Annotated in this window: 43 protein-coding genes and 4 pseudogenes (1 of these 47 running past the window's edge); 18 read left to right on the forward strand and 29 right to left on the reverse strand. The window is 58.6% G+C overall.

Annotated features, from left to right (window positions below):
* Positions 1 to 131 precede the first annotated feature (131 nt).
* From tolB to ACIF4X_RS12325, 13 genes and pseudogenes are all read right to left on the reverse strand, one after another.
* Complete coding sequence (gene tolB / locus ACIF4X_RS12265) at positions 132 to 1,412, reverse strand: Tol-Pal system beta propeller repeat protein TolB (protein WP_016983828.1); 1,281 nt, start codon at positions 1,410 to 1,412, stop codon at positions 132 to 134.
* Positions 1,413 to 1,429: 17 nt separating this feature from the next.
* Positions 1,430 to 2,497: a cell envelope integrity protein TolA gene (gene tolA / locus ACIF4X_RS12270; RefSeq protein WP_397482319.1), complete on the reverse strand. Its 1,068-nt coding sequence runs from the start codon at positions 2,495 to 2,497 to the stop codon at positions 1,430 to 1,432.
* The gene (tolR, locus tag ACIF4X_RS12275) at positions 2,497 to 2,949 is read right to left on the reverse strand and encodes a protein TolR (protein ID WP_161806672.1); all 453 of its coding nucleotides are present in this window, start codon (positions 2,947 to 2,949) and stop codon (positions 2,497 to 2,499) included. The genes tolA and tolR overlap by 1 nt, the downstream gene beginning before the upstream one ends.
* Before the next feature lie 23 nt (positions 2,950 to 2,972).
* Positions 2,973 to 3,452, reverse strand: a pseudogene (gene tolQ / locus ACIF4X_RS12280) (protein TolQ); the annotation flags it as partial.
* Positions 3,431 to 3,751: pseudogene (locus ACIF4X_RS12285) on the reverse strand (YbgC/FadM family acyl-CoA thioesterase); the annotation flags it as partial. The pseudogenes tolQ and ACIF4X_RS12285, both read right to left, overlap by 22 nt.
* A gap of 127 nt (positions 3,752 to 3,878) precedes the next feature.
* Positions 3,879 to 4,940 carry a Holliday junction branch migration DNA helicase RuvB gene (gene ruvB / locus ACIF4X_RS12290; protein WP_397482320.1) on the reverse strand — a complete coding sequence of 354 codons (1,062 nt, stop codon included), beginning with the start codon at positions 4,938 to 4,940 and terminating at the stop codon, positions 3,879 to 3,881.
* Positions 4,941 to 5,549 (reverse strand): annotated as a pseudogene (gene ruvA, locus ACIF4X_RS12295) (Holliday junction branch migration protein RuvA).
* Positions 5,550 to 5,665: 116 nt separating this feature from the next.
* Entirely contained in the window at positions 5,666 to 6,193 is a 528-nt protein-coding gene (gene ruvC, locus ACIF4X_RS12300) for a crossover junction endodeoxyribonuclease RuvC (RefSeq protein WP_007951206.1), read from the reverse strand.
* A gap of 156 nt (positions 6,194 to 6,349) precedes the next feature.
* Positions 6,350 to 7,096: a YebC/PmpR family DNA-binding transcriptional regulator gene (locus tag ACIF4X_RS12305; RefSeq protein WP_007912738.1), complete on the reverse strand. Its 747-nt coding sequence runs from the start codon at positions 7,094 to 7,096 to the stop codon at positions 6,350 to 6,352.
* Positions 7,097 to 7,224: 128 nt separating this feature from the next.
* Complete coding sequence (gene aspS, locus ACIF4X_RS12310; protein WP_016983822.1) at positions 7,225 to 9,000, reverse strand: aspartate--tRNA ligase; 1,776 nt, start codon at positions 8,998 to 9,000, stop codon at positions 7,225 to 7,227.
* Between the two features lie 99 nt (positions 9,001 to 9,099).
* The gene (locus ACIF4X_RS12315; protein ID WP_397482321.1) at positions 9,100 to 9,321 is read right to left on the reverse strand and encodes an FmdB family zinc ribbon protein; all 222 of its coding nucleotides are present in this window, start codon (positions 9,319 to 9,321) and stop codon (positions 9,100 to 9,102) included.
* A 132-nt stretch (positions 9,322 to 9,453) separates the two neighbouring features.
* Positions 9,454 to 9,792, reverse strand: a complete 339-nt coding sequence (locus ACIF4X_RS12320) for a ribbon-helix-helix domain-containing protein (protein WP_397482322.1) — start codon at positions 9,790 to 9,792, stop codon at positions 9,454 to 9,456.
* A gap of 185 nt (positions 9,793 to 9,977) precedes the next feature.
* Positions 9,978 to 10,448: a Dps family protein gene (locus ACIF4X_RS12325; protein ID WP_007912745.1), complete on the reverse strand. Its 471-nt coding sequence runs from the start codon at positions 10,446 to 10,448 to the stop codon at positions 9,978 to 9,980.
* A gap of 312 nt (positions 10,449 to 10,760) precedes the next feature.
* On the opposite strand from ACIF4X_RS12325, the gene ACIF4X_RS12330 reads away from it, so the two are divergent.
* Positions 10,761 to 11,363, forward strand: coding sequence for a cold-shock protein (locus ACIF4X_RS12330; RefSeq protein ID WP_008080216.1), 603 nt, complete (start codon positions 10,761 to 10,763; stop codon positions 11,361 to 11,363).
* A gap of 69 nt (positions 11,364 to 11,432) precedes the next feature.
* Here the strand turns inward: ACIF4X_RS12330 and ACIF4X_RS12335 are convergent, their stop codons facing one another.
* Positions 11,433 to 11,639 carry a SlyX family protein gene (locus ACIF4X_RS12335; RefSeq protein ID WP_038366649.1) on the reverse strand — a complete coding sequence of 69 codons (207 nt, stop codon included), beginning with the start codon at positions 11,637 to 11,639 and terminating at the stop codon, positions 11,433 to 11,435.
* A 3-nt stretch (positions 11,640 to 11,642) separates the two neighbouring features.
* The gene (locus ACIF4X_RS12340) at positions 11,643 to 12,068 is read right to left on the reverse strand and encodes an HIT family protein (RefSeq protein WP_397482323.1); all 426 of its coding nucleotides are present in this window, start codon (positions 12,066 to 12,068) and stop codon (positions 11,643 to 11,645) included.
* Positions 12,069 to 12,965: 897 nt separating this feature from the next.
* On the opposite strand from ACIF4X_RS12340, the gene ACIF4X_RS12345 reads away from it, so the two are divergent.
* On the forward strand, positions 12,966 to 14,324 hold the full coding sequence (locus ACIF4X_RS12345; RefSeq protein ID WP_397482324.1) for an OprD family porin: 1,359 nt from the start codon (positions 12,966 to 12,968) through the stop codon (positions 14,322 to 14,324).
* A 118-nt stretch (positions 14,325 to 14,442) separates the two neighbouring features.
* On the opposite strand, the gene ACIF4X_RS12350 is transcribed toward ACIF4X_RS12345, so the two are convergent.
* Together ACIF4X_RS12350 and ACIF4X_RS12355 are read right to left on the reverse strand one after the other, a co-directional pair.
* Positions 14,443 to 15,285, reverse strand: a complete 843-nt coding sequence (locus ACIF4X_RS12350) for a mechanosensitive ion channel family protein (RefSeq protein WP_034153426.1) — start codon at positions 15,283 to 15,285, stop codon at positions 14,443 to 14,445.
* 139 nt (positions 15,286 to 15,424) lie between these two features.
* Positions 15,425 to 15,910: a YajQ family cyclic di-GMP-binding protein gene (locus tag ACIF4X_RS12355; protein ID WP_007912755.1), complete on the reverse strand. Its 486-nt coding sequence runs from the start codon at positions 15,908 to 15,910 to the stop codon at positions 15,425 to 15,427.
* Between the two features lie 140 nt (positions 15,911 to 16,050).
* Here ACIF4X_RS12355 and ACIF4X_RS12360 point away from each other — a divergent pair, with 140 nt between their 5' ends.
* Genes ACIF4X_RS12360 through ACIF4X_RS12370 form a run of 3 tightly spaced genes read left to right on the forward strand, consistent with a single transcriptional unit; the run spans position 16,051 to position 19,638 of the window.
* A complete protein-coding gene (locus ACIF4X_RS12360) occupies positions 16,051 to 16,968 on the forward strand; it encodes a putative 2-dehydropantoate 2-reductase (RefSeq protein WP_397482325.1) in 918 nt (305 codons plus the stop codon).
* 45 nt (positions 16,969 to 17,013) lie between these two features.
* Positions 17,014 to 19,050 carry an ATP-binding protein gene (locus ACIF4X_RS12365; protein WP_397482326.1) on the forward strand — a complete coding sequence of 679 codons (2,037 nt, stop codon included), beginning with the start codon at positions 17,014 to 17,016 and terminating at the stop codon, positions 19,048 to 19,050.
* A gap of 3 nt (positions 19,051 to 19,053) precedes the next feature.
* Entirely contained in the window at positions 19,054 to 19,638 is a 585-nt protein-coding gene (locus ACIF4X_RS12370; protein WP_397482327.1) for a cob(I)yrinic acid a,c-diamide adenosyltransferase, read from the forward strand.
* Positions 19,639 to 19,758: 120 nt separating this feature from the next.
* Here ACIF4X_RS12370 and ACIF4X_RS12375 read toward each other — a convergent pair whose 3' ends face one another.
* The 4 genes from ACIF4X_RS12375 to secA all read right to left on the reverse strand — a co-directional run bounded on the left by ACIF4X_RS12375 (position 19,759) and on the right by secA (position 25,569).
* Positions 19,759 to 20,706 carry a Nudix family hydrolase gene (locus tag ACIF4X_RS12375; RefSeq protein ID WP_397482328.1) on the reverse strand — a complete coding sequence of 316 codons (948 nt, stop codon included), beginning with the start codon at positions 20,704 to 20,706 and terminating at the stop codon, positions 19,759 to 19,761.
* On the reverse strand, positions 20,703 to 21,335 hold the full coding sequence (locus tag ACIF4X_RS12380) for a glutathione S-transferase family protein (protein WP_397482329.1): 633 nt from the start codon (positions 21,333 to 21,335) through the stop codon (positions 20,703 to 20,705). The genes ACIF4X_RS12375 and ACIF4X_RS12380 overlap by 4 nt, the downstream gene beginning before the upstream one ends.
* 158 nt (positions 21,336 to 21,493) lie before the next feature.
* Complete coding sequence (gene argJ, locus ACIF4X_RS12385; RefSeq protein WP_397482330.1) at positions 21,494 to 22,711, reverse strand: bifunctional glutamate N-acetyltransferase/amino-acid acetyltransferase ArgJ; 1,218 nt, start codon at positions 22,709 to 22,711, stop codon at positions 21,494 to 21,496.
* Between the two features lie 122 nt (positions 22,712 to 22,833).
* Positions 22,834 to 25,569 (reverse strand): preprotein translocase subunit SecA, encoded by a 2,736-nt coding sequence (gene secA / locus ACIF4X_RS12390; RefSeq protein WP_397482331.1) that lies wholly within the window; start codon positions 25,567 to 25,569, stop codon positions 22,834 to 22,836.
* A gap of 308 nt (positions 25,570 to 25,877) precedes the next feature.
* Between secA and ACIF4X_RS12395 the strand changes: the two genes are divergently transcribed.
* A complete protein-coding gene (locus ACIF4X_RS12395; RefSeq protein WP_397482332.1) occupies positions 25,878 to 26,333 on the forward strand; it encodes a DUF721 domain-containing protein in 456 nt (151 codons plus the stop codon).
* Positions 26,334 to 26,423: 90 nt separating this feature from the next.
* Here ACIF4X_RS12395 and ACIF4X_RS12400 read toward each other — a convergent pair whose 3' ends face one another.
* Positions 26,424 to 27,911, reverse strand: a complete 1,488-nt coding sequence (locus ACIF4X_RS12400) for a helicase HerA-like domain-containing protein (protein WP_397482333.1) — start codon at positions 27,909 to 27,911, stop codon at positions 26,424 to 26,426.
* Positions 27,912 to 28,101: 190 nt separating this feature from the next.
* Between ACIF4X_RS12400 and ACIF4X_RS12405 the strand changes: the two are divergent.
* The 5 genes and pseudogenes from ACIF4X_RS12405 to ACIF4X_RS12425 all read left to right on the forward strand — a co-directional run.
* A pseudogene (locus ACIF4X_RS12405) lies at positions 28,102 to 29,133 on the forward strand (cache domain-containing protein); the annotation flags it as partial.
* A gap of 93 nt (positions 29,134 to 29,226) precedes the next feature.
* Complete coding sequence (locus ACIF4X_RS12410) at positions 29,227 to 29,991, forward strand: methyl-accepting chemotaxis protein (protein ID WP_371043227.1); 765 nt, start codon at positions 29,227 to 29,229, stop codon at positions 29,989 to 29,991.
* Positions 29,992 to 30,383: 392 nt separating this feature from the next.
* Positions 30,384 to 31,475 (forward strand): glycosyltransferase family 4 protein, encoded by a 1,092-nt coding sequence (locus ACIF4X_RS12415; protein ID WP_397482376.1) that lies wholly within the window; start codon positions 30,384 to 30,386, stop codon positions 31,473 to 31,475.
* Entirely contained in the window at positions 31,468 to 32,244 is a 777-nt protein-coding gene (locus ACIF4X_RS12420) for a DUF2334 domain-containing protein (protein WP_397482334.1), read from the forward strand. Before ACIF4X_RS12415 ends, ACIF4X_RS12420 begins: the two co-directional genes overlap by 8 nt.
* Positions 32,241 to 33,239 (forward strand): YbhN family protein, encoded by a 999-nt coding sequence (locus ACIF4X_RS12425; protein WP_397482335.1) that lies wholly within the window; start codon positions 32,241 to 32,243, stop codon positions 33,237 to 33,239. Before ACIF4X_RS12420 ends, ACIF4X_RS12425 begins: the two co-directional genes overlap by 4 nt.
* Here ACIF4X_RS12425 and ACIF4X_RS12430 read toward each other — a convergent pair.
* Both ACIF4X_RS12430 and purU read right to left on the reverse strand, forming a co-directional pair.
* Positions 33,223 to 33,402: a hypothetical protein gene (locus ACIF4X_RS12430; RefSeq protein WP_397482336.1), complete on the reverse strand. Its 180-nt coding sequence runs from the start codon at positions 33,400 to 33,402 to the stop codon at positions 33,223 to 33,225. The genes ACIF4X_RS12425 and ACIF4X_RS12430 overlap by 17 nt on opposite strands.
* An 84-nt stretch (positions 33,403 to 33,486) precedes the next feature.
* The gene (gene purU, locus ACIF4X_RS12435) at positions 33,487 to 34,335 is read right to left on the reverse strand and encodes a formyltetrahydrofolate deformylase (RefSeq protein ID WP_007912774.1); all 849 of its coding nucleotides are present in this window, start codon (positions 34,333 to 34,335) and stop codon (positions 33,487 to 33,489) included.
* Between the two features lie 336 nt (positions 34,336 to 34,671).
* On the opposite strand from purU, the gene mvaT reads away from it, so the two are divergent.
* A complete protein-coding gene (gene mvaT / locus ACIF4X_RS12440) occupies positions 34,672 to 35,049 on the forward strand; it encodes a histone-like nucleoid-structuring protein MvaT (protein WP_007912775.1) in 378 nt (125 codons plus the stop codon).
* Between the two features lie 96 nt (positions 35,050 to 35,145).
* On the opposite strand, the gene sbcB is transcribed toward mvaT, so the two are convergent.
* Positions 35,146 to 36,576 carry an exodeoxyribonuclease I gene (sbcB, locus tag ACIF4X_RS12445; protein ID WP_397482337.1) on the reverse strand — a complete coding sequence of 477 codons (1,431 nt, stop codon included), beginning with the start codon at positions 36,574 to 36,576 and terminating at the stop codon, positions 35,146 to 35,148.
* Positions 36,577 to 36,757: 181 nt separating this feature from the next.
* Between sbcB and ACIF4X_RS12450 the strand changes: the two genes are divergently transcribed.
* From ACIF4X_RS12450 to ACIF4X_RS12475, 6 genes are read left to right on the forward strand one after another with little or no spacing between them, the layout of a single operon-like run.
* Positions 36,758 to 37,483, forward strand: a complete 726-nt coding sequence (locus ACIF4X_RS12450; protein ID WP_397482338.1) for an RDD family protein — start codon at positions 36,758 to 36,760, stop codon at positions 37,481 to 37,483.
* Entirely contained in the window at positions 37,480 to 38,457 is a 978-nt protein-coding gene (locus ACIF4X_RS12455; RefSeq protein WP_397482339.1) for a stage II sporulation protein M, read from the forward strand. Before ACIF4X_RS12450 ends, ACIF4X_RS12455 begins: the two co-directional genes overlap by 4 nt.
* A complete protein-coding gene (locus ACIF4X_RS12460) occupies positions 38,444 to 39,991 on the forward strand; it encodes a DUF4129 domain-containing protein (protein ID WP_397482340.1) in 1,548 nt (515 codons plus the stop codon). The genes ACIF4X_RS12455 and ACIF4X_RS12460 overlap by 14 nt, the downstream gene beginning before the upstream one ends.
* Positions 39,988 to 41,151 (forward strand): DUF4350 domain-containing protein, encoded by a 1,164-nt coding sequence (locus ACIF4X_RS12465; RefSeq protein WP_397482341.1) that lies wholly within the window; start codon positions 39,988 to 39,990, stop codon positions 41,149 to 41,151. Before ACIF4X_RS12460 ends, ACIF4X_RS12465 begins: the two co-directional genes overlap by 4 nt.
* The gene (locus ACIF4X_RS12470; RefSeq protein WP_034153443.1) at positions 41,148 to 42,149 is read left to right on the forward strand and encodes a MoxR family ATPase; all 1,002 of its coding nucleotides are present in this window, start codon (positions 41,148 to 41,150) and stop codon (positions 42,147 to 42,149) included. The genes ACIF4X_RS12465 and ACIF4X_RS12470 overlap by 4 nt, the downstream gene beginning before the upstream one ends.
* Positions 42,146 to 43,477, forward strand: coding sequence for a DUF58 domain-containing protein (locus tag ACIF4X_RS12475; RefSeq protein ID WP_397482342.1), 1,332 nt, complete (start codon positions 42,146 to 42,148; stop codon positions 43,475 to 43,477). Before ACIF4X_RS12470 ends, ACIF4X_RS12475 begins: the two co-directional genes overlap by 4 nt.
* Here ACIF4X_RS12475 and ACIF4X_RS12480 read toward each other — a convergent pair whose 3' ends face one another.
* The 4 genes from ACIF4X_RS12480 to ACIF4X_RS12495 form a co-directional block, all read right to left on the reverse strand.
* Positions 43,478 to 47,524, reverse strand: a complete 4,047-nt coding sequence (locus tag ACIF4X_RS12480; RefSeq protein WP_397482343.1) for a hypothetical protein — start codon at positions 47,522 to 47,524, stop codon at positions 43,478 to 43,480.
* A complete protein-coding gene (locus ACIF4X_RS12485) occupies positions 47,521 to 51,639 on the reverse strand; it encodes a neuraminidase-like domain-containing protein (RefSeq protein WP_397482344.1) in 4,119 nt (1,372 codons plus the stop codon). Before ACIF4X_RS12485 ends, ACIF4X_RS12480 begins: the two co-directional genes overlap by 4 nt.
* Entirely contained in the window at positions 51,636 to 55,376 is a 3,741-nt protein-coding gene (locus tag ACIF4X_RS12490; protein WP_397482345.1) for a Tc toxin subunit A, read from the reverse strand. The genes ACIF4X_RS12485 and ACIF4X_RS12490 overlap by 4 nt, the downstream gene beginning before the upstream one ends.
* 144 nt (positions 55,377 to 55,520) lie before the next feature.
* On the reverse strand, positions 55,521 to 57,671 hold the 3' portion of the coding sequence (locus ACIF4X_RS12495; RefSeq protein ID WP_397482346.1) for a hypothetical protein. Its footprint extends 987 nt past the window's final position; only the last 2,151 of its 3,138 coding nucleotides appear in the window; its start codon lies beyond the right edge, outside the window — the gene reads right to left on this strand; its stop codon occupies positions 55,521 to 55,523.

Here is a 57,671-nt window from a genome sequence, read left to right on the forward strand (position 1 = left end):
GGTAATTGCGCAGCAGCTCGTCGGACGGCGTCAGAGCGAACAACAGCGCAGCAAATTTACCAAACTTCAGCATTTCCATCGTGAAACTCCTAATGAACCCCAGTGTGTTAAGTAAAACGTGTAGCGCCCGCTCACTTCAGGTAAGGGGACCAGGACGGTTCTCTGACTTCGCCTTGAGCGGTAGGAAGCGGGAGCCTAACGCGTCCATTAATGGACACGAGCATCAAGACTCCCCGGCCCTGTTGGCGGGTGGCGTAGATTACCATGGTGCCGTTGGGCGCAACAGTAGGTGACTCGTCCAGAGTGCTATCAGTGAGGATCTTTACACTACCTCGCTGCAGATCCTGAGCTGCCACCTTGAAATTGGTGAAGCCATCCTGACGATGGATCATCACCAAAGTCTTTTCATCAGCCGAAAGTTTAGGGTTGGCGTTGTAGTTACCCACAAACGTCACACGCTCGGCACCACCGCCACTGGCGCTGGTTTTGTAGATCTGAGGCTTGCCGCCGCGGTCCGAGGTGAAGTAGATGGTCGAACCATCCTTGCCCCAGTACGGTTCGGTGTTGATACCAGGACCTGCGGTTACACGGGTGATCTGGCGCGAAGCCAGGTTCATCACGTAGATGTCCGGGTTACCGTCCTTGGACAGTACGAACGCCAGGCGATCGCCATTCGGCGACCAGGCTGGCGCGCCGTTCAGGCCTTCGAAGTTGGTGATCTGCTCACGGCGACCGGTGTCGATGTTCTGCATGAAGATGCGCGGACGCTTCTGCTCGAACGACACGTAGGCGATGCGTTTGCCATCCGGTGCGAAGCGCGGCGACAGAATCGGCTCACGCGATTGCAACAGCGTCACTGCGCGAGCACCGTCGTAGTCCGAACGCTGCAGGGTGTAACGGGTGTTCTTCTCGGAGAAGCGCTCAGCCGTCACGTACAGCAGACGCGTCGAGAACGCACCTTCAATCCCGGTCAGTTTCTGGAACGACTGGTCGGAGATGAAGTGTGCCATGTCGCGCAATTGCTCGGTGGTACCGGAAACACTGCCGTCTGCCACTTTTTGCTCGGTGGCCACGTTGAACAGTGCCCACTGCACCTGCAGGCGACCGCCCGCCGGCGCAATGCTGCCGACCATCATGTATTGAGCACCCACCGCCTTCCAATCACGGAAGATGATTTCGCTCGGCTGGCTTGGCTGGCTGATCATGTTTTGCTTTGGAATCGGCGAGTAGTAGCCCGAGTTGCGCAAATCGTTACCAATAATTTCAGCCATGTCGTCCGGCAGCACGGCACCGCCCTGCATACCGAACGGTACAACCGCGATCGGGGTTGCCCGATCGCTGCCGCTGGTGACCAGAATGTTCTTTTCATCTGCCATCGCGATCCCTGCCATGCAGCAGATCACGACCAGCATTCCTCGAAGAAGGTTTCTCACAAGGCTAGATCCTCAGGTGTGAATGTAATATTGAATGAACGATACGCATCGAAATCGCTCGGCTTCATTCCCTGCATTTCTGTCAAACGTCCAATATTTTTGACCGCTGCCACTGCCGAAGCGTCGAACGGACCGTCGCCACTGGACTTGGCCACGCTGACCGAAGTCACCGTACCGTCCGGCAACATGCCGATCTGCAACACAACCGTCATGCCTTTGCGTGCCGAAGGTGGACGCGCCCAGCCTTCTGCTGCTCGCGCACGAATCAGGTCATCGAAACTGCCCGCGACTTCGTCGCCCTGCTCATCGGCCAAGGCCTGCTGGCGCTGCGGCGTATCGGAAAGCAAATCGGCCAAGGCCTGAGCCTTTTTGTCTTCGGTCGATTTACGTGCTGCATCCTGCGCTTTCTTCTTCGCAGCATCGGCAGCAGCTTTCTTCTTCGCTTCGTCGGCGATTTTCTTCTTCGCCTCTTCAGCTTCAGCTTTCTTCTTGGCGTCTTCGGCGGCTTTCTTCTTCGCGTCTTCGACGATCTTCTTCTTGGCTTCTTCAGCGGCTTCTTTCTTGGCCTCTTCCTTAGCCTCTTCTTCAGCCTTCTTCTTGGCTATATCAGCCAGTTGTTTCTCTTCGGCCTTCTTGGCTTCGGCTTTCTTCGCGTCGTCAGCTTTCTTGGCGTCATCCGCCTTCTTCGCTTCGTCCGCTTTTTTAGCCTCATCGGCCTTCTTGGCTTCCTCGGCCTTTTGAGCCGCTTCTTCTTTCTTTTGTTCCGCAGCGGCCTTGATCTCTTCCTGCTCGACCTTTTTCTGTTCCATCTGCTCGACTTCGGTCTGGCGCGCGGCGGATTTCTTCGCCTCACCCGCAATCTTCTGATTGGTCTGGGTGGTTGCCTGACTTTTCGATTTCAGCTGGTACAGGGTCGCCTGGACAATCGGTTTGGCCGGCGGCAGCTCTGGTGTGAAGGCAAAACTGACGAACAGCATGCCGAACACCAGCACGTGCAGGACAATTGCCAGAACACTAGGCCAGAAGTAGCTTTCCGAGGCGGACGGCTCTCGCTGTTGCTGCATCAGGGGGCCTCGGTAATCAAACCAACATTACCGACCCCGGCTTTCTGCAACCCGCCCATGGCGCCCATGACGGAACCGTAGTCGACGGTTTTGTCGCCGCGAATGAAGACCTGGGTACGCTTGCCGCCTTCAGTGCCGGCACGAATGATCTTGGTCACCGCGTCGGTCATTTGCGGCAGGGTCATGGCCCTGTCCTGTTGCTTCTCGGTATCGACTTCGCTGCCAAGGTTCCAGTAGTAGGTCTTGTCAGCCTTGATCGAAATGGTCAGGACCTGCGTGTTGTTGTCCTGCGGCAAGGCTTCGCTGGAAACCTTGGGCAGATCAACTTTCACGCCCTGATTGAGCATCGGCGCGGTCACCATGAAGATAACCAGCAGTACCAACATCACGTCGATGTAAGGCACCACGTTCATCTCGGCGACCGGCTTGCGCTTTTTGCGAGCTCGAGCGATTAAAGCCATTGGAAATTACCTGCTTATTCTTCGCTGGTGTGCACTTTGCGGTGCAGGATCGCCTGGAATTCATCGGCGAAGGTGTAGTAGCGGCCCAGCAAGGTTTCGCTGCGAGCGGCGAAACGGTTGTAAGCGATTACGGCCGGGATCGCGGCGAACAGACCGATCGCCGTGGCGATCAGGGCTTCGGCGATACCCGGAGCCACAGTGGCCAGGGTTGCTTGCTGGGCGCTGGCCAGACCGCGGAAGGAGTTCATGATGCCCCACACCGTACCGAACAGACCGATATACGGGCTGACCGAACCGACAGTGGCGAGGAACGGCAGGCTCTGCTCGAGCTTCTCTTCTTCGCGGGAGATGGCGACGCGCATGGCACGGGCCACGCCTTCCATCACCGCTTCAGGGTCGACGCCAGGCTGCTGACGCAGACGGGAGAATTCCTTGAAGCCGGCACGGAAGATCTGCTCCACGCCCGAATCCGGATCCGGGTTGCTGCCCGCCTGACCTGCTGTTTGAAGCGCAGGCTGACCCGGTTCAATTCGATTACATCAGCGCTTACCAGCAGTTCGTCGTCCAGTCGCGCCGGCGCGTGATAGCGCGCTTCGCTGGAGTGCACGACAAACAACAGGTCCTCCCCTGCCAGCTGCGATTGGGCAAAGCCCAACTCGCGAAGCCGCTCGGTTCGAGCCCGTTCCATAAACTTGAGGTAATTAACGTAATACACGATGCCGCCCGCATCGGTGTCCTCGTAATAAACGCGACAACGATGTGCGAACGGCTCAAGCCCGTTTTGCGCGCGCATACTCTAGTGCTTACTCCTCAGGTTGCCAATCCGGCCAGGCAACTGTTTTTCATGGTTTCAGGGCTTTCCTGCAAAAGTACCGTCCTGTGACCGTACAAACCCTGAATAAATCGACAACAAATGTGTATTAGTCGTCCATAGCATCAAGAAACTCGTCTGCCACGGGCATTTCGCCCATTCGTGACGGAATGTTTAAACCGAAGTGCAGATACGCATGCCGCGTCACCACCCTGCCCCGTGGCGTGCGCATGATGTAACCCTGCTGGATCAGGTACGGCTCCAGCACATCCTCAATCGTGTGGCGCTCTTCGCTGATCGCAGCGGCGAGACTGTCGATGCCGACCGGACCTCCGTCGAACTTCTCGATCATGGTCAGCAGCAAACGTCGGTCCTGATGATCGAAACCGTGTTCGTCGACGTCCAGCAGGTTCAACGCCAGGTCCGCCACCGCTTTGGTGATATGGCCTTTGGCACGGACTTCGGCAAAATCGCGCACCCGGCGCAGCAGACGATTGGCGATCCGCGGCGTACCACGGGCGCGACGCGCGATTTCGAACGAACCTTCCGGATCCAGTGGCAGACCGAGAATCGCCGCCGAACGGCTGACAATCGTCGCCAGGTCAGCCGTGCTGTAGAACTCAAGACGCTGGACGATACCGAAGCGGTCACGCAACGGGTTGGTCAGCATCCCGGCGCGAGTGGTGGCGCCAACCAGCGTGAACGGCGGCAGATCAAGCTTGATCGAGCGCGCTGCCGGCCCTTCGCCAATCATGATGTCGAGCTGGAAATCTTCCATTGCCGGGTACAGCACTTCTTCAACGATCGGCGACAGACGATGAATTTCGTCGATAAACAGCACATCGTGCGGCTCAAGATTGGTCAGCAACGCGGCCAGATCACCCGGACGCTCCAGCACTGGGCCGGACGTACTCTTGATCGACACGCCCATTTCCTGGGCGATGATGTTGGCCAGCGTGGTCTTGCCCAGACCCGGCGGGCCGAAAATCAGCGTGTGATCAAGCGATTCACTACGACCACGGGCAGCCTGGATGAACAGCTCCATCTGCTCGCGCACGGTCGGCTGGCCAATATAGTCGGCCAGACTGACCGGGCGAATGGCCCGGTCCTGGACTTCTTCGCGCTCGCGCGGGCTATGCGCGGCGGTGATCAGACGATCAGCTTCAATCACTTAAATCATTCCCTTCAGGGCACGGCGGATCAGGTCTTCACTGCTCAAATTCTTGTCCTTGATGGCGGTAATCGCCTTGCTCGCTTCCTGTGGCTTGTAACCCAGGGAAATCAGCGCGCTGACTGCATCGTTCTCGGCGGTATTGACCGGCGCCGGGCCGTCCGGTTGATTCGGTACCAGCGCGAACATGGCCGGCGTAGTTTCCCACGCCTTGAAGCGGTCTTTCAGCTCGACCAGCAGACGCTCCGCGGTTTTCTTGCCGACTCCCGGCACTTTGGTCAACGCCGAAGTGTCCTGCGACTGCACGCAGCGGATCAGTTCGTCGACTTCCAGACTCGACATCAAGGCCAGGGCCAATTTAGGCCCGACACCATTGAGACGGATCAACTCGCGAAAAAAGTCTCGCTCACGCTTGCCGGCAAAACCATAGAGTAACTGCGCGTCTTCGCGCACGACCAAATGGGTGTGCAGGGTCAGCGGTTCACCGACCGACGGCAGACGTTAAAGTGTGGTCATGGGCACTTCCAGCTCATACCCGAGGCCGTTTACATCCAGAATCAGGTGCGGCGGCTGTTTCTCAGCCAGGGTGCCGCGCAAGCGTCCAATCACGTTTCAGATCCTTGAGCGTTGGCCAGCCGTGGGCTGGCGACTATCGAAAGGCCAATTTCGCGCCGACGACTCAGGCGCAGGAAATCCTGCTTTCAAGAAAATTGATGCTGATGCTATCAGAGACGCAGGCGCCCGCCACGACTGCGTGCCGTTCCCAAACCGTGCGGCAGCAGACTGGAACGCGTGTGCGCATGACAAATGGCGATAGCGAGGGCGTCCGAGGCATCGATTTGCGGTTTGCTGGTGAGCTTGAGCATGTGCATGACCATCATCTGCACTTGTTCTTTATTGGCGGCTCCCGTGCCGACCACGGCCTGCTTGACCTGGGTGGCCGTGTACTCGGCGATCTCCAGGCTCTCTTCAGCGCCAGCCACGATTGCAGCGCCGCGAGCTTGACCGAGTTTCAGCGCCGAATCGGCGTTTTTCGCCATGAACACTTTTTCGATGCCCATGGTCACCGGGCCGTACGTCTGGATGATTTCACGCACGCCGCGATAGACGATTTGCAAACGCTCATGCAATTCGCCCGCGCCGGTACGAATGCAGCCCGAAGCCACATAAATACAGCCGCCACGCCCGGTATCACGAACTATCCCGTAACCGGTGATGCGCGAACCGGGGTCGATACCAAGAATTAAAGTCATAACGCCTGCAGAAATTGATGCGAAAGCTGAGGGTACATGTAGGAGCTGCCGAAGGCTGCGATCTTTTGATCTTTCAAAAACAGAAAGATCGCAGCCTTCGGCAGCTCCTACAGGTGAAGTGTAGAGCCAGCAAAAACTGCGACCTTTGTATTTGCATCAACCGAGCTGAGCGGCCACGTCTTCCGGAATGTCGGCGTTGGAATAGACGTTCTGCACGTCATCCAGGTCCTCGAGCATGTCGATCAGCTTGAGCACCTTCTCCGCGCCTTCCAGATCCAGCTCGGCGCTGGTGGTCGGCTGCATGACGATTTCTGCGTCATCACCCTTGAACCCGGCCGCTTCCAGCGCGTTACGAACCGCGTAGAAACTGGTGAATGAGGTAAACACGTCAATCGAACCGTCTTCATGGCTGACCACGTCATCGGCATCGGCTTCCAGCGCCGCTTCGGTCAGTGCATCTTCATCGACGCCCGGCGCGAAGCTGATCTGGCCCTTGCGTTCGAACAGGTACGCCACCGAACCATCGGTGCCGAGGTTGCCGCCACACTTGCTGAACGCATGGCGAACGGCTGCCGCAGTACGGTTGCGGTTGTCGGTCATGCACTCGACCATCACCGCGACGCCGCCCGGGCCGTAACCTTCGTAGGTCAGTTCTTCAACGTTGTCCGCTTCGGTGGCACCGGCGCCGCGCGCTACTGCGCGGTCGATGATGTCGCGGCTCATGTTCGCGCTCAGGGCCTTGTCCAACGCCAGGCGCAAACGCGGGTTGGAGCCCGGATCACCGCCGCCCTGACGGGCCGCAACGGTCAGTTCGCGGATCCACTTGGTGAAGATCTTGCCTCTCTTGGCATCCTGACGTTCTTTGCGGTGCTTGATGTTCGCCCACTTGGAATGACCTGCCATAACTCGCTCCGAATTCTCTTTGAAACGTTGCCCGCCCTGCTCATGCAGCGGCCAGCACACAAAAAATCTCGACCTGCTCTCTATAGAAAGAAAAAAGGCGCATCCGAAGATGCGCCTTCAGGCCCGTCTTACTCAGCCTTTGGCGTTTCGCGCAAACGAATGTGCAACTCGCGCAGTGCCTTGGCATCCACCACACCCGGCGCTTGCGTCATCACGTCGGCAGCACTCTGGGTTTTCGGGAAAGCGATCACTTCACGGATCGACTGGGCGCCGGTCATCAGCATCACCAGACGGTCCAGACCGAAGGCCAGGCCACCGTGCGGCGGTGCACCGTACTTCAGGGCGTCGAGCAGGAAGCCGAACTTCTCTTCCTGTTCTGCTTCATTGATACCCAGCAGACGGAATACCGACTGTTGCATCTCTTTGCGGTGGATACGGATCGAACCGCCACCCAGCTCGGTACCGTTCAGCACCATGTCGTACGCGCGGGACAGAGCGCCAGCCGGGTTGGCTTCGAGCTCTTGCGGCGTGCACTTCGGTGCAGTGAACGGGTGGTGCAGCGCCGAGAAGCTGCCGTCGTCGTTCTCTTCGAACATCGGGAAGTCGACGACCCACATTGGCGCCCACTCACAGGTCAGCAGCTTCAGGTCGTGACCGAGCTTGATGCGCAGCGCGCCCAGGGCTTCGCTGACGATCTTGGCCTTGTCGGCGCCGAAGAACACGATGTCGCCGTCAACTGCACCTACGCGATCGAGGATGGCGTTGAGGTTTTCCAGCGGGATGTTCTTCACGATCGGCGATTGCAGACCGTCAACACCGGCAGCACGCTCGTTGACCTTGATGTACGCCAGGCCCTTGGCACCGTAGATGCCGACGAACTTGGTGTAATCGTCGATCTGCTTGCGTGGCATGCTCGCCCCGCCTGGAACGCGCAGAGCGGCGATACGGCATTTCGGATCGTTGGCCGGGCCGCTGAACACTTTGAAATCGACTTCTTTGAGTTGATCGGCAACGTCGACCAGTTCCAGCGGGTTGCGCAGGTCTGGCTTGTCGGAACCGTAGCGGCGCATGGCTTCTTCGAAAGTCATGTGCGGGAAGTCGCCGAATTCCAGACCCAGCACTTCCTTGAACAGGTTGCGGATCATTTCTTCGGTCAGGCCCATGATCTCTTTTTCATCGAGGAAGCTGGTCTCGATGTCGATCTGGGTGAATTCTGGCTGACGATCAGCGCGCAGGTCTTCGTCGCGGAAGCACTTGGCGATCTGATAGTAACGGTCGAAACCGGCCACCATCAGCAGTTGCTTGAACAGCTGCGGCGATTGCGGCAGGGCGAAGAACGAACCGGCGTGAGTACGGCTTGGTACCAGATAGTCACGCGCACCTTCAGGGGTGGCACGGGTCAGGATCGGTGTTTCGACGTCGAGGAAGCCGTTCTCGTCGAGGAAGCGACGAATGCTGGTGGTCATGCGCGAACGCAGACGCAACTTCTCGGCCATTTCCGGGCGACGCAGGTCAAGGAAGCGGTAGCGCAGGCGGGTTTCTTCGCCAACGTCGGAGAACTCGTTCAGCGGGAACGGCGGGGTTTCCGACTCGTTCAGCACTTCCAGTTCGTAGCCCAGCACTTCAATCATGCCCGACGCCATGTTGGCGTTGGTCGCACCGGCCGGACGCAGACGCACCTTACCGGTGATTTTCACGACGTATTCGCTGCGCACGCGATCGGCAGCGGCGAAGCTTTCGGCGCGATCCGGATCGAATACCACTTGGGCCAGACCATCACGATCACGGATATCGAGGAAAATCACCCCGCCGTGGTCGCGACGACGGTGAACCCATCCGCAAAGGGTAATTTCCTGGCCTTCCAGGCTTTCGTTCAGTTGGCCGCAATAGTGGCTGCGCATCATGATAATGGTTCGCTTCTCGTCATTCGATATTCGGTGGAGATCCCGTTGCTTTCAAGCAATGCGGAAACTCACGCGTGTCGTTCAACCCGGGGTTGAACCCTAGTCAGATTTGTCGCCACCGGCCAGGTTCTTCTTGGCGCCGGTCTTGAAATCGGTTTCGTACCAACCGTCGCCACTGAGGCGAAAGCCTGGCATCGACAGTTGCTTCTTGAGCTCTGGCGCCTGACAGGCAGGGCAGTCGACCAGCGGTGCCTCGCTGATCTTTTGAATGGCTTCCAACTGATGACCACAGGAAGCACATTGATAATCGTACATCGGCATGGGGGGCGTCTCGGCGATCAGATTGCCACCGCGCGCAGGGCTTTGCGGCGAAAGAGCGGGATTATATCGATTAAATGCGGCCTGTGCAGCCGTAAGACTGCACAGGCCGCGACCTCGTTTGCAACCGCCGTTTCAGAGCGATTCGGCAGGAGTCGCTTGTTTGACGCCGTTCATGACACACACCACCCGCACCAGCGCGCTGAAATTTCTCACCCCGCCGTAACGCAGATGCACTTCACGGTCGACGTGGGACAACAGCGAGCTGATCGAACAGCAGTTGTCTGCAGCCATATTGCCGAGGATGTTCCAGTAGACCCGCTCCAGTCGCAGGCAGGTTGCATAACCGTTCAGCCGCACGGATCGTGACGATGGCTGAACCAATGCCATGTCGAATTCGTTGACGAACGGATCGACTTTCAATTCATGTGGCAAGCCGACAATCCTGTCGCCTCGCCTGTCTCCCTCTACCATATCGGTGACACTCCTTTGCCATCTCTGCTTGTTTGAAAAGTCACATCCTGTGGCTTTCATAAAAGCGCAGACACAAAGTTATAGCCAGACGACTTATTGACCGACAACGTAGGATAAGCCAACGACACAGGTAGGATTGCGGACAGCGCGCGAGCCTTCTGCTGCTCGCCCGCGCACCCGGATGTTTACGCTTCCAGCAAGGCGCGCAGCATCCACGCAGTTTTCTCGTGAACCTGCATGCGCTGGGTCAAGAGGTCTGCGGTCGGCTCATCGCTGACCTTGTCGAGCAGCGGGAAGATGCCACGCGCCGTGCGGGTCACGGCTTCCTGGCCGTCGACCAGTTGTTTGATCATGTCCTCGGCACTCGGCACGCCCACTTCTTCCTTGATAGAAGAAAGGCGTGCGTAGGTGGCGTAGGCGCCTGGCGCCGGAAAGCCCAAGGCGCGAATACGCTCGGCAATCAAATCAACGGCCAGCGCGAGTTCGTTGTATTGCTCCTCGAACATCAAGTGCAGCGTCCGAAACATCGGACCGGTGACGTTCCAGTGGAAGTTGTGGGTTTTCAGATACAGCACGTAGGTGTCCGACAACAGACGGGATAGTCCTTCGACGATGGACTTGCGATCTTCTTCACTGATACCGATATCGATTGCCATGTTTACCCCCTAACGGCGATTGAATTCATCCAACAGGTGCAACCCCACTCTAGCAAGGCTGCCGACACCCCGCAGCCCCGATCAGGTTCATACGCTGCGACAAATCGACCGAGGCGATGCCGCTGGCCGGGCTGATTTGAGTAGCTGCAGGCTTTGCTGTTAAATAGACAGTGTGTCGCCATGCCCCATTTTTCGGGGCGTTGCGCATAGGCTGATGCCGTGAACGTGTCCACCGCCTCTTATTTTGTTCCGAAGCGAACCGTGCGCCTTCAGCTCTTCCTTGTGAGCCGTCATAAACGTGAGTCAATCAAAATGTTGAAAATCGTCCACCTGCTAATGGGCGCAGCGGCCTTGCTGCTGTCGTTCATACCCAGCTTGAAATCCGAAGCCGTTCCTTACCTGCAACAACCCGATGCACTTTACCTGGCCTTTTTCGGCCTGCTGAACCTGGTGATTGCCCCAGTGATTCCCTACTGGAACAAAGGCCCTCGTCAGCATCTGCAAAACCTGGTCAGCGCTCTTCTGGTCCTGACTGTCGTCCTGCAAACCTTGACCCTGATCGCCCCGATGCCCGTCATCGCCGGCCAGCCTGCCGTACTGTTCACCCTGGTGATCGCGCTGGTTGCCGTGGTCCTGCACCTGGCTGTGAGCTTCTATCGTTCTTCACCGGCTGCCGCGCCAACCAGCTATGACATGACCAATCGCGATACCGGTACCGTCAAGTGGTTCAACACCTCCAAAGGCTTCGGCTTTATCTCCCGGGATTCCGGCGATGATATTTTCGTGCACTTTCGCGCAATCCGTGGCGAAGGTCACCGTGTTCTGGTCGAAGGCCAGCGCGTGGAGTTCTCGGTGATGAACCGCGACAAAGGCCTGCAAGCCGAGGACGTGATCGCCGCGCTGCCGCGACGCTGATCCAGGCATAAAAAAACCGCGAGCAGTGTGCTGTTCGCGGTTTTTTTATGCCTGATGAAAAGTGCCGCCTCAGTAGTGCGGCGGTGGCGCCTCATCCTCGAAGGATTCGAACTGGCCGACCATCTCCTCCTGACGCTTGAGCAGGGCCGCCATCTGCAATTGCAGGCGTTCGACCACGCGCTGCTGAGCCACCAGCACGTCGTTCAATGCCTGAATGGTGTCATCCTGAAACGCCAAGCGGCTTTCCAGATCGGTCACGCGTTCTTCCAGGCTCATGACTCAGCCCTCCACAAAGGTAAAATGCTCGGTCAGGACCCGTCGCAACCGTTCACGAATGGCAGCGACCTGCTCGGCACTGTAAGGCTTGGCCGGGTGCTTGCCCCAGACTGGCGCCGGCCAGGCTGCGTCGTCGCGCTTGCGCACAATCACATGCATGTGCAACTGGGCGACGACGTTGCCCAGCGTTGCGACGTTCAGCTTGTCGGCGTCAAACAAATCCTTGAGCAGCTCAGCCAGCGCGGTGGTTTCCTGCCACAACTGCTGTTGATCGGCGACATCCAACTGAAACAACTCGCTGATATCGTCGCGACGAGGCACCAGGATGAACCAAGGGTAGTTGGCGTCATTGGACAGCAGCAATCGGCAGAGAGGGAAATCACCGATGATCAGCGTGTCCTGTTGAAGTCGTGAATCTAAAGCAAACACTGAGCGCACTCCCGGCTGATCTTCATTATTCAGCTTAGCGTCTGATCCATAGAGACAGCGCACCAAGCGACAGGACGGCAGCATACCTGCGAATGCGCCCGCCTTCACGACGACGGTGTAATCCGGCGCCCTGTCGATGCCCCGACATGTGACATTTAAGGGCGCCAACGCACCAGCACGGAACCAACTTCGCCGCTGAGTTCGAAAAAATGACCGAAATCTTCAGAGGCGTTCAGCATTACTGCCTGTGCAAGCTGTATGAATTCAGAACAGCTGTACATTTTTTTGCACCAAAACCGCACAGTGCGTCTACGCTCACTGCGTCGGGCATCCGCCAAATACTCACTGAAGGGGTGAACCGGTAACGTTTTTGGTTGTCACGCGCGTTTGGCGGCGCGGCAACACCATAGGAGGAATGGCGTCAAGCGTAGAAAAAATCAGGCTTGAGGCCCAGCTTTCACGAGGTTTTCACAAGCGCAGGCGGGTGTTCAGAAAAATAACCGCATCGAAATTGCGGTTTGTGCACGCTTGTTGCATTCGTACCCATATGGACTATAAGCGCACCACTGGAAGTGGATGCCTTAAGCCCCATAAGAACAGTGGCAGGGTTGCCCGATGGAGATTCAAGTGTTTTGCCAGGGACTCTTTTTTACCGATGCAAAAAGGCCCATAAACAGCGATAAAGTTGTCAGTCCGGCTGCATTGGTACTGTGAATTTGCGACATCCACCACGCCATTTGCGACACCGTCGTAAAGAAGCTGAAAGGTTGGAATAGCAAGTATCGCCAACATTGTCGGCGTGATATAAGTTTGCGCCGACACAAAAAGAAAGAGCCGCCCAGATAATAAAACAGGTGGGACGGCAGTACTCTTCTAAAACCAAAGGAGCAAATCACGATGCGCGTGATGAAGTGGAGCATGATCGCACTGGCAGTTGCTGCAGCCGCCAGTACTCAGTTGGCTACGGCCGCCCCGTTTGTGAGTGACCAGGCAGAAGCCAAAGGTTTTGTTGAAGACGCGAAACTCACCGAGACGTTGAAGAACTACTACTTCAACCGCGACAACAAAAACGGCGGCCATGACCAGAAAGACTGGACCCAGGGTTTCCTGGGCAACTTCACCTCCGGGTACACCCAAGGTACCGTTGGTGTTGGTATTGATGCATTCGGTTACCTGGCCTTGAAACTCGATGGCGGTGACGGTACTTCCGGTTCGGGCAACATGAGCCGTAGCGATACCATCAAAGCCAACGGTTACGCCCGCGACGTCAATGACAGTCAAGGTAAAGCCGGCGCAGCCATCAAGTTCCGCGTATCCAAAACCGAGTTGAAAGTCGGCGATATGCAGCCAAGCACTGCACCAGTGTTCGCTGTTGGCGGTTCCCGCATCCTTCCGCAAACTGCCAGTGGTTTCCAGCTGCAAAGCAGTGAAGTCAAAGACCTTGACCTCGAAGCCGGTCACTTCTACTCGGCCACCAGCCAGGACAAAAACGCCCATGATGGCGAGCTGTGGGCCACTTATGCTGGCGTCAAGGCTGACTCCATCGACTACTTCGGCGGTAAGTACGGTATCACTGACAATCTGTCCGCTTCGCTGTATGGCGCGAAGCTGGAAGACATCTGGAACCAGTACTACGCCAACCTGAACTACACCATCCCGATGGGTGGCGATCAGTCGCTGAACCTGGACGGTAACATCTACCGCACCACTGACACCGGTCGCGCTGAAGCAGGCGAGATCAGCAACACCGCGTTCTCCCTGGCTGCTGCGTTCTCGTTCCTGAAAGCTCACACCTTCACCCTCGCCTTCCAGAAGGTCAACGGTGACACTCCGTTTGACTACATCGGTGTCGGCGGCCACGGTCCTTCGAACCGCGGTGGTGACTCGATCTTCCTCGCCAACTCCATCCAGTACTCTGACTTCAACGGTCCTGGCGAGAAATCCGTTCAAGCCCGCTACGACCTGAAAATGGCCGAGTATGGCGTTCCTGGCCTGAGCTTCATGGTCCGTTACGTCAATGGCTGGAACATCGACGGCACCAACACTCCGACCGTCAGCTCTTATACCGGCGCTTACGGCGAAGACGGCAAACATCACGAAACCAACTTTGAAGCGAAGTACGTTGTTCAAAGCGGTCCGGCAAAAGACCTGTCTTTCCGTATTCGCCAAGCGTGGCACACAGCTAACGCTGACGAAGGCGAAGGCGACGTCAAAGAGTTCCGCCTGATCACCGAATACCCACTGAACATCTTGTAATCGTCAGTGGTTAGTTTCAAAGCATAAAAAAAGGCCCATCTTGCGATGGGCCTTTTTTATTGCCGGTCACTTGCAATAGTTGCCTGACCAACAAGTCAGGCAATTAATTAGCAACCTATCATTGTGTAGCCGATTCCTGCACCACACGAATCACCCGTTGTGGAAAAGGAATATCAATGCCAGCAGTCTTTAAACGATCACGCGACTGTTCGTTAAACATGAACATCACGTCCCAGTAATCTGCAGTTTTAACCCACACACGCAGGGAAACAGTGATCGAACTGTCGCCCAACGTCGAAATCACGGCCTGAGGTGCAGGATCCTGCAACACACGCTCATCCTTGGCCAGATCCAGCAGCACCTGACGGGCCTTCTGCAGATCGGCCTCGTAATCAACGCCGACATCAAACACGACTTTGCGAGTCGGCTGACGGTTGGTGTTGGTGATGATCCCGTTCGACAGGTTGCCGTTCGGTACGATGATGGTCTTGTTGTCGCCAGTACGCAGCACGGTGTGAAAAATCTGGATGCTGTCGACCGTACCCGACACGCCTTGCGCTTCGATCCAGTCACCGATACGGAACGGACGGAACAGCAGAATCAACACGCCGCCGGCGAAGTTCGCCAGGCTGCCTTGCAAGGCAAGACCGATCGCCAGACCGGCTGCACCGATCGCTGCAACGAACGAAGTGGTTTCCACACCGATCATCGACGCGACGCTGACGATCAGCAGCACCTTGAGAATGATGTTCGCCAGGCTGCTGATAAAACCTTGCAGTGCCAGATCGGCATTGCGCAGGGCGAGCAGGCCACCGAGTTTCTGCGTGACCTTGTTGATCAGCCACCAGCCGATGGCCAGGGTAATCACTGCCAGCAGCACACGGCTGCCGTATTCCATGATCATCGGGATCCACGCCTGGGATGCCTTGACCAGGTTGTCCACCTCAGCATTCAAATCCATGTTCTATCTCCTGATTTCCGGCTTCCCGGGCTGTAAAAAATCAGCGGCAGAAAGACCGAGTCCATTAAGGCTCAATCGTTTCTGCCGTTGCTTGGGCCTCGGACGCTGAAAACGCCGAGAGGTTCCCCGACCGGGAAGCTTAGTCGCGGAAGTTGTTGAACTGCAGAGGCATGCCGAATTCCTTGGCCCGCAGTGCCGCGATGGCCTCTTGCAGGTCATCACGCTTCTTGCCGGTCACGCGCACTTGCTCGCCTTGAATGGCAGCCTGTACTTTGAGTTTGGCGTCCTTGATGTGGCCGACGATTTTCTTCGCCAGTTCCTTGTCGATGCCTTCCTTGAGCACGGCGTCCTGCTTCATCAGCTTGCCCGATGCGTAAGCGTCTTTGACTTCAAGGCACTGCACGTCGATCTTGCGCTTGACCAGCGCCAGCTTGAGGATTTCGATCATCGCTTCCAGCTGGAATCCGGCTTCAGCGGTGAGGCTGACGGTCAGGTCCTTTTCCTTGAACTCGAAGCTGCCTTTGCCTTTCAGGTCATAACGACGATCGAGTTCCTTCACGGCGTTCTCGACCGCGTTGGTGAGTTCGTGTTTGTCCAGTTCGGATACCACGTCGAACGACGGCATGTAATCTCTCCAATAAAAAGGCGCGCTCGATGAGGATGGAGCGCGCTTGGCTTGCGGTTAAAATCGCGCTCATTATAACGGGTCTTTTCCCACCGACACGGCGAGCCGCACATGCCTGTACGCAATCGAGCAAAAAACTGATGTCCACCCCATGGCATGTTCTCGGCGCCGGCAGTCTCGGCACGCTTTGGGCCACACGCCTGGCTCGCGCCGGTTTACGTGTCAGGCTGATCGTGCGCGATGCCGAACGTTTGCAACGCTATGAGGCGGCGGGCGGCTTGACGCTGGTCGAGCAAGGCGTGGAGAGCACCTACGCGGTTCCCGGCGAAACGCCCGACAGCCCCGAGCCGATCCGCCGTTTGCTGGTGGCGTGCAAAGCCTACGACGCCGAAAGCGCCGTGGCCCGCCTCGCCCCGCGACTGACAGCGGACGCCGAACTGATCCTTCTGCAAAACGGTCTCGGCAGTCAGGATGCCGTGGCCACGCGGGTGCCACAGGCGCGCTGCATCAGCGCTTCGAGTACCGAGGGTGCCTTCCGCGATGGCGACTGGCGCGTGGTATTCGCCGGGCACGGTTTTACCTGGCTGGGCGATGCCGGGCATCCGGTCGCGCCGATCTGGCTGGATGATCTCGACGCCGCGAAAATCCCCCACGAGTGGAGCACCGATATCCTCACCCGTTTATGGCGAAAGCTCGCGCTCAACTGTGCGATCAATCCGCTGACCGTGCTGCACAACTGCCGCAACGGCGGATTGCAGGAACATCACTGCGAAGTCGCCACGCTGTGCGACGAACTGGCCGAACTGCTGGAGCGCTGCGGCCAACCGGCTGCAGCAGAAAACCTGCAACAGGAAGTCCAAAGGGTCATCCTTGCTACCGCCGCCAATTACTCATCGATGTATCAGGACGTCGCCAATCAACGCCGCACGGAAATCAGCTATCTATTGGGCCACGCCTGCAAAGTCGCCGCGCGCCACCAGTTGAACCTGCCGCACCTCAAGCAATTGCAGCAACGACTGATCACGCATCTGCACAGCCTCGGATTGCCCAGCGACTGAGCAGCGGCTACGCTGGCCACTTGTTCCTTTGCTGCGATAAACCTGATGCCATTGCGCCAGCGTCTCGAAAACCTGCCGGTCGGCCAGAAACTGCTGGCCGCCCTGCTGGTGCTGTTGACCACTGTTCTGCTGGTCGCCAACCTGACCTTTATCAGCGCCGCCTATTACATCTCTCAGGAAAGCATGGCACCGCAGGCCTTGCAGACTATCGGCCGGCTGATTTCCAACCCGAGTCTGGTCAGTGAAGCCCTGCAGTCGCCGCAAAGCGCCGAGCGCCTGCTCAAAGAACTCGACAGCTATTCGCCGTTACGCGCCGCCGCGTTGTATGACGGCAAGGGTGAACGCCTGGCGCAAGTCCAGCGTGGCGACAAACTCAACCTGCCGGAGCGCTATCGGCACATCGAAGCCTGGCAACTGACTGAATTTCGCAGCAACCAGTTGATCACCCTGCCCCGCCCCGGTACTGCGCCGGGCCATCTGTTGCTGGTCGCCAGCAGCGAGCTGCCAATGGCGTTCTACACCGGCACCCTGACCGCGAGCCTCGGCATCCTGATTTTCAGCGTGTTGCTGTGGCTGGTGATTGCCCGGCAGATCAAACGCCTGATTACCCGGCCAATTCATCAACTCGAGGAATTGTCCCGTCAGGTGACCCGCGAGGAGAACTATGCCCTGCGTGCTTCGCGCGGCAATCACGACGAAATCGGCAGCCTCGCCGAGGCGTTCAACACCATGCTGTCGCGCATCGAAGCCCGCGAGCAGCAACTCAAGCGCGCCCGCGACGACTCGCAAGCCGCTTACGATCAGGCGCAGGGTCTGGCCGAGGAAACCCGCCACACCAACCGCAAGCTGGAACTGGAAGTCCAGGTGCGCAGCAAGATCGAGAAGAAGCTCACCGGTTTCCAGAACTACCTCAACAGCATCATCGACTCGATGCCATCGGCACTGATCGCCCTCGACGAGCAACTTTACGTCACCCAATGGAATCAGGAGGCCAGCGCCCTTTCCGGCACGCGGCTGGACGAAGCGCTGAACCAGCCGATCTTCCTCGCCTTCGAACCGCTGAAGCCATTCCTGCCGCAACTCAAGCAGACTGTCGAGCAACACACGGTGGCGAAAATCGAGCGAGTAACGTGGCTCAAGGACGATGAACCGAAGCATTACGCGCTGACCTTCTATCCGTTGATGGGCGGTGCCGGGCGTGGTGTGGTGATCCGTATCGACGACATCACCCAACGACTGTCGCTGGAAGAAATGATGGTGCAGTCGGAAAAAATGCTCTCGGTCGGTGGCCTCGCAGCCGGCATGGCCCACGAAATCAACAACCCGTTGGGCGCGATCCTGCACAACGTGCAAAACATCCGGCGACGCCTGTCCGCCGATCTGCCGAAGAACCTCGAAACCGCCGAGCAACTGGGCATCGAACTGGACACGGTGAACCGTTACCTGCAAGGCCGCGAAGTGCCGCAACTGCTCGACGGCATTCAACAGGCCGGCGCCCGCGCGGCAAAAATCGTCACGCACATGCTCAGCTTCAGCCGTCGCAGCACCCGACAAATGGCGCCGTGCGACTTACCGGCACTGATCGACCAAGCCGTGGACATCGCCGGCAACGACTTCGATCTGGCCATCGGCTTCGACTTCAAGGGCCAAGCGATTATTCGCCAGTTCGACCCGGCGCTCGGCCCGGTGCCGGGGACTGCCAACGAACTGGAACAGGTGCTGCTCAATCTGCTGAAGAACGCCGCGCAAGCGATCCACCAGCGCGAAGATGGCCGCGAGCCGGGGCGAATTATCCTGCGCACCAAGCTCAATCCGCCCTGGGCCGAAATTCAGGTCGAGGACAATGGCATCGGCATGAGCGAGAGCGTGCGCAAACGCACCTTCGAGCCGTTCTTCACCACCAAGGAAATCGGCCAGGGCACCGGGCTTGGCTTGTCGGTGTCGTACTTCATCATTACCAACAATCACAAAGGACAGATGGAGGTGCAGTCAGCACCGGGCCAGGGTACGTGTTTCACCTTGCGCCTGCCGCTGACCCAACCGCTGCCCATCGCTGCCGAAACCAATCCATTATCGAGGTAACCCATGGGCTTTCGCCTGTCGAAAATCTATACCCGCACCGGTGACAAAGGCGAAACCGGCCTGGGCGATGGCCGCCGCGTGCCCAAGGATCACCCACGCATCGAAGCGATTGGTGAGGTCGATACGCTGAACAGTCAGGTTGGCGTGCTATTGGCCGGATTGATTGCCGAGCGTGAGGCCTATCCTGGGTTGAATGAACTGATCGAGGTACTGGCGCCTTGTCAGCATCGGCTGTTCGATCTCGGTGGTGAATTGGCGATGCCGGAGTATCAGGCGTTGAACGCAGCGGAAATCGAGCGACTGGAAACTGCGATCGATGTGTGGAATGAAGAGCTGGGGCCGCTGGAGAATTTCATTTTGCCCGGCGGTTCGATGTTGATTGCCCAGGCGCACGTTTGCCGCAGCCTGGCGCGCAGTGCCGAACGGCGCTGTCAGCATTTGAATGCGCTGGAGCCGTTGGCCGGGGTTGGGCTGGCGTATATCAATCGGTTATCGGATTTGCTGTTTGTGGCGGCGCGGTTGATTGCGCGGCGGCAGGGGATTGCGGAGATTCTTTGGCAACCGGCCCCAAAACCCACAGAGATGTAGCGCCTGACCGGCCGCCATCGCTGGCAAGCCAGCTCCCACAGGTTTCGAGTTGTACACAACATCTGTGAACGACACAAAACCTTGTGGGAGCTGGCTTGCCAGCGATGAGGCCTGCAGCCTTTACGGAGATTCAGGCCAGAACGCGCGAATCCCCGCCACGCCTTGCGCACCAACGCACCAGGCTTTTTCGCGCTCCGCCGGGCCAACCCCGCCCAACAGAAACACCGGTTTGCTGAAGCTTTCAATCAGCGTCGACGCCTGCTCCCAGCCCAACGGCTGCGCATCCGGGTGCGTCAAGGTCGGCTGCACTGGCGACAGCGTGACGAAATCCACGCCCATCTGCTCGGCAAGCGCCAGTTCTTCAGCGTTGTGGCACGAAGCCGCCAACCAGCGCTCCGCCGGCAATGGACGCCCCGCCGCTGCGTATTTGCGTAGCTGTGCAGAAGTGATGTGCCAGCCGGCAGAAGGGAAATCGCCAAGCCACTCGAACGGCCCTTTGATCATCAACTGCGCCTTACCGGCACACAGCCCCGCGGCATCGACCGCCAGATCGCGATACTTGGGGTCATAACCATTCGGCGCGCGCAGCTGAATCAACTTGATCCCGCCGGCAATTGCCTTCTGGATACCGCGCAGCAACGCCGGGGTTTCCAGGTCCTCAGGAGTGATCAGGTACTCCGCCGGCAAACGCGCCGCCGCAACGATCGGCTGGTTGGCGGCCGGGAACTCGTAGCTCGCCAGTTCCTTCGCCGTGACCCAGGCCAACGGCTGCCCTTCGGCACCGTGGGGTTCACCGGTGAAAGCCGACACTTCCCAGACATCCAGCAAGACCTGCTTGTCCGGGTAGTCGTGACGCACTTTGATCAGCGGTCGGGCGGCGCCAACGACGATGCCCAACTCTTCGTGCAGCTCGCGGGCCAGTGCGCTTTCGACCGACTCGTCGGCCTCGACCTTGCCACCGGGAAACTCCCACAGCCCCCCCTGATGCTGGGTGTCGGCGCGGCGGGCGATGAGGATTTTGCCGCTGTCGTCACGAATGACGGCAGCGGCGACGTGTACACGTTTCACGGATTCAACTCCTCCAGTCCAGCCTTTTGCCACGCTTTGAAGGCGGGCCATTGGTAGACGGTTTCAACATAGGCTTCGTCGGCGGCCGGCAACTTCACCTGATAAGTGCGCAGGCGCACGGCAATCGGCGCGAAGAAGGCATCGGCCAGACTCACACGGCCAAAGAGGTAGGGGCCGCTTTCGGTGGCAGCGGCACGGCACTCGGCCCACAGCGCGAGCATGCGCTCGATATCAACCTTGACCTCCGGCGGTACCGGGTCCAGCGGCGCATCATGGTTGAGGTTGAACGGCATGTGATTGCGCATGGCGAAGAAGCCGCTGTGCATTTGAGCACAGGCGGATCGCGCCTGGGCGCGGGCGAAGATATCGGTTGGCCAGAGTTGTTCGGACGGGAACTGTTCAGCGAGGTATTCGGCAATGGCCAGTGAGTCGGCAATGGTGCCGCGCGCCGTTTGCAGCAACGGGACTTTGGCGGTCGGAGAGTGCTTGAGCAGAAGCTCACGGGTGTCGGGCTTGCCGAGCTTGATCAGTTCTTCGCTGTAGGGTGCGCCGGTCAGTTCAAGCGCCAGGGCGGCGCGCAGAGACCAGGAGGAAAGCAGTTTGTCGCCGATGATCAGGTGCAGGGACATGGTTGGGTGCCTTTCATCAGGAGGGACAGGCCAGAATCTTTGGTGCCTGACAGGTCGCCATCGCGAGCAGGCTCACTCCTACAGGGGATTTGTGCACGACACAGATCCCTGTGGGAGCCAGCCTGCTGGCGATGCAGGCGACTCGGTCTCAGGTTAGATCAAGTGCGGTATTCAGCGTTGATCTTCACGTATTCATGCGACAGGTCGGTGGTCCAGATGGTTTCGCTGCAGTCGCCGCGACCCAGCTCAATACGGATAGTGATCTCTTCTTGCTGCATCACCGCCGAACCCTGCGCTTCAGTGTAGGTCGCTGCGCGGGCGCCACGGCTGGCGATGCACACGTCGCCAAGGAACACGTCGATCTTGCTCACGTCCAGATCCGGGACACCGGCACGGCCGACAGCGGCGAGGATACGGCCCCAATTCGGATCGGAGGCGAACAGCGCGGTCTTGATCAGCGGCGAGTGCGCCACGGTGTAGCCGACGTCGAGGCATTCCTGATGATTGCCGCCGCCATTCACTTCAACGGTCACGAACTTGGTCGCGCCTTCGCCGTCACGCACGATGGCCTGGGCCACGTCCATGCACACTTCGAACACCGCTTGCTTCAGTTTGGCGAACAACTCGCCTTCAGCGCGGGTGATTTCCGGCAGCGCAGCCTTGCCCGTGGCGATCAACATGCAGCAGTCGTTGGTCGAGGTATCGCCGTCGATGGTGATGCGGTTGAACGACTTGTTCGCACCGTCGAGCATCAGGTTGTGCAGCACGTCACGGGAGACTTTGGCGTCGGTAGCGATGTAGCCAAGCATGGTCGCCATGTTCGGGCGGATCATGCCCGCGCCTTTGCTGATACCGGTGACGGTGATGGTCACGCCGTCATGCTCGAACTGACGGCTGGCGCCCTTCGGCAGGGTGTCCGTGGTCATGATGCCGGTGGCGGCGGCTTCCCAGTTGTTTTCCGACAGATCATCCAGCGCGGCTTGCAGTGCGCCTTCGATCTTCTCGACGGGCAGCGGCTCGCCGATCACGCCGGTGGAGTACGGCAGGATTTGCTCGGCAGCAACGCCAGTCAGCTCAGCCAGTTTGGCGGTGGTGCGCTCGGCAGCGGCCAGGCCCGGCTCGCCCGTACCGGCGTTGGCGTTGCCTGTGTTGGTCAGCAAGTAACGCACAGCGTTCTGCACGCGCTTTTTCGCCAGAATCACCGGCGCGGCACAAAAGGCGTTCAAGGTGAACACGCCCGCCACGGTTGAACCTTCGGCGCAGCGCATCACAACGACATCTTTGCGCCCGGGGCGCTTGATGCCGGCCGAGGCGATACCGAGTTCAAAACCGGCAACCGGGTGCAACGTTGGCAAAGGACCAAGACCAACAGCCATGAATGCGCTCCTTACTCAATGAAGTCAGCACCGTCACTCGCCGTGACGATGGTTTAAATGGCAAAACGCCGCGACGGCAGGAGCCGGTCGCGGCGCGGGTATTTCAGCGATTGAAACGGGTTTTACTGGATCTGCCCGTGGCAATGCTTGAATTTCTTGCCCGAACCGCAGTAGCACAGTTCGTTGCGGCCAAGCTTCTGCTCGTTGCGAACCGGCGCGGTGGCGAGGGCCACATCAACCTCTTCACCGAGCAATTCAGGTTGCTCCAGACCAGGCGCTTCAGCGTGTTCGAACTGCATGCGGGCGGCCAGTGCTTCGGCTTCCTCGCGCAGACGTTGCTCTTCGGCTTCCGGATCTTCGCGGCGAACCTGAACGTGCGACAGCACACGGATCGAATCGCGCTTGATCGAATCGAGCAGCTCGGAGAACAGCGTGAACGACTCGCGCTTGTATTCCTGCTTCGGGTTCTTCTGGGCGTAGCCACGCAGGTGGATGCCATGACGCAGATGGTCCATGGTCGACAGGTGGTCTTTCCACAGGTCGTCCAGCACGCGCAGAACGATTTGCTTCTCGAAGGAGCGCAGTGCGTCGGCACCCGCCTGGTCTTCTTTCTCGTTGTACGCGGCCATCAGCTCGGCCATCAGTTTCTCGCGCAGGGTTTCTTCGTACAGGTGATCGTCTTCGTCGAGCCATTGCTGGATCGGCAGTTTCACGCCGAAGTCGCTGGCGATCGTCGCTTCCAGACCGGCCACGTCCCACTGCTCAGGCAGCGATTGCGGCGGAATGTGTGCGCTGACGGTGGCGTTGAGCACGTCCTGACGGAAGTCGGCGATGGTTTCACCGATGTTGTCGGCGGCCAGCAACGTGTTACGCATGTGATAGATCACTTTACGCTGTTCGTTGTTGACGTCGTCGAACTCGAGCAGTTGCTTACGAATGTCGAAGTTGCGGCCTTCAACCTTGCGCTGCGCTTTCTCGATCGCGTTGGTCACCATGCGGTGCTCGATCGCCTCGCCCGGCTGCATGCCGAGGGCTTTCATGAAGTTCTTCACCCGGTCAGAGGCGAAAATGCGCATCAGGCTGTCTTCCAGCGACAGGTAGAAGCGGCTCGAACCGGCATCGCCCTGACGGCCGGCACGGCCACGCAGCTGGTTGTCGATACGGCGGGATTCGTGACGCTCGGAAGCAATCACCTGCAAGCCGCCCGATTCCAGCACTTGCTGGTGACGCTTCTGCCAGTCGGCCTTGATCTGGGCAATCTGCTCAGGCGTTGGATCTTCCAGCGACGCGACTTCAACTTCCCAGTTACCGCCCAACAGGATGTCGGTACCACGACCGGCCATGTTGGTGGCGATGGTCAGGGCGCCCGGACGACCGGCCTGCGCGATGATCTCGGCTTCTTTTTCGTGGAACTTGGCGTTCAGAACCTTGTGTTCGATGCCTTCCTTCACGAGCAATGCGGACATGTGCTCGGAGGTTTCGATGGTGGCAGTACCCACCAGCACCGGACGACCGGCCGCCATGCTTTCCTTGATGTCCGTAACGATTGCCGCGTATTTCTCTTCGGCGGTCAGGAACACCAGGTCGTTGAAGTCTTTACGCGCCAACGGTTTGTTCGGCGGAATGACCATCACTTCCAGACCATAGATCTGGTGGAATTCGAACGCTTCGGTGTCAGCGGTACCGGTCATGCCGGACAGCTTGGTGTACAGACGGAAGTAGTTCTGGAACGTGGTCGAGGCCAGGGTCTGGCTCTCGGCCTGGATGTTCAGGCCTTCTTTGGCTTCGATGGCCTGGTGCAGGCCTTCGGACAGACGGCGGCCCGGCATGGTACGGCCGGTGTGTTCGTCGACCAGTACGACCTGGCCGTCCTGCACGATGTACTCGATGTTGCGGTTGAACAGCTTGTGCGCACGCAGACCGGCATACACGTGGGTCAACAGGCCCAGGTTATGTGCCGAATACAGGCTCTCGCCATCAGCCAGCAGGCCGACGCGGGTGAGCATGTCTTCGATGAACTGGTGACCGGCTTCGTTGAGTTCGACCTGACGGGTCTTCTCGTCAACGGTGTAGTGGCCAGCCTTGGTGACTTCGCCTTCGACTTCTTCAACGTGCAGTTCCAGCTGCGGGATCAGTTTATTGATCTCCATGTATAGCTTGGAGCTGTCCTCGGCCTGACCGGAGATGATCAGCGGGGTACGCGCTTCGTCGATGAGGATGGAGTCGACTTCGTCGATCACGGCAAAGTTGAGTTCGCGCTGGAATTTTTCTTCCATGCTGAACGCCATGTTGTCGCGCAGGTAGTCGAAACCGAATTCGTTGTTGGTGCCGTAGGTGATGTCGGCGGCGTACGCCAGACGTTTCTCTTCCGGCGGCTGGAACGGCGTCACGACGCCGACGGTCAGGCCGAGGAACTCATACAGCGGGCGCATCCAGTTGGCGTCACGACGCGCCAGGTAGTCGTTCACTGTCACAACGTGCACGCCCTTGCCGGACAGTGCGTTGAGGTAAACACCCAGGGTCGCTACGAGGGTTTTACCCTCACCGGTGCGCATTTCGGCGATCTTGCCTTCGTGCAAGGTCATGCCACCGACGAGCTGCACGTCGAAGTGGCGCATACCCATGATGCGCTTGCCGGCTTCGCGGGCGACCGCAAAGGCTTCTGGCAGCAGCTTGTCGAGGGTTTCCCCTTTGGCGATGCGGGCCTTGAACTCATTGGTCTTGGCGCGCAATTGATCGTCCGAAAGGGCCACCATTTGCTCTTCGAAGGCATTGACGAGCTGCACCGTCTTGAGCATGCGTTTGACTTCACGCTCGTTCTTGCTTCCAAAAAGTTTCTTTAACAAAGGCGCAAACATATCGGCAGGATCTTCCACACTAAAGGGATGGAGGGCGGCCCCGTGAGCGTCGCCCGTGCAGCCCTCATGGCCGCATGCGAACGAGCATTCTACCCGGAAACGGAAGTGAGGAAAGTGGCGATATTCCACGATGCTGGCACTGCGCTTTGACGGGGCTCACTTAAAATAGGGGCGTTTTGCTCAACTTCAAGTCATACAAGGAAGAAGTTAGTCGTTGATTTAATGGGCAAAGCGGGGGCAAAAGCAATGGGCGAGTGAGTTTGGCCTTTCTGCTACCATGGCGATTCTGTTACTTCAGGTGTTCGATCATGGCATTTCGCCCTCTTACGGCCAAAGCACCCGCCGTTCTCTTGCGCGAAGCCAAGCCGCTCAAAGCCATCCTCGGCCATGCCCAGCGCCTGGGTCATTTACAACGCCTGCTCGAAAGCCAATTGCAGCCCGCCGCCCGCGAACATTGCCATGTAGCGTCGTGGCGTGAGGGCAGTTTGTTGCTGATTGTCACCGATGGCCACTGGGCCACGCGTCTGCGTTACCAGCAAAAACGCTTGCAGCGACAATTGCAGATGTTTGATGAGTTCGCGAGTCTGACGCGGATTTTGTTCAAGGTGCAGCCGCCGACGGTGCAGCGCGGAGCGACCGGGCATACGATGGATTTGTCGACGGATGCCGCGGCGACAATTCAGGCCACGGCAGACGGAATCACTGATCCGGGTTTGCGCGCGGCGCTGGAGCGCCTGGCGGCACACGCCAAGGCCAAAACCTGAAGCAAAATCAAAAGATCGCAGCCTGCGGCAGCTCCTACAGATGAAACGCAATTCTCCTGTAGGAGCTGCCGCAGGCTGCGATCTTTGCTTTTAGCGGCGTTTGCTGCCGCCTAATAAAGAGCCCATCAGGCCGCGCACCAGTTGTTTGCCGAGATTGTTGGCAGCCTGGCGCATGGCTGACTTCAGTGCCTGCCCGGCCGCTGTGCCGAGGAATTCTCCGGCTCTGTCGGCGAGGCTTGGCTCCTCAGCCGCGGGTTTTCCGGCAGGTGGCTCAGCCTCCGGCGCCAAGCCTTTGCGTCCCATCAGAATTTCATATGCCGACTCGCGGTCGATCGGCTTGTCATAGCGCCCCTTGAACGGCGAGCCGGCAATCAGCAACGTGCGCTCGGTCTCGGTCAACGGCCCGATCCGCGATTGCGGCGGCGCGACCAGCACGCGCTGAACCATTTCCGGCGTGCCTTTCTCGGTCAGCGTGCCGACCAGCGCCTCGCCAATCCCCAACTCGGTCAGCACCGACAGACTGTCGAACGCCGGATTCGGCCGGAAGCCGTCCGCCACCGCGCGCAGGGATTTCTGCTCTTTGGCGGTAAAGGCGCGCAGGCCGTGCTGGATACGCAGGCCAAGTTGCGCGAGCACGTCATCCGGCAAGTCCGCCGGCGATTGCGTGACGAAATACACGCCGACGCCTTTGGAACGGATCAAGCGCACCACCTGTTCCAGGCGCTCCTGCAAGGCCTTCGGCGTATCACCGAACAACAAATGCGCCTCATCGAAAAACAGTGCCAGCAGCGGTTTGTCGGCATCGCCACGTTCCGGCAACTGCTCGAACAACTCTGCCAGCAGCCACAACAGGAACGTCGCATAGACCTTCGGTGCCTCATGCACCAGACGGCTGGCATCGAGCAAATGAATGCGCCCGCGGCCATCGGCGGTCGGTTGCAGAATGTCTTCGAGTTGCAGCGCCGGCTCGCCGAACAGCGCTTCGGCACCCTGCTGCTCAAGGATCGCCAGACGGCGCAACAGCGCCTGACTGGAACCGGTGGTCATCAGCGCCGCGTCTTCGCCGAGCAGTTGCGGGTTGTCCTTGAGGTGATTGAGCAGCGCTTTCAGGTCTTTCAGATCCAGCAGCAACAGGCCTTCGCGGTCGGCGACCTTGAAGGCTGCGTAGAGCGCCGACTGCTGACTGTCGGTCAGCTCCAGCAAGCTGCCGATCAGCAGCGGGCCCATTTCACTCAACGTGGTGCGCAATGGATGACCGGATTCACCGTGGATGTCCCACAACGTCACCGGATACGCCTGCGGCTTGTAATTGAGCCAAGGCATCCCGGCGATACGCTCGGCGACCTTGCCTTGCGGGTTACCGGCAGCACCGAGGCCACACAGATCGCCCTTGATGTCAGCGGCAAACACTGCGACCCCGGCGTCGCTGAACGCCTCGGCCAAACGCTGCAAAGTGACGGTTTTACCCGTACCGGTGGCGCCGGCGACCAGTCCGTGGCGGTTCGCCAGGCGCATGGCCTGAGCAATCTGCTGGCCTGCGAGGTCGGCGCCGATTACGAGTTGCGAGGAGTCAGGCATTTTGTCACCCAATGGTTAATCTTTGATTCTGCATGGCCGATAAAGAGGAGTGAGAGACCCCGACCACAAGTCATGCCGGACATTTCCCTAAGGAGAGACGGAAATATCAGCTTGTTTTCACCCTTGCCCATTTTGCGCGCTTCTATAAAAGCACGCCCTGGACATTAAGACCTTAGCGGAACCCCAAGCCATGAACAAAAATCTGCGCTTCAGCCATAAAATTTTGCTTGCCGCCGCCCTCATCGTCATCGCTGCCTTCGCCTCATTTACGGCGTACAACGACTGGTTGCAGCGCAATGCGATCCGCGATGACCTGAACAACTATCTCAACGAGATGGGCGAGGTCACTGCCGGCAATATCCAGACCTGGCTCAGCGGCCGCATTCTACTGGTCGAGAACGCCGCCCAGAACATCGCCATCAACCCCGAACCTGCCAACGTCGCCAGCCTGCTGGAACAGAAAACCCTGACCTCGACGTTCATGGCCACCTATCTGGGCGATGCCACCGGGCACTTCACCATCCGCCCGGACACGAAGATGCCGGACGGTTTCGATCCGCGCGTGCGCCCTTGGTATAAAGGTGCCGAGAGCAGCAGCACCTCGACCCTGACCGAGCCGTACATCGACGCCGCCACCGGCCAATTGATCATTTCCATCGCCACCGCCTCGAAAAAGGCCGGCCAGAGCGTAGGTGTGGTTGGCGGTGACCTGAGTCTGCAATCGCTGGTCGACACCCTCGCCGCCCGAGATTTCGACGGCATGGGTTATGTGTTCCTGGTCAGCGCCGACGGCAAGATCCTCGTGCACCCGGACAAGGCCTTGGTGATGAAATCACTGAAAGAAGCCTATCCGCAGGACACCCCGCGCATCAGCAGCGACTTCAGCGAAGTCACCATTGACGGCAAGACCCGCATCGTCACCTTCGCGCCGATCAAAGGCCTGCCATCGGTGAACTGGTACATCGGTCTGTCGGTGGATAAAGACCAGGCTTTCGCCATGCTTAGCCAGTTCCGCACTTCTGCGGTGATTGCCACGGTGATCGCAGTGGCGATCATCATCGCGTTGCTCGGCATGCTGATCCGCATTCTGATCCAGCCGTTGCACGTCATGACCCGCGCCATGGAAGACATTGCCGACGGCGAAGGTGACCTGACCAAACGCCTGACCATCGTCAATAACGATGAATTCGGCATCCTCGGTACCGCGTTCAACCGTTTCGTCGAGCGCATTCACGGTTCGATCCGTGAAGTGTCGTCGGCGACCGGCCAGGTTAACGAGGTCGCGCTGCGTGTGGTTGCCGCGTCGAACTCATCGATGTACAACTCCGACCAGCAAGCCTCGCGTACCAGCAGTGTCGCCGCAGCGATCAACCAGCTCGGCGCCGCGGCACAGGAAATCGCCCGCAACGCCGCCCAGGCCTCGAATCAGGCCAGCGATGCTCGCGGCTTGGCAGAAGACGGCCAGCAAGTGGTGGATCGCAGCATCAAGGCGATGAATCAACTGTCGAGCATGCTCAGCGCGTCGAGCAGCAACATCGAGTCGCTGAACAGCAAGACCGTGAACATCGGCCAGATTCTCGAAGTGATCACCAGTATTTCCCAGCAAACCAACCTGCTGGCGCTCAACGCGGCGATTGAAGCGGCACGTGCCGGTGAGGCCGGCCGTGGTTTTGCCGTGGTGGCCGATGAAGTGCGTAATCTGGCCCATCGCACCCAGGAATCGGCGCAACAGGTGCAAACCATGATCGAGGAGCTGCAGGTCGGCGCTCGTGAATCGGTGAGCACCATGAGCGACAGCCAGCGTCACAGTCAGGACAGCGTGGAGATTGCCAACCTCGCCGGTGAGCGCTTGAACAGCGTGACGCAGCGCATTGGCGAGATCGACGGGATGAACCAGTCGGTGGCCACGGCGACCGAGGAACAGACCGCTGTTGTCGAGTCGATCAACGTCGACATCACCGAGATCAACACGCTGAACCAGGAAGGTGTAGAGAACTTGCAGGCGACGTTGCGCGCATGTTCGGACCTGGAGCAGCAGGCTTCGCGGTTGAAGCAGTTGGTGGGTAGTTTCCGGATTTAAGATCAAAAGCTTTCCCCCCTCACCCCAGCCCTCTCCCCCAGGGGGCGCGGGGGAAGGGAGCAGATCTTCATGCTTTTCAGAACCTGAGTTCGACTCAGGCCTTTGAGGTCGATGTACTTTCAAACTCCACCTCGGTCAGCCCCTTGAAGGGGAAAAGGGCTGATCTTCGGGCAGTTCAAACCTGAGTTCGACTGAAGACTTTCAGGTCGATGCATTAAGCCCAAACACCTCGATCAGTCCCCTCTCCCTCCGGGAGAGGGCTAGGGTGAGGGGCTTTTCAGCTGTTCAGCCCCACCGCGCAATCCCGACCGAACATCTATTCTTGATAAAGGTCAACCAAGGGAGAACCACGCAGCGGAGGGTTGGTCACCGTGCATATCGCCGACATCACCATGTTCTACGCCCCGGCCAGCGGTGGCGTGCGCACTTATCTGGACGCCAAACACCGCCGGTTGAGCGTCAAATCCGGCATTCGCCACAGCCTGTTGATTCCCGGTGCCCACTTCGGCGAACACGACGGCGTTTACACGGTTCCCGCCCCCGCCCTGCCCTTCGGCAAAGGTTATCGCTTCCCTCTACGGCTCGCGCCTTGGCGAAATGTCCTGCAGGATTTGCAACCCGAACTGATCGAAGTCGGCGATCCTTACCTGACCGCCTGGGCTGCACTGGATGCCCGGCGGCAGCTGGATGTCCCGGTGATCGGCTTTTATCACTCGGACTTGCCGCTGCTGGTCAGCAATCGCATGGGCCATTGGGTCACGCCGAACGTCGAGGCATATGTCACCCGGCTCTACGGCAATTTCGACCGGGTCCTGGCACCCAGTCAGGTCATGGCTGACAAGCTCAGCGGACTCGGCGTACGCAATGTTTTCGTGCAGCCGTTGGGCGTGGATCTGCAAACCTTTCATCCCGCCGCGGGCGACCGTCGCCTGCGCGCAGAACTGGGCCTCGCCGAGGACACGCGCCTGTTGATTTTTGCAGGGCGCGGCTCGAAAGAAAAAAACCTGCCAGTGCTGCTCGACTGCATGAAGCGCCTTGGTCCGCGTTATCACCTGTTGCTGGTCGGCTCGTCGATGCCCGCCGCCGTGCCGGATAACGTCAATGTAATCGATGAATTCTGCCCGCCGTCGCGAGTGGCGCAATTAATGGCCAGTGCCGACGCACTGGTCCATGCCGGTGATCAGGAAACCTTTGGCCTGGTGATTCTTGAGGCCATGGCCTGCGGCATCCCGGTGGTCGCCGTGGCTGCGGGTGCCTTCACAGAAATCATCAACGAGTCCTGCGGCCTGCTCTGTGCGCCGAACAATCCGCAAGCGATGGCCAATGCAGTGCGCGAATTGTTTAGTCGCGGCTGCGTGAAACTCGGCCAACAGGCGCGCGAACATGTTGAGCAACATTACGCTTGGGACACGGTGGTGGACAGTCTGCTCGGTCACTATCACGCCGTCCTCGGCCACACACTGCCACGAGTCGCCAATGGCTGAATCGACGAATCACCCGGCTGTGCTGCTGGTGCTGCACGACGTGGCGCCCTCGACTTGGGCGGATTACCAACCGTTTGTCGCAGCGGTCGACGCATTGGGACAAGTGCCGATGACGTGGCTGGTGGTGCCGGATTTCCATCGGCACAACGCCCTCAATGCTCACCCGGCGTTTCGCCGATTGCTCGATGAACGCGTTGCCCGTGGCGATGAACTGGCCCTGCACGGTTACTTCCATGATGATCAGGAACCCGGCCCGACAACTCCGCGCGACTGGTTCATGCGCCGGGTCTACACCCATGAAGGCGAGTTCTATCGTTTGTCCCGCGAGTCCGCCCTCGCCCGCCTGCGCGCGGGCATTGATGTGTTCCAGCGCTGCAACTGGCCACTGCACGGTTTCGTCGCCCCTGCCTGGCTGATGAGTGACGGCACCCGCCAGGCCCTGCGTGAGTTGCCGCTGAGCTATACCAGTGATCCGCAGCATCTGTATCGGTTGCCGGAGTTCACCGCCATCAATGCTCCAGGTCTGGTCTGGAGTGCCCGCAGTGCCTGGCGCCGAGGCTTGTCAAAGTTAGTCTGCGAGCAGCGGGAACAGCGCTGGTGCCAGGCGCCGGTGATTCGGCTAGGCTTGCACCCGGTGGACATGCGCCACCATTTTTCCCGGGATTACTGGTTGAAAACACTTGAACGACTGCTGGCGGAAGGACGCGTACCGATGACTAAAATCGACTGGCTGGCGCAACAACGCAGTCAATTGGAGCGCGCCGCATGAGTCGCGGCATTCTGTTGCTGATCGGCCTGCTCGCGGCCGTACTGATTCCGGTTGTGCTCGGCGGCAGCGAAACCTGGGCGCGGCTGCAGAGTTTCCCGTTGCACTGGCTGTTGGTGATGTTCGGCATGATCCTGCTGTGCTGGGGCATCAATACCCTGCGTTTACGTTTGCTGCTCGGTGATCAGTGCGATCGCGTGACGCCGATGAAGAGTCTTGGCGTGGTCATGGCCGCCGAATTCGCCTATTGCGCGACACCCGGTGGCAGTGGCGGACCGCTGACGATCATGGCCCTGCTGGCCCGATCGGGCGTGCGCCCGGCGCGGGGCAGCGCGGTGTTTGCCATGGATCAGCTCAGCGATTTACTGTTTTTTCTCTGCGCGCTCAGCGGCATTCTGATTTATGCGCTGTTCCAGCACCTCAGCGACCGACTCGAGTGGTTGCTGATGGTCAGCGCCGTTTCGTTGTTCGGTGGCTTGTTCAGTTGTGTATTGCTCGCGCGTTATCACCGCGCATTGATTCGCCTGAGCGGGCGCCTGTTAGCCAGAATGAACGTCAAGACCAGCACCCGACGCCGCTGGGCGCGCAAGTTGCTGCACTTTCTCGCCGCGTTCACCGATACGCTGAAGTTGCCCTGGCAGACGCTGAGCAAAGTCTTCGCCCTGACGTGTGTGCACTGGCTACTGCGTTACAGCGTGTTGTATCTGGCGTTGCGCGGCCTGGGCGCAGACTTGCAGTGGGCCTGGAGTTTCCTGGTGCAGATGCTCTCGCTGGGCGCTGGCCAGTTCAGTCTGTTGCCGGGCGGTGCGGGCGCGGCGGAACTGACGTCGGCAGCGCTGCTGGCGCCGATGGTGGGTAAATCCACCGCAGCGGCGGCAATTCTGATTTGGCGGGTAGTGACGTATTACTTTTATCTGCTGGTCGGGGGGCCGGTGTTTTTGTTGATGCTGGGACGGCCACTGTTGAAGAAGCTGATGAACGTCAGACAGGCTTCTTAGCGTCGTCCTGATCCTGTTCTTTGAGTTGTTCCCACAACTCGGCTGCACCAGGAAACTCTGTGCCATCCTCCGGGCTCATGTCCTCAGGGTCATATCGACTCAAACAACCCTCGCCCAACGTCGCGGGCGCTTTGGAAGTGGCTTTGTCCAGTGGATCGGTCATGGCTTTTCCTCAACGCTGAAATGAACAAGGGTCTGGACGATTGAACGCCCAGACCCTTGTTTTTTCAAGCCTGTGTGAGTGCGATCAGAACACCACAGTCTTGTTGCCGTGTACCAGAACGCGGTCTTCGAGGTGATAACGCAGACCACGCGCCAACACCATCTTCTCGACGTCACGGCCGAAACGCACCATGTCTTCGATGCTGTCACTGTGGCTGACGCGGACCACGTCCTGCTCGATGATCGGGCCGGCGTCCAGCTCTTCGGTCACGTAGTGGCAGGTCGCACCGATCAATTTCACGCCACGCAGGGAAGCCTGGTGGTACGGCTTGGCGCCGACGAACGACGGCAGGAAGCTGTGGTGAATATTAATGACCTTGTGCGCGTATTCGCGGCACATGTCCGGCGGCAGGATTTGCATGTAACGCGCCAGCACCACCACTTCGGCGTCGTGCTGTTTGACCAGGCGCGACACTTCGTCGAAGGCCGGTTGCTTGTCCTGCGGGTTGACCGGGACGTGGTAATAAGGAATGCCGTGCCACTCGACCATGCTGCGCAGGTCGTCGTGATTGGAAATCACGCAGGAAATTTCGCAGTCCAGTTCATCGCTGTGCCAGCGGTGCAGCAAATCGGCGAGGCAGTGAGATTCGCGGCTGGCCATCAGCACAACGCGCTTTTTCTGCTCGGTGTCGGTGATGCGCCAGTCCATCGAGAACTCTTCGGCGATCGGCGCAAACTTCTCGCGCAGCACTTCAATACCGAAAGGCAGCGAATCGGCACGAATTTCGTGACGCATAAAGAACCAGCCCACTTGATTGTCCGAGTGGTGGCTCGCTTCGGTGATCCAGCCGTTATGGGCTGCCAGAAAATTACTGACTTTGGCAACAATGCCAACGCGGTCCGGGCAAGAAATCACCAGCCGAAAAGTGCGCATGAGGGGGAAACTCCAGAACTTCGCAAAGGCCGCCATTCTAGCGGCTGCGCAGGAAAACTGCAGTATTGATCAGCACGCACCCGCGCCAGACCCCGCGATACGAATTCTTGATGGCGTCATCGTCAGCCGGGGCTGATCCTGCGGCAACGTTTGATCAGACAACTGTGAATATCTGTGATGACTGGATCACACTATTTAACTGAATATTCAATAGAGAGCAGTTTCTCGTAACTAATTTAAATCAAAACCCCGGTTAAATGTTTACTTGATGAAACAGCCTGACTATTATTGCGTCACTGTGTCCCTGTCATCACGCACTCTACTAAGGTAGTAATCATGTCCTTGATCAACGAATATCGCGCCACCGAAGAAGCTATCAAAGAGCTACAAGCCCGTTTGAAGAACCTGTCGCAAGACGACAAACTGCAAGCCGAGCTGGAATTCGAAGGCAAACTGCGCACCCTGATGGGCGAATATTCCAAATCCCTGCGTGACATCATCGCGCTGCTGGACCCGGAAGCAAAAACCAAAGCAGTACGCGGCGGCGCAGTAAAAACTACCGGCACCAAGCGTGCTCGCAAAGTTAAACAATACAAAAACCCGCACAACGGCGAAGTCATCGAAACCAAAGGTGGCAACCACAAAACTCTGAAAGAGTGGAAAGCCAAGTGGGGCGGTGACGTGGTTGAAGGCTGGGCTACCCTGCTGGGCTAAGCCACAACGCCTTCGCAGAGCGATCCGCGAAAGAATAAACGCCAGCGAATGCTGGCGTTTTTTATGCCCGGCATTTAAGCCCGGTCATGTTCGATTTCAAAGATTCAAACGTTTGCGCAATGCCTGGACATAATTCTGCCATTCATTGAGCACCTCACTCTGCATCGGCGTGGCATTAACCGTCCACTGCTCTGCCGCTTCTGTAAAAGACTTCAAGGTATTCGGCGCGCCCCATTCAGGTGCGGACAAACGCTGCTGACAAAATATTCTCCAGCGCTCTTGCTCTTCGAAATTCAACGTCTGGGGAAAGTTGCGTGCGCGATATCGAAAGAGTAATTCGGGCAAACGTTCGTCATCGAAAGGCCATTGCTCTTGCGCTAGTTGTGCCGGGTCGGCGCTCCTCACTTGCTCACATAGACGCCGATCACGGTCCCCGATAAATCCGTCGTACAACTGTTGTTCCGGATCCTCGCTCGGCGTGAAATCTTCACTGACATAAATTTCGGCAACTTTATCTTTCCAAACTTGTTGTGCGTCAGTTAGCCGCAGTGCTCGCTGTTGATAGAGCGCCATGTCAAGCCCCAGCCGTTGCTGATCCTGCGCGCGCAGAACCGAAAGCGGCGCCACCACCGGGCAACGGTTGATGTGAATCAGCTTGAGCGGCACCGGCAACTCGCCTTCCAGCAAATCATCGCGGCGCGTGTACAAACGCTGGCGTAGCGTTTGCGCGTCCAGATCGAGCAGCCCCTGCGGGTCAAGGTGCAGGTCGCAGACGATCAGGGCATTACGGTTTTTCGGGTGCCAGGCCAGCGGCAGCACCACGCCGACATAACTGCGCGCTGCCGAGAAACGCCCGGAAATATGCACCAGTGGCTGCAACAGGCGAATCTGATCCATGACCTTTTGCTTGCTGCGCAACTGGAACAGCCAGTCATACAGTTTTGGCTGCTTTTCGCGGATCAACCGCGCCAGTGCGATGGTCGCGCGTACGTCTGACAACGCTTCATGGGCATGCCCGTGATCGATATTGTTCGCGGCCGTCAGGCGTTCGAGCTTGAGAGTCACCCGGCCTTCGTCGTCGGTCGGCCAGACCAGGCCGTCAGGACGCAACGCATAGGCGGCGCGTACAACATCGATCAGATCCCAGCGACTGTTGCCACCCTGCCACTCCCGGGCGTAAGGGTCGAAGAAATTGCGATACAGGCTGTAGCGCGTCATCTCGTCGTCGAAACGCAGTGTGTTGTAGCCGGCGCCACAGGTCCCGGGGGCCGCCAGCTGGGCATGCACCCGCGTCATGAAGTCAGCTTCGCTCAAACCCTTTTCGGCGAGCTGACTCGGGGTGATGCCGGTGATCGCACACGCCGCCGGATGCGGCAGGATGTCTTCGCTGGGCTGGCAGTAGAGATTGACCGGCTCGTCGATCTCGTTGAGCGCATGGTCGGTGCGAATCCCGGCCACCTGCAACGGGCGATCGTTACGCGGATTGATGCCAGTGGTTTCGTAGTCGTACCAGAAGATTGAAGTCACGGGCGGTTCCTGAACTGAAGATCGGCGAAGTCTAGGCGCTCGACCGCCGTCGCGGCCAGCCTTGAAACATTCAAACACCTTGCAGCTATCGCTGTGCAATACATAGTTATGTCGTTTCCCCCCGAGAGGCTGCTAGCATCGGTCTCACTTGCACCCCGAACAGGCGAACATCAGGTAGCCCATGCTCGAGCCCACAGCACCGCCAAGGAAAGCACCGCTGGCCACGCCGCTGGATACGCGGCATCAGGTCGAAACGCCAGAAGGCATCGACCTGCCGTTGCGTCCCGCCGGGTTGATGGTGCGTGCCGTGGCTTTTGCGGTCGATCTGGGTATTCGCGGCGTGATCATGGGCGTGCTGTTCATCGCCCTGGCGTTTCTCGGCAAGCTCGGCATGGGTCTTGGTTCGCTGCTGCTGTTTGCGATCAGCTGGTGGTACATGGTGCTGTTCGAAGTGCTGCGTCAGGGCCGCTCGCCGGGTAAACAATGGATGGGGCTGCGCGTGGTGCACGACGACGGCACACCGATCGGCTGGTCGGCCTCGCTGTTGCGAAACTTGCTGCGCTTTGTCGATCTGCTGCCTTTTGGCTACTTTCTCGGCACCCTCAGTTGCCTGCAACACCCAACCTTCAAACGCCTCGGTGACATGGCTGCCGGTACGCTGGTGATCTACAGCGAACGCCCGCTCAGCCGTCCACAATTGCCTGACGCCGAACCACGGCGCTCACCCGTGCAACTCACCCTCAGCGAACAACGCGCCGTGCTTGGCTTCGCCGAGCGCCAAGGCGAGTTATCGCCAGCGCGGGTCAATGAGCTGGCGGCGCTGCTCGCCCAGCCCCTGCATATTTCTGCGCCCAAAGCTGTCGCTGAACTCAACGGCATCGCTCGTGGCTTGTTGGGCCCGACATGAAGCAAAGCCTTTTCGAAAGTCGCCACAAGGACGAATGGGAGCGTTTTGCGCTGGCCCTCGAACGCCTTGAACATGGCAAGGACACCTCACAAGTCGCCGGTTTCCCCAAGGCCTATCGCAGGCTTTGCCAGCATCTGGCATTGGCTCAAGAACGTGGCTACAGCAGTTTCCTGATCGACTCTTTGCAGCAACGCGTGCTGCGCGGCCATCAGCAGTTGTACCGTCATCGCAGCCGGCTCGGCGCCAATCTGCTGAGTTTCATCCTCGCCGACTTTCCACGTCTGGTGCGCGCCGAATGGCCTTTTGTGCTGGTCGCCTGCCTGCTGTTCTTCGGCAGCCTGATCGGCGTCGGCGTGTTGGTGTATGTGTTTCCCGAACTGGTCTACAACCTGATCCCCGCCGATCAGGTGCGCGAGATGCAAGGCATGTACGACCCGGTCGCCGGCCACCTCGGGCGCCCAGCCGAACGCGCAGCCAGCGAAGACTGGGTGATGTTCGGTTACTACGTGATGCACAACATCGGCATTGCCTTTCAGACCTTCGCCAGCGGCCTGTTGCTGGGCGTGGGCAGTGCGTTCTTTCTGTTCTACAACGGCATGGTCATCGGCGCAGTGGCCGGGCACCTGAGCGAGATCGGTTTCGGCCAGACCTTCTGGTCATTCGTCATCGCCCACGGCGCCTTTGAACTCACCGCCATTGCCCTCGCCGGAGCTGCCGGCCTGGAACTCGGCTGGGCCTTGATCGCACCCGCACGGCTGACCCGCAGCGAAGCGCTGAAACGGGCGGCGCGCAAAAGTGTGCTGCTGGTGTGCGGCGTGATGTTGTTTCTGCTGATTGCTGCGTTTATCGAAGCCTACTGGTCATCGAAAACCAGCGTCACGCCGCTGACCAAATATCTGGTCGGCACCGGGCTTTGGGCATTGGTCGCGGTCTATCTGTTGTTCGCCGGAAGGACCCGTCATGCGCCTGAGTGACGCCACCGTGGTGATCCGTCCGCGCACCACCTGGGAAGCCATGGACCTCGGCGTGCTGATGAGCCAGCAACATCGGCGTCTGCTGATGACCAGTTGGGCGATCATCACCCTGCCGCTGTTCGCCTTGCTCAGCCTGTTGCTCTGGGATTCGCCGTCACTGGCGGTGTTTATCTTCTGGTGGCTGAAACCGGCGTACGAACGGCTGCCGCTGTACATCCTGTCGAAAGCGCTGTTCGGCGAAACGCCGACACTCAGACAAGCCTTGCGCGAATGGCCGCGCCTGCTCAAACCGCAGCTGCTGGCCAGTCTGACCTGGCGCCGCCTGAGTTTCAGCCGCAGTTTTCTGCTACCGGTGGTGCAACTCGAAGGCCTTGATGGCAGTGTCCGACAACAACGTCTGCACGTGCTGCTGCAACGTAACGCCGGCGCCGCGCAGTGGCTGACCATCATCGGCGTGCATCTGGAGACGGCGCTGTGGATCGGCCTGATGGTGCTGTTCTACATGTTGCTGCCGCAGCAGATCGAAACGGATTGGGACTGGCAGTCGCTGATTCTCTCGACAGGTAACGAGTGGCGTTGGCTCGAACATCTGACCAATGCCTTCTACGCGCTGGTGCTGGTGGTGTGGGAACCGGTCTACGTCGCCTGCGGCTTCAGCCTTTATCTGAACCGGCGTACGCAACTGGAAGCGTGGGACATCGAACTGGTGTTCCGCCGCTTGCGTCAACGTCTGAATAACAGTGTGTTGGGGTTGCTGCTGGCAGTCTGTCTGATACTGCCGAACGTGCCCTCGGTTTGGGCTGCTGAGCCCGATGACGGTCCACAGACACCGCGTATGTTGAATCAGCCACTGACCAGTCAGGCATCGCGTGACAGCATCAAGGCACTGCTTGAGCAACCGCCGTTCAAGAACAAGGAAGTCGTCACCCGTTATCGCTTCGGCGACGACCCGGCGAAATCTGCCGAAGCGCAAACACCCGGTGAAGCGCCGCAGTGGCTGAAAACCCTGCTGGGCTGGCTCGACGGGCAACACTTGAATGGGCTGGCGAAGATCATTGAAGTGCTGTTGTGGAGCGCGGTCATTGCTGCGCTGGGCTGGCTGATCTGGCGTTATCGCGAGTTTCTCCAAGCCTTCGTCAGTCGCCGCCCGAGACTGTCCGCAAAGCCGAAACGCGCGTTGCCGCGACAAGCCTTTGGCCTGGACTTGAACCGCGACACCCTGCCTGACGACATCGCTGCCAGCGCCGAACAACTCTGGCAAAGCCAACCCCGTGCAGCGTTGGGCCTGTTGTATCGAGGGCTGCTCAGCCATCTGCTCCACGACTTCGACCTGACCCTGAAACCCGCCGACACCGAAGTCCAGATACTTTCGCACGTTGAACAATTGCAGCGTCCCGAGCTGCTCGCGTTCAGCCGCAACCTGACTACCCACTGGCAGAATATGGCCTACGGGCATCGCGTGCCGGCGGCGTCTCTGCAGCAGGAATTGTGCGATGGCTGGCGCGCCTTGTTCGGCCCCGGAGCCGCCAGTTGAATCGCCGGACATTGTGGTGGGTCGCTGCGTTGATCACCCTGTTGGTGGGTGCGCTAAGCGTTTTCCTCTGTCTCAAGGCCAAGCCTTACCAGGAGGAAGTCGATCACGGCCCCGCGCCTGCCGCGCAGGCCAATCCCTATCTGGCGGCCGAGCTGTTTTTGCGTGAGCGCGGCCTTACTGTCAGCCATGCCGAAAGCCTAGCGGTGCTCCCGGACATAGACCCGCGCAGTCATACATTGCTGTTGTTCAACGATCGCTCGCGAATGACGCCGCGGCAGGTCGATCAGGTGTTGAATTGGACGCGGGCCGGCGGGCGTCTGGTGTTCGTCGCCGAATCGCTGTGGGATGAGCGGACGAAACAGAGTAACGACCTGTTGCTCGATCAGGTGCAACTGCATCAATCCCTGAGCAAAGATCTGAAAGACCTGCCCGCCGACGCTGAACCAGAGCGCTTCCCGCAACTGACCAAACTCTATCTGGAAGACGAAGACGCACCGGCCTATGCTGGCTTCGACACCGACTTCCACCTCGACGACCCGAAGAATCTTGCGCAAGCCTGGGCCAACAGCGCCAAGGCCACACACATGATGCAGCTGCCCTACAGCCTTGGCACGATCACCGTGGTCACCGACGCCGACCTGTGGAAAACCGCAGCCATCGCCCAGTACGACAACGCCTGGCTGCTCTGGTATTTGAGCGCCGACACCGATGTCACATTGATCTATAACACCGAGCACGATGGCCTGTTGACCTTGCTCTGGCGTTACTTCCCGCAAGCCATCGTCGCCCTGCTCGCATTGATCGGCCTGTGGCTCTGGCACGTCGGCGTACGCCACGGCCCACTGCAATTACCCGCGCCAAGTGGGCGTCGGCAACTGCAGGAACACCTGCGCGCCAGCGCCGATTTCCTGTTGCGCCACAACGGCCAGCAGGCACTGCTGCAAGCACTGCAACAGGACGTTCTGCGCCGCGCCCGTCGCCGCCATTCCGGCTTTGATCAATTGAACGTTGCCGAACAATGGCTGGCGTTGTCGCGCCTGACCCGGCAACCCACCCGCGCTATCAGCCAGGCCCTGAGCCCGGTGCCGAACCGGCGGATCTCCAGCGCCGATTTCTGCCGCCAGGTCGCCCACCTGCAAACCCTGAGGAACACGCTATGACCGAACAGATCGAGCCCGGCAGCGCCAGCCACGCCGCCCAGCAACGCCAGCGTGCGAGCCAGTTGGCGCAAGCCGTGCGCGGCGAATTGCAGAAAGCGCTGATTGGCCAGAACCAGGTGATCGACGACGTGCTGACGGCGCTTATCGCCGGTGGTCACGTGCTGCTCGAAGGCGTGCCGGGGTTGGGTAAAACCCTGCTGGTGCGCGCATTGGCCCGTTGCTTCGGTGGCGAGTTCGCGCGGATTCAATTCACCCCGGACCTGATGCCCAGCGATGTCACCGGCCACGCCGTGTACGACCTGCAAACTGAGCAGTTCAAGCTGCGCAAAGGCCCGCTGTTCACCAACCTGTTGCTGGCCGACGAGATCAACCGCGCTCCGGCGAAAACCCAGGCAGCGCTGCTCGAAGCCATGCAGGAGCGTCAAGTCACGCTCGAAGGTCGCGCCCTGCCCATCGCACAACCGTTCATGGTCCTGGCCACGCAAAACCCGATCGAACAGGAAGGTACCTATCCCCTGCCGGAAGCCGAACTCGACCGGTTCATGCTCAAGGTGCGCATGGACTACCCCGACGCCGATCAGGAGCTGAACATGGTGCGTCAGGTCTGCCGTTCGACCCGCGCCGACATGCTCGACGTGCAACCACTGCGCACCGTGTTGCAAGCCAAGGACGTACAAGCCTTGCAACGCATCGCCAGTGACTTGCCACTGGACGATCAGGTCCTCGATTACGCCGTGCGCCTGGCGCGCAGCACACGCACCTGGCCGGGGCTGACCCTTGGCGCCGGGCCACGCGCCTCGATTGCCCTGGTACGTTGCGCCCGTGCCCGCGCCTTGTTACGTGGCGGCGAATTCGTGATTCCCGACGACATCAAGGGCTGCGCGCTGGCCGTGCTGCGTCATCGCGTACGCATCGCCCCGGAGCTGGACATCGAAGGTCTGCAGGTCGATCAGGTACTCGCGCAATTGCTCGACCAAGTCCCGGCGCCGCGCCTGTGAAACCCTCGCGCCTGCTGTTGATCTGGCTGTCATTGCTGCTGGTCATCGGCATTGTGCTGGGCACTTTGCGCGCACTGGAAATCGACATCCCGGCCAGCCTGGCATCGATCAACTGGGGTTTGCTGCTGGCGCTGTTGGCCCTGGCGGTGCTGGACGCGTTGCGCCTGCAATGTCTGCCAACACCGCGCATCACCCGGCAAATGCCCGGCAGTCTGGCGCTCGGCCGTTGGGGTGAGGTGCGGCTGGAGGTCGAACATGACTTCACTGAGCCGATGCACATTGAACTGTTCGACCACCCGCCAGAAGGTTTGAGTTTCGAACACCTGCCGCTGTCGATTGAACTGCAACCCGGCCAGCGCAGCCTGCTCGGCTATCGCCTGCGCCCGCTCAAGCGTGGGCATTTCAGCTTCGCTCACTGTGAAGTCAACCTGCCCAGCCCCTTGGGATTGTGGTCAGGCAAACGCCTGCTCACTGTCAGCGACCAGACCCGCGTCTACCCCGACTTCGCCCGACTCTACGGCGGTGAGCTGTTGGCGGTGGACAACTGGCTCAGCCAGCTCGGCGTCCGCCAGCGGCAACGTCGCGGTCAGGGTCTGGAGTTTCATCAACTGCGCGAATTCCGTGAAGGCGACAGCCTGCGCCAGATCGACTGGAAAGCGACGGCCCGTCAACGCACACCGATTGCCCGCGAATATCAGGACGAGCGCGATCAGCAAATCATCTTCCTGCTCGACTGTGGCCGGCGCATGCGTAGCCAGGACGATGAACTCTCGCACTTCGACCACGCGCTCAATGCTTGCCTGCTGCTCAGTTATGTCGCCCTGCGTCAGGGCGATGCAGTGGGTTTGAGTACCTTCGCCAGCGATCAGCCACGCCATCTCGCGCCGGTCAAAGGCGGCGGCCAACTCAACGTGCTGCTGAACTCGGTTTATGACCTCGACAGCACGCAACGTCCTGCCGACTATCAGGCTGCCGCCAATCAACTGCTGACACGACAGAAGCGACGGGCACTGGTGGTGCTGGTGACCAACCTGCGTGATGAGGACGATGAGGAGCTGCTGAGCGCGGTCAAGCGCCTGAGCGCACAACATCGGGTGCTGGTCGCCAGTCTGCGCGAAGAAATGCTGGATACGTTACGTCAGACCACGGTGCAAACATTACCCGAGGCGTTGGCTTACTGCGGCGCGGTGAACTACATGAATGAACGGGCAGAACTCCATGAGCGGTTGAGTGCTCATGGCGTTCCGGTGGTGGATGTCCGGCCTGCGGAGTTGGGGGCCGAACTGGTGACGCAGTATCTCAATTGGAAGAGAAGTGCGGCGCTTTAATCATCTCTCGATCCGGACGAGCACAAATCCGCTGCTCGAGGTCCCGTCAGGATTCTCGACTTTGACGTCAAGGGAAACGATTTCCGACAGTTCCATCACCCGCCAAGAGGTTTTGTATTCACCGTTGTCATCCGTAATGGCCTCAATGTGTGGCAGCCTGCCGTTAATGGAGAAAAGAATTTTCCTTTTCGGCATCGGTTCTCCAGAAGCCTTGTCTACGATCAACGCAGTCATGGTTACCCAGTCGTTCACGAAAGCCGGATTCGGCGCAGCGACGACGGACTTCACAACCGCAGGACGTTCAGTGACAGTCAACCGCAGCGTTTCCACATCCCAGCCAGCCAAGCCGCCCTTTACCGACGCCCACAAGGCTGCCTCACCTGCAGAGCCCAAGACAAAGCGCACCGTTGCCAGGCCATCGGTACCCGTCAGTGTTGCCGGTAAAGATGTGTTGCCGTACTCCCACATCACTTCGACATTAGCCAAAGGCTCGCCGGTATTGGCTGAAACCACCAAAGCCTGAGCTGAAATTTCTTGCCCCGGATAACCGGTCAAATCATCGCTGAACAGCTCTTTGATCTGTCGAGGCTCATGCAGGTAATACGACAACGAAATCGATTCCGAATACTGCACATCCCCCACCGTCGCGGTCAGTTGCGCCGCTCCGGGAGTCTTGGGCACAAAGCGGATCCGCGCCTCGCCGTAGAAGTTGGTGGTCGTCGTCACCTCGCCAAGATCCGGACTGCGCCAGACAACATTCATCCCCACCATCGGCCTGCCGCTGATGGCCGAAACAACGGTGATCTGCTCGGACACAGCCTCGCCCCAGTACAGCGTCTGGCTAACCCGCGAACGCTCGGCGATCTTCACCACTTGCGCGCCTTCACCCACCGACATTGCATTGACAGGTGACCATCGTGCCAGGCTTTCGCAGGCCAGAAACAAGCCGAAACTGCCATTACGCTTGTCATCGACCATGAAGGAATCGGTGAATCCCGCCTCGCGGCTGAAGACCCTTGGCAAACCGAGTACTGGCTGAGTAAAACGAATGCCGAGTGCCTCGGGCCCGGTGCCGACCATGCCCAACGTCAACTTTCGACCGGACAAAAAGGTGTCTTGCGGGGCAGTTACATCGATTCTATGGGTCAGTTTGCGACGCGCGAAACCAGTGTCCTGGCCGAAAGGCTGTGCAGGTCCGTTGTCCATACTGAACTGCAATCGAGCCCACGGATCGTCGGCCAGCGAACAGACCTCCATCGAACGTGTATCTGTAGCATTGTCATACGGACTGGTGACCGACACTTCAACCGTTGCCGATCCGCCTGTGGTTGCTCCATACGCAAAGCCTGCCCAGCCATCGTCAGCAGTCACGTGTTCTTCAGAGTGACCATCAACCTTCCACTGCGTTGGCACTTGAACCATGGCATCTTCCGAGAAATCCGAACGTACCTTCGCCCACATCCATGCAGGGTCCTGATCCACGATCGGGAAAACGGCAGACTCACGCACGGTTTCAATGCTGAGTTTGTTGTGGCCCAAGTGCATTTTGGTGACATCCGTCGAGCCAGCCCCCGCGGTCAAGAATTTCAGACCGAACGCCCCGCCCCCCCGACTATCGGAACAATCCAGTGTCCAGGTCATGCCGCTTTCATCAATAACATTGTGGCTATGTGGAGGCGGATCGAGAACGATGTCCAACTCTGACGCTGGAGTTCCGGACCATTGCAAATCCATGTCAAGACCCACCAGGGCACTCAGTGCGTTGGTTCTGAAAATACACCGGTGTACGGCACCCAGGCAGGGATACAGCAACTGACCTCGGTCGGTGCTCATATGATCCAGTTCCAGAGTGAATTCATCGTAAATGTCCGGCGATATCAAGCGACCGAGCAACTCTCGATCTTCCAGTGAATCGGTCAACAACCGCAGTCCGAACATGCTGCTGCGGCTCTTGGCGAATTCAGAACTCAGAGTCCAGATCAGCGGTTCATCTGCCCGCAATACCCTGGGCTCGCCAAGTTCACTCACCACCAGCCCGATGCCTGGTTCATCAATGCCCCATGCCAGCGTGATTTCCTGGCCGATAAGAGGACTGTCGGCAAGCGCCGTGACCTCCAGAGAATGGATTTGACCTCGTCGGCAGAAAAGACCCAGAACATTGTCGGTGTAGCCGCGATTAAAAGTGATGTTGACCTTGTCCTTCCATGAACTCCTGGCAATCGCTGTCACGCTGAATTCGCACTCATGCGGCGCAGCAGATTCATGCGCTCGGACCGCTGCGGTGATCCCATGAGTCCCGGGTTCTCTGGTGTAAAACTTCAGGCTCCCCCAACCACCGCTTCCCGTTTGGCTCTGCACGACGCTGTCGGCCATTTGCCACTCGACCAGCGCACCGATGACCGGTTCGCCGTCGCCCTGATCAGTAACATGCACCACCTGCAACCGCAGGTACGCACTTTCGTACGCCTCCACCACCGGACTATTCGCGGCCTGGCGTACCTCTTTGATTTTGATCCTGTTGCGCGCCAGCGACATGCGCTTCCTGGGCGACGGCAACAACAGCTTCGAGCAGACCAGTGACAACTCGAATATCCCGTCGCGCCGGTCTTCGCAGTTCAGCGTCCAGGATGCAGTGCCCCCTCCATCGATCGGCATGGGCACCGATGTTTCCAGTGGCGGACTGACCACGACACCCAATTGCCCAGGCTTGTCACCGTGCCAATGCAGATAGAAGTCGCTGCCTCGCAGACGACTGTTGGCCGCCAGCATTACATCAATGAAATGGGTAGAACCCCGGTTCGGATAACTGTTATCAATCCAGTCCCTGATCTCGTTGTTTTCACAGACAGTCAACTGTGCCCACGGATCCTCGCCCAGTACCAGCACGTCAAACGTCTGGGTCCACACACCCTGCTCGTAATAAAGGCTGACCACAGAGGCTTCGATAACGAAGTCCCCTGCTGCCTTCGCCGCATAATCGAAGTAGGCCCAACCTTGTTCATCAGTAACGGCAGCCGCCAACACCCCGTGCTCGGCGGTCGCCCAGTTCACCGTAAGCCCGGCAAATGGCTGGCCGGTGTAATACGACGCCACTTGCACACCCAAACGGACACTTTGCTCAATCAACGGGTAGTAAGCAGCCTCGAGCACCTCACGAAAAATCAGCCGATGATGCCCCAGCGATACGGGGATCTCGTAGGCCTGCGAGGTGTAACGGTTGCGCAAGCTCAGGGTGAATTCGTAGTCCTGATCATCGATCAACGGGCAATCGAGCGTCCATGCCGCGTCCAGCGTTTGCTGGGTGTCCCACGCAGGCGTCGCGACAATCGCGCCCTGCGGGTTATTGTCGATGCTCAATGCAACCGGGGTGCCGTCCCAAGGGTTATCGGGCACAGGTACAAAACCGAGCATGTGGGGCGTGATCAATGCGTCGCTGCCAAAAGCTCCGCCCTTGCTGGCGCCCTGACACAGGTACATTTTGCGCAAGGGCGGGAACGACAGGCCGTCCAGCTCAATTTCCTGCAACTCAAGTGGCGCGAGTTTCAACTCGATTTTGACGCGTGTAACCCAGAGTTCGCCCAATGGACTGGAAGACTCTGTCGAGCTGAATATTTCGATGCGCAGTGGCTTTGAGCTTGAGATGTCCGATGTCAGTTCCACTTCATGCAGGGTCGGACTGAATCGCCTCTCTGGCCCGGATCCGAAATCCTCGCGCTGTTGTGCCTGCCCGGGTTTACCGACGGGTTTGAGTTCGATGCGGTAATGCTCGGTTTCTCCCTGAGAAATCCTCACCCAGCCTGATTGGCTGAAACTGCTTTCCCATAGAAAACTCAGCCAATAAGCACCCTTGCCATCGGGATCTCTGGGAAGTGTGACGTCCTGAGTGACACCCGCGCCCTTCGGCGCTTTGAGGTACTGGACAGGCGTGTTGTCGTAATACGCCGTGCCTATAGCGACCCCCCCCGTCCTTGCCCAACATTCGAACCGTTCTTCGAAATCCCCGTTGCACACCAGGTTTTCATTCACCTGAACGATCGGATCATTCATGACTGCGCACTCCCTTGCCCCTGCCGGCCAGGCCCTCTTTTCGCTGCATTGACCAACTCCTTCACCGAATCGGTAAACGACTGGTCTCCGCTCTTGCACGTATAGCGAATGCGCAAGATGCAATCGTTCATCGAGCCCAGCATGGCCTTCTGCGACGGTTCTTTATGCCATGGCCATTTCAGCTCCCAGGCGGATACCACACCGGTATTTTCAAATGGATAGAGCAAACCTTCATCTGGCTTCGCCGCCGCCATGCCGTTGTCGGCAATCCCCACCGACAGGGCAATCTGCTGGCCCGGACGCAAGTTGAACAGCATATCGGAAGGGGCCACTACCCCAGGATCAGGATTGTGCAAGTACTGCACTGACTGCACCGAAGCCCGGCTGGCAGTCATGCTGCCGACCTGCAGCAAGGTCGCGCGCACGTCCTCGAAAGGTCCCGCCAGCACTGGCAAGTCGATTTCCACCGAACTGATCTGCCGGCAGTAATGTCCCGGATAATCCCGATCGAACAGCAATTGCGTCAGTCTGAAATCCAGCGAGCCGGTGGTCTGCAATTGCGCCAATGCATCTTCCCAACTACCGATACCGAGCTGTGGGTCTATTGCATCGTTGAACAGGCGACGCAAGGAGATGGTTTTCACCAGTTCAAGCCGTCGCTCGGTGCGCTGCAGGTACTCATACTCCATACGCAGCAGAAACGCGCGCAGATGCTCGCCAGCGGTCAAACCGTGGCGTTGATCCTGCCAGACCTGCGGCAAGGGAATATTGGAATCGTAATCGCCGGTTTCGGCATTCATCGCCGCTTGCGCGCTGAGGCACAGACTGACGACTGCGTCATAAGCCTGATAGTGCAAGGCCTTGAGCTGGCCCAGCATCCAGCCGAACAATTCGGCATTGGTCGCGCGCTTTTTCAGGTAGTTGTACATCGTCAACGCCTGGGCGTTAGCTCGCAGCGTTTGCGCGAGGTTGGTTCTGGCGGCATCAATCGCATGGCTCTGCGCGACGATCTGCGCATCGATGGCCGCGATTTCTGCCAGCGCCTGATCGCGTTGCAGCCCCCATTCATTGCGGCGACGGCGATAACCTTCGGTAGTGGCTTGCTTGTCGGCATCGATCTGCAACATTGACGAAGCTATTTCCAGGCCAAAGCAGATGGCATCCGTGACTTTGTCGACACGAAACCCGCCGTTCGCCATACCGAAAATATTAGGCGCCGCCGCCACTGCCGCGCCTACCGGTTTGAGGACTTTGGCCGTCAGCGCCAGCTCTTTGGACTGGTCCAGGTTTGCCATGACCTGATATTCGACGGCCGACACGTTTTCGTCATAGCGGGCTGCGTAAGCATCTGCCCGTTCCCGCGCCACTGTCCGGCTCTGCTCAAGCGCCGTCATGCTCGCTTCCAACTGAGCGATGGATTGCTCCTGCACGGTTCTGGCGTAGTTGCCCAACTCCACCAGATGGTTTTGCTGCAGCTCTTCCTGCTCGGCACGATCACGCCGCTCAAGCAGATTGAGTACCTGGCTGCCGTAATCCTGCAAGGCCTGCACCGCACGCAAGGCAACCTCGAAGATCGCGCGCCAGCGAAACGCAATCACCACCAGCCGTCCGCCCATCGGTCTGGTGCCTCCGACACCCCCTGCTGCCAGATCGCGCAGCAATTGGTTCGGGTCAGTCGGTGGGTTGAACAACGGCAGGAGCATGGGCTTGCCATCAATCGTCAGGTTGTTGCGCAAGTTGTTCATCCGGTATTGCGGCTCGTTGAACCGCGTGAACAACTCATCATTGACGGGTTCCCTGAACGGCGCACACCCCAACATGCCCAGCATGGGAGCTGTATCGGAGCCGGCCGGAACATCTGCCAGGCTGTAATCCAATGTCTGCTCGAAAGTTTCCAGTGCCGTACGCGTGCAACTTTGGTCCAGAAGGTTCCCCAGCGTCGCGGTCTGCCACAAGTTCACCGATTCATTCAGAGGCGGTTTGCCCATCAATGATCCCGCTTGCACATAGCACAGCTTTGCCGCCACCAGGCTTTCGCGGGTCAGTTGGCGGTAATGCCAGTCCCCCCAGGCCATGAGGTTCTTCACATACTCGATGAACATCAGCATCCTCAAATGCACAGGCGCTGAATATCCAATCGCATCCGGGTCGGCGGGCGCCACGGCTTCACAGCCGGCATTGCCCAGATCCTTGAGCAACGGTCGGCAGCGCCAGTAATCCGGCTTCTCGGGTACTGAGCTGCTGTCAGCAGTAGCCCGGGGATCGAAGACGAAATGCAACCACGTCTGTGCTTCGGCAAACCGCTCCTCATCACGCAAGCGCGTCGCGATCAAATGCGGCAAATGGAAAAACAGTTCCCAGAAAAACAGCCCGTTGGCACCGTCGAAAGCGCCATTGATTTCTTTGAAATCAACACCGGTAGGCGGCGGCTCTGACAAATGCTGGGAGTCCCAGTTGATCAGCGTGGCTGGAGAGACAGTGGAGCGTGTGACCAACTCGGGGCCGAACAGCGAATTGAGCCGAACGTATCGCAGTGCCCAGCCAGCGCCCAGTTGAAAGTCGAGAAATTGGGCGGCATCCGTGGTGTTTTTCAGCAGCGTTGGCGCGATGAAATCAGGGAGATCGACAATCGTCAGGTCAAACTGTTTGCCGCCAAAGCCTTCAGTATCATTCTTTAGGGTGAACTTGACGTTGTTCCAGGAGCCTTTTGGTCGAGTAAAAGTGCCCAAAAACCTCATCGTCCAACCGCCGGCTGTAGACACCGCAAGTGTCACCGGCGCGGGGTCGCCATTGGCGGAGTTCTCCAACTGCAAGGTAAAGTTTGTGTTCTTCTCTGACAAACCTGTGGGCCTGCAAAAACCCTCAACTGTCAGCTGATCTTTGTCCCCCACTCGCATGGCGAAGACGTTCAGCCCCAGAAAAGCTGCCATGGCGCCTGACGGTGACTCGCTTGGTACCACCGTAGCCTCAAGACCCAAGGGGTGCTGAACCGTCAAGGCAGAAACAAATCGTTCATTCTTGGCCAGCTCCAGCCAGGTACCACTGTCTTCGACAACGGGGCGCATCAGCACATCGATGATCGCGGTCTCTTTCAAGGCACCGGTCTCGGTTTCATCATTGGCCAGCAATACCCCGAGCTTGCCTTTGGGATTCTGCGAGTCGACCCAAACAGTTGCGATCAATCGGGCACCTGCCGAGAGATCCTCTTCAAACTCGCTATGGCGTAAATTCAAAGGCGCCGACCACTGGCCGGTCTGCCTCATGAAGGCCACATTGATATCCAGTTGATGGGGTACGAACCGGGATCTATCGTCTGGCAATGGCAGTTCTCCGTCGCCCGGAGGATCGGCTTCGATGATCTCGCCGACCTTGTCCCGCCACTCCGCCCAGACCAGACACAGCCGGCCGTTCCAGACCACCGGACGCATGTCCAGCACCCGGCCGGCAGGTTGAATATCCACGGCTTTCCATTCACTCCACGCCGCCGGGTTGACGGCAACACACGTGGGCGTGATCTCGATTTGCGCCTTGCGCCAGAAGTACTGGAACGGCGGCACCCGCTGACGCCCGACAAAGTAATAATCGGCGCGCTCCGGGGTCGTGCCGTCCATGTAGCCACTGATAACATCCAGATCGCAGATCTGTTCGAAGGCTTGCAAGTAATCCCGCAGCGCGGCTAGAACCGAATCGATGCTCAAACGGGCCTGGTTGAGGTAGTTTTCAAGGGTCTTGAACAGATCCGTCTTGCGTTGACGCACGCACGGATTGATGTAGTTTTCCGGGTAGAGCGCGATCATCTGCACCGCGGCCCAGTCCGAGTAGTTGTTGTACAGCGCCCAGTTTTCCAGCTGCTCAGGGGGAAACTCGTGGTCTTCGAAACCGGGCTCCATTTTGTTGTACACCGCACTGATGTATTGCTGCGCACAACTGATCGCTTCGGCCACCCCCGACGTCTGCACCCGAGCACTGTCCAGCGGGTCGATGCGCAGCAATTCGAACACGTCCTCCGGGGTCTGCAAAGGCGGGTAACGCTCCGCCCTTACTTGCCCGATGCAATACTCAAGCAACGCGGTACGACGTTTTTCCTGCAACAGGCCAATGTTGTTCGACGTCATGATCCTTGCTCCGTGGAAGAGGTTCCCGAGTCACTGGCGGAAGGCGGTGACGCTTGTTCAAGCGAGTGGCTGCGGCCTTGCGTTTCCCCAAACCTGATGGGTTCGAAGAGAACCCCCTGCCCGCTTGCCAGGCTGCGTATACCGACTACGAATTCATCGCTGAAATCGCTGGTGATATGAACCGTGGTTTGACCTTGCTGATTGGTGAAACCCTGTGCCGGACGGATCCTTGGCCTTTCTTCGGGATCTGTTCCTTCTTCCCAGGCCCAGTCCACCAGCATGTTGGCCCCAAGGTTTCCGTACTCGTCCACCATCGTGGCGTAGAGGGTGATTTCCTGACCAAGCGGCACGACCTCCGTTGGCACCGGAGATATCAGCGCGGTGGGGAAACTCATACTGTTGGCGTCGGCGATGACGTTGATGCTCACTACCCACTCAGGCTCGAGCAGGCTCATGGAAAAATAAAGGCTGTCCGTGCCCAAGACTTTGCCCGGAAAATACTCAGCCGTGAGGACTCCGTTGGGATCGGTGATCCCCGACCTGATGGTCCCTAGCTCGGAGTGCCAATCAACAGCGACGCCTTTCAACGCTGCACCTCGGGCGTCGGTGAGCGTCATCGTAATGATCGCCTTCTCATCCTTTTTACGAGCGAAGACTTCTGTAGTAGTCACGGTGTAAATCATCCTGACCAACTGCTTCAGTTCGCCCGGTGTTTGCACGACTGGCACACGCGTCTGGGTCTGACTGAGCAGAGCCAGTTCAGCTGCCTGGGCATAGACTTCACTGGCATCGGTTGTCTCCGGCAAGGTACCGATCCGCAAAATGGTCCGGGCATCCATTCCGGTCTGCATCGACAACTGGTAAACGCGTATCAGCAGATCCAGTTGTTCCAGGGTTTTCAACACTTGGGTTTCAGGATCGATATGGCGAACGCATTCGCTGACTTCCTGCGCGCTCCAGGCGAAGAATTCAGCCAGTTTGATCGCCGCTGCCTGCTGCACCACGCGTAATGCATCGACGTTTAGCCTGGACGGTAGCGAATGGACCTGACGCAGATAGTCGAGCAATTTCTGCTCCGGCTGTTCACTCAAGCTGAACGCGCGGGCCAGCGTGGTCATTGCGTAAAGTATGCGCACCGAGAACACATATTTTTGAGAGGGATCGATGATGGTGAGTTGGTCGATCCACACCTCATATCCATAATCCAGATAATCCCGGACCAGTTCCGCACTCAAGCCCAATGTCGATACAACTTCAGCGCGCTGGCGCACAACAGCCAGCAATTCGAGTAACGGATCTGAAGGTTCGTCGCGCCTGCGCTCCGTCGCTGGCGATTCGAGGTCAGTGCGGTCATGCATCTGGCGCAACAGTTGATACACCGAGGCGTCGACCCAGTTCAGCACCAGAATGGCCAGCTCGCCCTCGATGCCGGCGTAGACTGCCAGCGACTCCCTGACCAGCGACACCTGAGCGTCTCTGGCCTGCAGAAGAACGGTGAGCATGATTTCGGCCAAGACGCTGACCTGGGTTTCCTCAATGCGCAGGCCGTTCCTGACGGCCCATTCGAGCTTCTCGCGGGCAAAGGCCGAATAATCTTCCGGCGTCATGGCAGATGCCAGTATCAGGCCATTGGCATCGACAACCGGCGCCAGCCCCTCACTGTCAATCGACAGTAAATCCAGCCAGTCGCTTTCGCCGGCCGGCGGAATGCCGGCTACGAGAAAAGAATTATTGGATAAAAGCGCGCTGGGCAGGAGGGTGCCGACCTTGTCGAAGAACTGCTGGTCCTGCTGGGAGAAGTCGCTCAGACGCAGTGGTGCACTCACGTGCTGCAACATCCACAGCACCGATATGTTGCTTTGCTCGCACCATTGCACACAGGCCTGCATGGCTTCGATCAGGCTCAACACACCCGGACCGCCAGCCATGGCGCCAATGCGGCTGTCATCATCCACCACGTCGACAATGCCCGGCCTGCCCGCCAACCCTTTGAGCCAGCTTTCTCCCCCCAGCACACGGAGCATCAACACGCCTTCGACCGGCGTGATATTCAACAACCGGGGCAGTTTTACCAAACGGTAAAAACTGGAAATGACCGCCGAACTGCGCACCAGATTATCGGTAAGATCATGAGCCTGGGCTATCGCCAACGCGAGGTAGTGGTAAGTCTGAAGATCAATGCCCAAACCACTGCATAGCTGGCTCACCGTCAGATTGTCTTGATCCGATGTCGGTATCAGCGCAAACGGTGTGCCGTCGAGTTTCAGCGGCTCGCGATAATTGTCCTGACTGTTGAAGACCTGATCGAACTGCGACAGTGCATCACCGCGACCGTACAGTGACAGTTCATCGAGAAACACGGCGAAATCCGCTGCCGTGCAATTGTGCCGTTCACGCAGTCGCTGAAACAGACCCAATGCATGGATCACGTTGACCGAAATCGCCCACACCTCAGGCTTTTCGGCACCACGTGCTTCAGCCCTGATCGCTGCCACCAACAGGGCGTCAGTCTGCTCGGGAGGCAGATTCAGCCATTTGTCCAGGCGTAACTTGCGGTTCAGTCGATCAAATGTATTCAAGCCTCTTGGGCTATTGGGATTAACGATTATCCGATGAAAATACTTCTCTGTCTGTGTGGTGACACCGATAGCGGGGTGAGCATTATCATTGATGTAAACCGAGCCGGATCGGCCGCCTTCCGGAACGTCGGGCTCACTGGAGTATTTGACATTGGCCGAACGCCGCGGCGCGTAGTCCCCAACCGAAAAAAGACTTGTCACCTCCTCGGCCACAAGATTTGTACGTTCAGCCAAATAATATATCTGACTGAGATTTATAAACTCCAAGTCTTCGGTGCCAAAGTTCTCCAGATAAAACTGATACATCTCCTCGAAATTTTTATATTCCTCAGTCAGCAACTGCTGCTGGTACGGACCAAGGCGAGAGGCATGAGCCAGAGCAGCAGCGGCAAGCCTGGTCAGGGATCCGGAGTGCAAGAAGTTGGGGAATTTCACGTCAACGACGTTGGCAAAATCCCCCACTGATCGTCCGTTGAAACCCGCAACCCCATCAACCGTGACCCAGTGCTGGTAATACGGCAGACCGTTGGGATAGCGCGCTTTGATCAATGCCTGTTCAATGGGAACCGTTGTGTTCGCAGCGATGAACGCCTGCAGCACGCGTACGATCACGTCGACTGATGACTCCGGCGCGTTCAGCGTTTTACTGTCGACCGTCAACGTCATCAAATCCGTGCGGCGCTCATGCAACGGCAGCTTGGTGTTGTCACCAACGCATTCGATCAAGTCGCGAATCAAGCGATACAAGAAGACGAGATATGCCGAAGGCCCGAACATGGACTCCAGAGAATCCGAGGGGCACTTGGTTTTCAATTGCAGATCGAACATTCGCTCCAGTCGCGGCCCGACAACGAGTGACATCAAACCGCTGGAAGGTCCTGTCGGTCCGACTTTGTCCCCCTGCGCGTGACGTTCAATAAACCGACGCCGCACGTAGGTCGCCAGGCTGTTGGCCCGGCGCAAAAAGCGCTGGGCCTCTTCCTGCTCAAGTCCGTACTCGCCGACCAGCACCGGAAGACCCCTTTCGACCAGAGGAAAAATCGATCCCCCCTGCTCAATGTAACTCCAGAGCTTCGACAGCCGGTTTTGCGCAGTGGACGTTTGCTCACCAAACAGTTGAATGAACAACTGCGCAGCGGGACGGAGTGAATCAGCCATGGTCACATTCCTTGAGTCGATAACGGGCCCGATCCGCCTGATTGTTGTGTCAGGCGGACCCAGCATCCCATAACGATTTAGCGCTTGAACGCAGCGGCTGCCAACTGTCAGAAATGACAGGTTTAGCGCCCGTTCATCGGAAATTTACAACCGTGTTTTATCCGCCGGCGCTGATTCGATTTCAAAGCGCTCACTGACGACCCAGTCAGAACCCAGCGGATCACTATCGCTGGGTTGCAGCTTGAAACGACACCAGTTGCCACCCAGCGGTAACGCCTGGTCAGACAGACCTTGCCAGTCCGGGTCGGCCTGAATCGACGCTACCCACGTCTGGTCCGGGTTGAACGGGTCGACCACAACACCGACACCTTGACGACCCTTGCCGGCAAACAGCACCGGGTTGCTGGCCCAGCGTCCCGGCGCTGGTAAATCAATGGTGGGCAGATAAGTAGCGAGCTGAACCGTGCGCTTCGCGCTATCGGATTCAAACCCTTCGTAAGCCGCCACAACTTGCAGTTCATGATTGCCTTCGTCTTGCCCAGGCTCCAGCGTTACCGACCACGTCCGGTTTTCCCGCACCTCGACGCTTGCCTGGTCGCTACCCAGCGTCACGGTCACGGTGTCGCCGGGCGTCGCGAACCCCGACACCACGACCCGTCGGCCGATATGGTCATCGGCAGTCGGGGTTTCGATAAACGGAGCGACCGGTACGACCTTGTAACGCAAACGCTCATTGGGCTGAGAACGCTGCGCAATGCCATTGAGGACGAAGGTCTGAAAGGCCCAGATGGTTGTGTTGCCCACCGGCAAACTCACTTCGGCTTCCCAGTTGCCTGACGCCTGCACCTCAATATCCGTCAGCAATGGCTCAGTAGCGCCTTCCAGCCAGACCTCCACCAGCGCGGTAGGTCTGCCCGTGCCAGCAATCTTCGAGGTGCGCGGCGCTTTCCCGCCAGGGATCGGCGTCGTGAATCGAGGCGGCGGCACCACCACCTTGAGTTCGTGCACAGCGCTGTTGGTCGACTCTTGCCCGTTGAGGATCTGTTGCGCGTGGAGGAAATAATGCCTCAGCTCCAGATCGCGTAGTTCGATCGACCATTTGCCCTCCTCAAGCAATTCGAGCGGAGCACCCAGCGTTCCTCCCATCTGGCGGTCATGCAATTGCATGATCGCGCCCTGCATACCGTTATCACCTTCAATGGTGACGTCGTACCCCACTTCTGAGCCGGATACCGGCGCGACGATCAGCGGTTGCAACATGACTCTGTGGACAGTGAAGGTTTTCGATGCCGACACGGAAGGGAGATCGACAACGATCTGGGTAACGGTGACGCGGTGAAGGACTCCCGGTTCGAACGCTTTGGTTCGCTGAAATGTCCAGCGTTCACCCTCCACATCCGCTTCGTACTCCATGTCGTCGTCACTGAACCGGAGCTTTACCACCGCTTCAGACCAACAAGTACCACTGAAAATCGGCTCCAGCCCCTCCTCGGCAGGATCGTCCAGGCCTGGCGCCAGCGGTGGAATCGTGACGCACAGGATGAAAGGACGTTGTGAGGGATGGTTTCCCAGATGCTGTGTAATGCGCACTTCCCGCGTTTTGGTTGGCCCCCACTCCACCAAAGCGGGCGTTGACCATTGGCCGTTCACGACCCCTACACTTCGTGCAACCTCGTGTGCATCGGGATCTCTGAGCGAGACGGTGGCGCCGGTGTAACCTTTGCCGCTGAAGACCGGTAGATACGCCTCGGTGTAGCTCGCCTCGGTGATATCCGGCATGTCGTTGTGGACTTTGAACTCGAGAGGCTGCGATTCGATCCAGCCATTGGCGTTGTCGGCGATCTTTTGAATCACCTTCACATCGTAGCTGCCCAGAGGCCAGACAACCGGGGCCGTTTCCCACCCGCCTTCCCCATCAACGCGGATGTTGGGAGGCAAAGGCAGCGAGCTGTCGCTGACAGAGAACTGGATTTCGGTCGAGAGGTTTTTATCGAAATGGCCGGAGCCGGAGAACTTCAAACTTGTATCCGGGAGAAAGGTGACCTCAGGTTTTTCCAGTTGTGGAGGGCGGATTCGGAAAGAGCGGGGGGCGCTGCGACCGGAACGGACGTTTTGAAATACCTGTTCAGCTACCAGGCTGACCGGCCCCGGTGGCAACTCGGCGACAGACACGCTCCAACTACCGTGAACGTTCGAAACCTTGTCCACTCCCACCTGGGAAGTTGTCAGGTCCAGGAACACTACAATCGTTGCATCGCGCAGACCGTTATCGCCCTCAAGAACAAATGACTGATC

The sequence above is a fragment of the Pseudomonas sp. NPDC085632 genome (assembly GCF_044541255.1).
Lineage (GTDB): Bacteria > Pseudomonadota > Gammaproteobacteria > Pseudomonadales > Pseudomonadaceae > Aquipseudomonas.

Excerpts from the sequence above, each read along its gene's own strand:
- tolB (WP_016983828.1), bottom strand. The coding sequence starts at position 1,412 with ATGCTGGTCGTGATCTGCTGCATGGCAGGGATCGCGATGGCAGATGAA.
- tolA (WP_397482319.1), bottom strand. The coding sequence starts at position 2,497 with ATGCAGCAACAGCGAGAGCCGTCCGCCTCGGAAAGCTACTTCTGGCCT.
- ruvC (WP_007951206.1), bottom strand. The coding sequence starts at position 6,193 with ATGACTTTAATTCTTGGTATCGACCCCGGTTCGCGCATCACCGGTTAC.
- ACIF4X_RS12305 (WP_007912738.1), bottom strand. The coding sequence starts at position 7,096 with ATGGCAGGTCATTCCAAGTGGGCGAACATCAAGCACCGCAAAGAACGT.
- aspS (WP_016983822.1), bottom strand. The coding sequence starts at position 9,000 with ATGATGCGCAGCCACTATTGCGGCCAACTGAACGAAAGCCTGGAAGGC.
- ACIF4X_RS12315 (WP_397482321.1), bottom strand. The coding sequence starts at position 9,321 with ATGCCGATGTACGATTATCAATGTGCTTCCTGTGGTCATCAGTTGGAA.
- ACIF4X_RS12320 (WP_397482322.1), bottom strand. The coding sequence starts at position 9,792 with ATGGTAGAGGGAGACAGGCGAGGCGACAGGATTGTCGGCTTGCCACAT.
- ACIF4X_RS12325 (WP_007912745.1), bottom strand. The coding sequence starts at position 10,448 with ATGGCAATCGATATCGGTATCAGTGAAGAAGATCGCAAGTCCATCGTC.
- ACIF4X_RS12330 (WP_008080216.1), top strand. The coding sequence starts at position 10,761 with ATGTTGAAAATCGTCCACCTGCTAATGGGCGCAGCGGCCTTGCTGCTG.
- ACIF4X_RS12335 (WP_038366649.1), bottom strand. The coding sequence starts at position 11,639 with ATGAGCCTGGAAGAACGCGTGACCGATCTGGAAAGCCGCTTGGCGTTT.
- ACIF4X_RS12345 (WP_397482324.1), top strand. The coding sequence starts at position 12,966 with ATGCGCGTGATGAAGTGGAGCATGATCGCACTGGCAGTTGCTGCAGCC.
- ACIF4X_RS12350 (WP_034153426.1), bottom strand. The coding sequence starts at position 15,285 with ATGGATTTGAATGCTGAGGTGGACAACCTGGTCAAGGCATCCCAGGCG.
- ACIF4X_RS12355 (WP_007912755.1), bottom strand. The coding sequence starts at position 15,910 with ATGCCGTCGTTCGACGTGGTATCCGAACTGGACAAACACGAACTCACC.
- ACIF4X_RS12360 (WP_397482325.1), top strand. The coding sequence starts at position 16,051 with ATGTCCACCCCATGGCATGTTCTCGGCGCCGGCAGTCTCGGCACGCTT.
- ACIF4X_RS12365 (WP_397482326.1), top strand. The coding sequence starts at position 17,014 with ATGCCATTGCGCCAGCGTCTCGAAAACCTGCCGGTCGGCCAGAAACTG.
- ACIF4X_RS12370 (WP_397482327.1), top strand. The coding sequence starts at position 19,054 with ATGGGCTTTCGCCTGTCGAAAATCTATACCCGCACCGGTGACAAAGGC.
- ACIF4X_RS12380 (WP_397482329.1), bottom strand. The coding sequence starts at position 21,335 with ATGTCCCTGCACCTGATCATCGGCGACAAACTGCTTTCCTCCTGGTCT.
- argJ (WP_397482330.1), bottom strand. The coding sequence starts at position 22,711 with ATGGCTGTTGGTCTTGGTCCTTTGCCAACGTTGCACCCGGTTGCCGGT.
- secA (WP_397482331.1), bottom strand. The coding sequence starts at position 25,569 with ATGTTTGCGCCTTTGTTAAAGAAACTTTTTGGAAGCAAGAACGAGCGT.
- ACIF4X_RS12395 (WP_397482332.1), top strand. The coding sequence starts at position 25,878 with ATGGCATTTCGCCCTCTTACGGCCAAAGCACCCGCCGTTCTCTTGCGC.
- ACIF4X_RS12400 (WP_397482333.1), bottom strand. The coding sequence starts at position 27,911 with ATGCCTGACTCCTCGCAACTCGTAATCGGCGCCGACCTCGCAGGCCAG.
- ACIF4X_RS12410 (WP_371043227.1), top strand. The coding sequence starts at position 29,227 with ATGTACAACTCCGACCAGCAAGCCTCGCGTACCAGCAGTGTCGCCGCA.
- ACIF4X_RS12415 (WP_397482376.1), top strand. The coding sequence starts at position 30,384 with ATGTTCTACGCCCCGGCCAGCGGTGGCGTGCGCACTTATCTGGACGCC.
- ACIF4X_RS12420 (WP_397482334.1), top strand. The coding sequence starts at position 31,468 with ATGGCTGAATCGACGAATCACCCGGCTGTGCTGCTGGTGCTGCACGAC.
- ACIF4X_RS12425 (WP_397482335.1), top strand. The coding sequence starts at position 32,241 with ATGAGTCGCGGCATTCTGTTGCTGATCGGCCTGCTCGCGGCCGTACTG.
- ACIF4X_RS12430 (WP_397482336.1), bottom strand. The coding sequence starts at position 33,402 with ATGACCGATCCACTGGACAAAGCCACTTCCAAAGCGCCCGCGACGTTG.
- purU (WP_007912774.1), bottom strand. The coding sequence starts at position 34,335 with ATGCGCACTTTTCGGCTGGTGATTTCTTGCCCGGACCGCGTTGGCATT.
- mvaT (WP_007912775.1), top strand. The coding sequence starts at position 34,672 with ATGTCCTTGATCAACGAATATCGCGCCACCGAAGAAGCTATCAAAGAG.
- ACIF4X_RS12450 (WP_397482338.1), top strand. The coding sequence starts at position 36,758 with ATGCTCGAGCCCACAGCACCGCCAAGGAAAGCACCGCTGGCCACGCCG.
- ACIF4X_RS12455 (WP_397482339.1), top strand. The coding sequence starts at position 37,480 with ATGAAGCAAAGCCTTTTCGAAAGTCGCCACAAGGACGAATGGGAGCGT.
- ACIF4X_RS12460 (WP_397482340.1), top strand. The coding sequence starts at position 38,444 with ATGCGCCTGAGTGACGCCACCGTGGTGATCCGTCCGCGCACCACCTGG.
- ACIF4X_RS12470 (WP_034153443.1), top strand. The coding sequence starts at position 41,148 with ATGACCGAACAGATCGAGCCCGGCAGCGCCAGCCACGCCGCCCAGCAA.
- ACIF4X_RS12480 (WP_397482343.1), bottom strand. The coding sequence starts at position 47,524 with ATGAATGATCCGATCGTTCAGGTGAATGAAAACCTGGTGTGCAACGGG.
- ACIF4X_RS12485 (WP_397482344.1), bottom strand. The coding sequence starts at position 51,639 with ATGACGTCGAACAACATTGGCCTGTTGCAGGAAAAACGTCGTACCGCG.
- ACIF4X_RS12490 (WP_397482345.1), bottom strand. The coding sequence starts at position 55,376 with ATGGCTGATTCACTCCGTCCCGCTGCGCAGTTGTTCATTCAACTGTTT.